Origin of the sequence: Candidatus Accumulibacter contiguus, from assembly GCF_036625285.1 — a bacterium.
Classification (GTDB): Bacteria; Pseudomonadota; Gammaproteobacteria; order Burkholderiales; family Rhodocyclaceae; genus Accumulibacter; species Accumulibacter contiguus.
On record NZ_JAZKUC010000002.1, the window covers coordinates 1252276 to 1308957 of the forward strand.

Below are 56682 nucleotides of genomic sequence, written 5' to 3' on the forward strand. Positions count from 1 at the left end.
ACGGCGGGATACCACCGTCACCTTGTCGGCGACGATATACGACGAATAGAAACCGACGCCGAACTGGCCGATCAGATGCGCGTCCTTGGCCTGGTCGCCGGTCAGCGCCGAAAAGAACTCGCGGGTTCCCGATTTGGCGATTGTTCCGAGGTGCTCTACCGCTTCTTCGCGCGACAGGCCGATGCCGTTGTCGGAGATGCTGAGCGTCCGCGCCGCCTTGTCGAAGGCGACGCGGATCTTCAGATCGCTGTCGTCACCGTAAAGGCCGGCATTGTTCAAGGCCTCGAAGCGCAGCCTGTCGCAGGCGTCGGAAGCGTTGGAGATCAACTCGCGCAGAAAGATCTCCTTGTTGCTGTACAACGAATGAATCATCAAATTCAGCAGTTGTTTGACTTCTGCCTGAAAACCGAGAGTTTCCTTCTGTGCACCCATGTGAGACTCCGTGAAAAATGTGGATCAAAAGCGGAAGAGATGCGGCGGCAGCAGCAGCAGGCACGCGCAATGCATCAGCAAATGGGGACGGACCTTGCCATTTCAAGCCCTGGCAACGGTGCGATCGTTCTCGCTGGCTGCGTCGGTTAGGCATCGATGCGCAGGCAATCGATCCCGAACACTTCAACTTTCGATGCTCAGATACTCGACGTGGAGTACTTCGACCTCGCGCAAGCCGGCGGGGCTCTGAAAACGTACCGTATCACCTGCCCGAGATTTGAGCAGCGCACGTGCCAGTGGCGACACCCAACTGATGCGTCCGCGTGCGAAGTCGGTTTCGTCGACGCCGACGATCTGGTAGGTGCTTTCAAGCCCCTGCTGGTCGCAGATAGTCACCGTTGCGCCAAAGAAGACCTGCTCGGTATGCGCACGCATCAGCGGATCGACAATTTCGGCGAGATCGAGGCGTTTGGTCAGAAAGCGGATGCGTCGATCGATCTCGCGCAGCCGCCGCTTGCCATAAATGTAGTCGGCGTTTTCGGAGCGGTCGCCGTTTGCTGCAGCCCATTGCACCACGGACACGACCTGCGGGCGCTCGACGCGCAACAACTGCTCGAGTTCCGCGCGGATGCGTGCGTGCCCGCCCGGGGTGATGTAGTTGCGAGTTCCTTCCGGCAACTGCAGTGCGGGATCAGTAGCCGATATTGAAAGCGGCAACATCGATGCGCACGGTATCGCGCCCCAGGGCGAGCGCCGTGTAGCGGGCAAAACGAGTCGCCCAGTCCTTGCCGTCGATGAAGCGCTGCTCGCCGCCGTAGCGGGCGACATTAAGAATCTTGTCGATAATCAACACTTTTCCCATTGGATTGCTGGGTTCGCATTCGAGATCGGCGAACTCCTTGTCAAACCAGCGGCGTGCTTCTTCGGGAGAACCGACGGCAAGTTCGGTATGGGAGAACTTGAACTCGTACTGCCTCTCCCGCCCAAACGAAACGATAATGTGGTAAACCATCTGCCTCCTCTCGGGGGTGTCTCAAGGTTACAATTGCATCCTCTATTCTATTCGCAAAAGCGCCCCATGCTGCAAGTCCCGAACGCGCGCAGCGAGTTTATTGATGGCGACAATCATCGCGTCGCCGTTGTTTTTTGTCCTGGGCGCGCCTACCATAGCTCCTGAGCTGCCGCTGCATCGTCGCCACCTTACCCGCAGCCGTGATCGCCTGGCGGATGCGCAGTACCTTGCTCACCGTCGTTCCTGGCATGCTCGCCCGCGGGGCGCTGCAGACCTTGCCCGGCTCGTCCGATTCACAAAAACTGGGGATATCGCCGATCATGCTGACCGAAGAACAGATCACCGAAAACCGTGCCACCCTGCATGAACTGCAGATCGAACATCACGATCTCAATCAGGTGATCGATCACCTGATGCAGAACCCGCCACCCGACGACCTCCTGATCCGGCGGCTCAAGAAACGCAAGTTGCTGCTCAAGGATCGCATCACCCTTCTCGAGCACCTGATCGAGCCGGAAGACCGGGCCTGATCAGACGATCCGTCAAGCATGACGGACAAGGCCGCATGGAACTGACTGTCGCCGGCCACCGCTGCCGCCTGGGCACTGGCGGCAGACCTTTCGACCCGGCGAACTCGCGCTGGCCACCGCTGCTGCTGATCCACGGTGCCGCCAATGATCGCGACGCCTGGCTGCAGGTCGCCGGCGCTCTGGCCACTGCCGGCTGCGCCGTCCTGGTTCCCGACCTGCCAGGGCACGGCCTCTCCAGCGGACCACCCTTGCGCAGCATCGAGGCTCTCGCCGACTGGCTGCCGCGGCTGCTCGATGCCGCCGCTGTCGAACAGGCCATTCTGGTCGGGCACTCGATGGGCTCGCTGATTGCTCTCGAGTGTGCCGCGCGCCATCCGCAACGCGTGCACCGGCTGGCGCTGCTCGGTACGTCGGCACCGATGCCGGTCGCCGAGGCCTTGCTCAGCCGTGCCGTAGCCCATCCCGACCGCGTCCTTCGAATGATGAACGAGTATTCTCTGACCCAGCAGTTCCAACTCACCGGCGGCACCGGTCACGGCATCTGGGGACCCGGCGTGACGCTGGCGATCATGCGCCGCAGCCCGCCGGGCACGCTGGCGATCGACCTCGCCAACTGCAACCATTATGCGCGCGGCCTCGAAGCCGCTGCCGAGGTCGCTTGCCCGACGCTGTTGCTGGTCGCGCGCCGCGACCGCATGACGCCACGCCGCAACCTGCCAGCGCTGCAATCGGCTCTGCGTCAGGTGCTGCGCGCCGAGATTCCCGACTGCGGGCACGCCATGATGAACGAACAGCCGCAAGCGGTCGTCGAGCAGCTCCTGAGCTTCCTCGCCCGCCCGGCGGACGCCAGCCGCTAACGCTTCTCGGCACCCGAGCGCGCCAGCACGACGACCGCGGCGAGGATGATCGCACCACCGGCGATCTGCCAACTGCCGATCGCCTCGCCAAGAAAGATCGCTGCCAGGATCACCGTGACCACCGGTTCGAGCGTCGACAGCGTCGCCGCATCGGCTGCACCCAGCCGCGCCATGCCGGCAAAGAAGGTGATCATCGCCACCACCGTCGAGAACAGCGCGATGCCGCCGACGGCCGCCCAGGCCACCGGCGATGCCGGGAAAGCCGCGCCGCGCGACAGCACGATCAGCCCGTACACCGCCGCCGCCGCGAGCATGATCACCGTTGCCGACGGCATCGCCCCGACCAGCGGCGTGACGCGCTCGCCGACCAGGATATAGACCGAGTAGATCAACGCCGCCCCGATCCCGAGCAGAATGCCGAAAACACTGCCGGCGAGGCTGCCGCCGACGGCGAGACCGGTACCGAACAGCGCCGCCGCCACTGCCAACAGGCGCAGCAGCGACAGCCGCCGCCGCGCCAGCAGCGCCGACAGTACGGTGACGATCGCCGGATAGAGGTAAAGCAGCAGCGCCGTCAGTCCGGCCGTCGCATACTGCAGGGCGGCGAAGTAGCAGAACGACTGAGCGACGTAGCCGACCCCGCCCATCGCCACCAGCAGCAGCAGATTGCGGCCGCGCGGCCACACCATACCGCGTACGCGCATCAGCACGGCCATCATCAGACCGGCCAGCGCGAAACGCAGGAACAACATGCTTGGCAAATCGACACTCTCGGCGTAAGCCAGCTTGGCGAAGATCGGCATGGCTCCGAAACCTGCCGCCGAAGCGACGATGCAGACGAAACCGCCAAGGCGCGTGCCTGTGCCAGGAACAGCTGGAACCATCAAGGGAACTCGGAAACATTGCCGCCGTGGCAGCGCGGGTGAAAGAATCCGGACAGTCCGCGAAGCCTGCCGGTACTGCGGAAGATGCATGATGACATAAGCCTTGCCGAGAACCTATACTCAGATCAGGCGGCAGGCCGCAATCACCGGCTCGTAAGCGCCGAGTGCAGGGTAAGTCTTGCAGCCCGCTGCGGATCGTCCTGCGCCGCCAGTACCGTTCTTGGGAGATCGTGATGTCCGAAAATACGCATCCACCTGCACCGAACCTGGCAGCGACCCCTTGGCAATCGCCACAGCAGCGGCGACGTTTCGCTGCGCCGTGGCGGACACTCTTGTCCGCGCTGCTCTTCGCCACCAACGCTGCCGGAACTGACGACATGGACTACAACCGTGCGCGAACGCGCATGGTCGCAGAGCAGTTGAGCGCCAGCACGCGCGGCATCAGCAATCCCGCGGTGCTCCAGGCGATGGCCACAGTGCCACGGCATGAGTTCGTTCCGGCAAACCTCAGGCACTACGCCTACGACGACCGGCCACTGCCGATCGGCTATGCCCAGACCATCTCGCAGCCCTACGTGGTTGCCTTCATGACCGAGAAGCTGGAACCACAAGCAAACGACCGGGTGCTGGAGATCGGTACCGGCTCGGGTTACCAGGCGGCAATCCTGGCGGGTCTGGTACGCGCCGTGTACAGCATCGAAATCGTCGAGCCGCTGGCCGTCCGGGCGCAGGCCGATCTGGCCAGACTTGGCTACGGCAATGTCAGCGTGCGGCACGGCGATGGTTACCTGGGCTGGCCGGAGGCAGCGCCTTTCGACGCGATCATCGTCACCTGCGCCCCCGATCACGTGCCGAAGCCGCTGATCGACCAGCTCAGGGAGGGCGGCCGCATGGTCATTCCAGTCGGAGAACTCGATGATCAGAACCTGTATCTGCTGCGGAAACGGGGAAAGACGCTGCAGCGCGAAGCCATCCTGCCAGTGCGCTTCGTACCGATGACCGGCACCGCCAGCCGCCGCTAGTCATCGTCATCGACATTCTGTCGCTCCGGAGTGCTGCAACTGGTTATCGCCGTAGAACTCCCCACGACGGCGTCGAGCACCCCTCATTCGAGCTCGCGCAGCCGCCCGACCGCTTCCTCGACGCGTCGCACGGCGATCACTTCGATGCCGCCGATCGCCTGCCTCGACTGGTTGGCTTCGGGAATCAGCGCGCGCGTGAAGCCGAGTTTGGCGGCCTCCCGGAGGCGCTCCTGGCCACGCGGCGCCGGGCGGATTTCGCCGGCCAGGCCCACTTCTCCAAAGACCACGAGTTTGGCCGGCAAGGCGCGGTTTTGCAGCGACGAGACGATCGCCAGCAGCACCGCGAGGTCGGCCGCGGGTTCGCCGATCTTGACGCCGCCGACGGCATTGACGAAAACGTCCTGATCGAAGCAGACGATGCCGGCGTGGCGGTGCAGGACCGCCAGCAGCATCGCCAGTCGCTGCGCGTCCAGCCCGACCGTCAGGCGGCGCGGGTTGCCGTGCGCCTGATCGACCAGCGCCTGAATCTCGACCAGCAGCGGTCGCGTGCCTTCCTGGGTGACCAGCACGCAGGAGCCGGGAACATCGCTGCCGTGTGGTGACAGAAAAATCGCCGAAGGATTGCTCACCCCCTTCAGTCCACGGTCGGTCATGGCAAAGACGCCGATTTCGTTGACCGCCCCATAGCGGTTCTTGACCGCCCGGATCAGGCGGAAGCTCGAGTGCGTGTCCCCCTCGAAATAGAGGACGGTATCCACGATGTGTTCGAGGACGCGCGGCCCGGCCAGCGCGCCCTCTTTGGTGACGTGGCCGACCAGAATCACCGTGATGCCGGTCTGTTTGGCCAGGCGGGTGAGCTGCGCCGCGCATTCGCGCACCTGCGCGACCGATCCCGGTGCCGAACTGAGCTGCTCCGACCACAGCGTCTGGATCGAATCGATCACCGCCACCTGCGGCTGCGCAGACTGCAGCGTGGCGAGGATCTTCTCCAGATGGATTTCCGCCAGCAGTTTCAGTTTGCCGGTGTCGAGCGCCAGCCGCCGCGCGCGCATCGCCACCTGCTGGCCGGACTCCTCGCCGCTGACATAGAGCACCTGCTGTGTCGCCGACAGGGCCGCCAGCGCCTGCAACAACAGCGTGCTCTTGCCGATTCCCGGATCGCCGCCGATCAGCACGACGCCCCCGCTGACCAGCCCGCCTCCGAGCGCCCGATCGAACTCGTCGATGCCGGTCGGCAGCCGGTCCGCTTCGCGCGTTTCGATCTCGGAAAGCGTCTGCAGTCCAGCGGTGCCGCCGAGGGCGGCAAAACGCCGCTGGCTGCCGGTAGCCGCCGGCGTTTCGGCAATCGTCTCGAGCAGCGTATTCCAGACCCCGCAAGCGGGGCACTGTCCTTGCCACTTGCCGGTGCTGGCGCCGCACTCGCTGCAGGTGAAAACGGTTTTGGGAGGGTTCCCCGGCCGCGCCATGCTCAGATTTCGACCACAGGGACGCGCCGTGCCAGTGCACAGAACAGCTCGTAGCTGATGGTCTGTGCAGCCGCCGCCACCGCATCGGCCGGCAGACCCTCGCCCCAGAGGACCACCGGGCTGCCGACTCCGGTGCCCGGCAGATCGGTCAGATCGCAGGCGAGCATGTCCATCGACACTCGACCGAGCGTCTGCGTCTGCTGACCGGCAACGAGAATCGGCGTGCCGCTGGGCGCATGGCGTGGATAACCGTCGGCGTAACCGCAGGCGACGACGCCGACGCGCGTCGGCCGCTGCGCGACAAAGGTGCCGCCGTAACCGACGCGCTCGCCGACGCCGATTTCCTGCACCGCCAGAATCCGGCTGTGCAGCGTCATCACTGGCTTGAGGTCGAGGTTGGCGGCCTCCTGATCGGCGAACGGGCTGCCGCCATAGAGCATGATCCCGGGCCGTACCCAGGCATACGCGGTCTGGGGGTAACGCAGGATGGCGGCCGAGTTGGCGACCGAGACCGGCAGGCTTGCGGCTTCCGGCCAATCGGCGAGCATCTGGGCAAAGCGTTCGAGCTGCCAGTTGATGCAGCGCTCACCGCCGACCGCGTCGGCTTCGGCAAAGTGCGTCATCAAGGTCACTGGGGCAGGGGCAGGAGCCGCCGCCGCAGCCAGCGCCGTCAGTTCGCGGCGCGCGGCCGGAATCTGCCCGCCGGAGAGGCCGAGGCGATGCATGCCGCTGTCGAGCTTGAGGTAGATCGGCAGGGGGACCGGCAGGGCGGCGTGGCGCAGCATCTGCAACTGTTCGAGGCGATGAATGACCACGCTCAGCCCATACGTCGCACAGATTTCCAGATCGGCCGCCGTGAAGAAACCTTCGAGCAGGAGAATCGGCTGACGGATACCGGCCTCGCGCAGGATGATCGCTTCATCGAGGTCGAGCAGGGCGAAACCGTCGGCAACCTCGCCGAGCGCTGCCGCCGCACGCAGCAGGCCATGCCCGTAGGCATTGGCCTTGACCACCGCCCAGGCCCTGGCCGAACCGGCGTGCCTTTTCGCCACCAGGTAGTTGTGACGCAGCGCCGCCAGATCGATGCGGGCTTCAATCGGGCGCGGCATCAGGCAGACAGCTCGCGCAGCTTGTTCCTGGCGAAGTCGACGAAGGTGAGGACCACCCTGGAACGGAAGCGCTCTTTCGGGTAGACCAGTGACAAGGTACGCTTCAGTCGCGGCCGCAACGGAACGGCGACGAGCGTTCCCAGCTGCCGTTCCTTCTCGAAACTCGCCCGCGACACGATCGAGTAGCCCAGACCGGTCGCCACCACGCCCTTCAAGGATTCCGGACTCGACAACTCCATCAGCATCCTGAGTTTCTCGGGATCGACGCCACAAGCCCGAAAATAGTCGTCGGTGACTTCGCGGGTGCCCGAACCCGGTTCACGCGCGATGTAGTCGTACCCCAGCAGGCTGCGCGCATCGACATCGCTACGCCTGGAGAGGGGATGATTGGGCGTGCACACCACCTGCAGTTCATCATCGCCACAGACTTCGCACTGCAGGCTGGCATGATTGGTTTGTGATTCGATCAGGCCGATGTCGAGGGTGTGGGCGGCGATGGCGTTGCTGATCGATTCCGAGTTGGCGACGGTCAGCCGCGCGCGCACCAGCGGATAACGGACGTTGAATTCGCCAAGGATCGGTGGCAGCATGAACTCGGCAATCGTCGTGCTCGCCCCGACCAGCAGGTTGCCGCTCATCTGCCCCGTCATCTCGGCGACGCGCACGTCGAGTTCCTTGGACATTCCAAGGATGCGCTCCGCGTAGTCGAGCACCAGTTCTCCGGCCGGCGTCAGCGAGATTCGCCCGCCGCCGCGCTCGAAGAGACGGGTGTTGAAGTGTTCCTCGAGTTGCTTGATCTGAAAGGTCACGGCCGGTTGCGTCATGTACAGCGTCTCGCCAGCCTTGGTAAAGGAAAGGTGTCTGGCCACCGCGTGAAATACCTGTAATCGACGATCTGCCACCGGCCATCTCTCCTTTTTCCCTTAAACCAGATTCAAACACAAAACTGCCCGGCGGGCCAGCGTTGTGGCCGCCGAATTCCTCGCTGCTGGCTGCCAGCGGTGCTAACAAGTTGGCGTCTTTCATGGTATAAGGCCAACACCTAATCACAGGGGCATCATCATTTCCAATGCCTTTCGGCTTTTACATCATCATGGCTGCGCAGTTTTTTTCAGCGCTGGCCGACAATGCCCTGCTCATCGTCGCCATCTCGATCCTGCGCGAAATGCACGCACCGAGCGAGTACGAGCCGCTGCTCAAGACCTTCTTCACGGTCTCCTATGTCGCGCTCGCGGCTTTCGTCGGCGGCTTTGCCGACTCGATGCCGAAGTGGCGGGTGATGTTCATCAGCAACGGGATCAAGATCTTCGGCTGCGCGATGATGTTCTGGGATGTTCACCCCTTGCTGGCCTATGCCGTCGTCGGTCTCGGGGCGGCCGCCTACTCGCCGGCCAAGTATGGCATCCTCACCGAATACCTGCCGCACCGTCTGCTGGTGGTCGCCAATGGCTGGATCGAGGGGCTGACGGTCGGTGCGATCATCCTCGGCGTCGTCGTCGGCGGCACGCTGATCCAGCCGGAGGTCGCCTACAGCCTGCTCGCCCTCGATTTTCCGGTCATTGATACCGGCGTCGATACCATCGGCGAAATGTCGCTCTGCTTTGTCGCCGTTTTCTACCTGCTCGCGGCACTGTTCAACCTCTATATTCCCGACACCGGCGTCGATCACCGTGTGCTGCACAAGAACCCCTGGTATCTGCTGCGCGAGTTCAATCATTGCCTGGCTCTGCTCTGGCGCGACCGCCTGGGCCAAGTGTCGCTGGCGGTGACCACCCTGTTCTGGGGCGCCGGCGCCACCCTCCAGTTCATCGTCATCAAATGGGCCGAAACTGCGCTCCATCTCGGCCTCTCGAAATCGAGCATGCTGCAGGGCGTGGTCGCCGTCGGTGTGGCGCTGGGTGCCGCCGGCGCGGCGAGAATGATCACCCTGCGCAAGTCGGTGCGCGTGATTCCGCTCGGCATCGCCATGGGGATCATCGTCCTGGTGATGAACTTTGTCCATCACCTGTGGCTGGCGATTCCCCTGCTGGTCCTGATCGGCGCGCTCTCCGGCTTCTTCGTGGTGCCGATGAATGCGCTACTGCAGCACCGCGGCCATATCCTGATGGGTGCCGGACATTCGATTGCCGTCCAGAACTTCAACGAGAATCTGTCGATCCTGGCCATGACCGGTCTGTATTTCCTGATGATGCGCGCCAACATTTCGATTTATCTGGTGATTTCCCTGTTCGGCATGTTCGTCAGTGGGGCGATGTGGCTCGTCAAGGGCCGCCATGAAGCCAACCAGGAGATCCGGGATGATGTCAGTCAGCTCGACGACAGTTCGCTCTGAACTGACACGAGCAATCCTCTGCTGCTTGAGTCATGAACAAAAACCGCTATACTGTGCATATTTCATGCATAAAAAGCCCTGATCATGTCAAAAATCACCATCGACCGTTACGATCTTGCATTGCTCGACGCATTGCAGCGCAAGGGCAACGCCACCAATGCGACGCTCGGCGAACAGATCCGTCTTTCCGCGTCACAGATCAGTCGCCGCATCCAGCGGCTCGAGGAGGATGGCATCATCGCCGGCTACGTCGCGCTGCTTGCCCCCACGGCACTGGGCCTGGGGGTCACTGCTTTTGCCCAGGTGATCCTCGAACGCCACAACGATGCAGCCAGCGAGGCCTTTGAAAACGCCATCGCGGCGATGCCGGAAGTCATCGACTGCTTCTCCGTCAGCGGCGACGCCGATTACATGTTGCGAATCGTGGTTCCTGATCTGGCAGTGTTTTCCCAATTGATGATGAAGCGCCTGCTGTGCCTGCCCGGCGTTGCCCGCATCAAGACCAGCATTGCCCTGCAAACGGTCAAGCAGACGCATGTCCTGCCTCTCGATCACCTCACCCAGCCGAGCAAGCCACGCCAGCGCGTGCGTTATGCCGAAAGTTGATCCCTCACCCCTTGGCATGCTCTCCCGCCTGCCGGGGAGGGCAGGACTCGTGAGTCGCAGGCACGACTTTCAGATTACAGCACCAGCGGAGCATTGGGTAACTCGTTGGGCTTTTCGCCTGTGGCAGCGAAGTGTTCAGCCAGCGCTGCGGTGATCGTGCGCAATGCGAGCAGCGTACCGCCCTCGAAATCCCCGCTCCGGAAAGCGTTTTCCATGTGGCGGCAGACGCGGTCCCAGAATTCCTGGCCAACACAGGCGTTGATGCCGCGGTCAGCGACGATTTCCACACGCCGATCGATCAACTGCAGATAGATCAGCACGCCGCTGTTCTCCTCGGTGTCCCATACCCGTAACTGCGAAAACAGTTCGATCGCCCGCGCCCGTGCCGACTGGCCGCGCCACAGGCAGGACAGGGGCAGGTTGGCTTCGACCAGCACGCGCAACTCGCCACGATGCGTCGATTCCGAGGCAGCAACCGCCCGCTCGATTCGCTGCAACGATGCTGCGGGAAGCGCGCGCAACACCCACCAGTGCGGCAGCACCAGATGGCGGAAAATTCTCTGCAATCGCATCACCAGTCTCCCGAAGCCCCGCCGCCGCCGAAGCTGCCGCCGCCTCCCGAAAAGCCCCCGGAGTTGCTCCCGCCACCACCGCCCCAGGAAATGCCGCCGGATGACCAGCCGGTGCCACCCCGCATGCCGAGAAACAGTGAAATGATGGCGGCCACCACCCCCAGAACGGCGGCGATCAGCACCGACGAGATGAGCATCGCAGCGATCACCCCGGCGGCGACACCGACCATGCCAGCCGCCAGAAAACGCCCGAAAATGGCTCGCAGGACGCCGCCAACTACAAATACCAGGACGAAACCGATCAACAGCAGCATCTCGAAATGATCGTCTACATCGGCACGCCGAGCGCCATCGACGCGTGCCGCAGGCGGCAGCGCTTCACCGGCGATCACCTGCATCATCGCGTCGACCCCGGCATCAATGCCGCCATAGAAATCCCCCTTTTTGAAACGCGGGCTGATCGTCTCGCTGATGATTCGCTTCGCGGTTGCATCGTTGAGCGCGCCTTCCAGACCGTAGCCCACTTCGATGCGAAGTTTCCGGTCGTTCTTGGCGACCAGCAGCAGCGCGCCGTCATCGATGCCGCGGCGACCCAGTTTCCAGGACTCGACGACGCGCAGCGCGTATTGCTCGATACTTTCCGGCTGCACCGTCGGAACGATCAGGACGGCGATCTGTGACCCTTTCGCGTGCTCGAAAGCGGCCAGCTTGGCGTCGATCCGCTCGCGCTGCCCAGCGGCAAGCGTGCTCGTCAGATCGGTCACCCGCGCCGCCAGCCGTGGAATCGCCTGCTGCTCGTCGGCGCCGGCGATGCCTGCGCCGACGAGCAGCAGCAGGCTCAACAGCCAGGCCGCAAGGCGGGCAGGGAGGAACGGCACGGCCTAGTAACCGGGCGCCGGTGAAGGCCTGCCGGCGTCTGTCGGCGCTGCGGCGGCAGGCGACGCCGGTGCTGGTCTGGCGAAGTCAACCTTCGGCGCCGTCGAGATCGCCTTCTCGTTCTCGACACTGAAATTCGGTTTCACGGTGTAGCCGAAGAGCATCGCCGTGAGATTGTTCGGAAAGGTACGCACCGAAACGTTGTAGCCCTCGACGGCCTTGATGTAACGGTTACGGGCCACGGTGATCCGGTTCTCGGTGCCTTCGAGTTGTGCCTGCAAGTCGCGGAAAGCGGCATCGGCCTTCAACTGCGGATAGTTTTCGGAAACCACCAGCAGACGTGACAGGGCACTGGTGAGACCGGCCTGCGCCTGCTGGAACTTGGCAAAGGCCTCGGGATTATTGACCAGTTCCGGCGTTGCCTGGATCGCACCCACCCGCGCGCGTGCCTGCGTGACCTGGGTCAGCACATCCTTTTCGTGACTGGCATAGCCCTGCACGGTGGCCACTAGGTTCGGTACCAGGTCGGCTCGCCGCTGATACTGGTTGAGCACTTCGGACCAGGCCGACTTGATCGCTTCGTCGCCGGTCTGAAAGGTATTGTAGCCGCAGCCGGAGAGCAGCCCGGCAAGCAGTACCAGGAGGGTCAGGAGGGTCGGAATTCGCAGTCGCATGACATTTTCCTTGATGAGGGATGAACAGGGTACAGCCCAGTTGGCGACTTTCGCTGATTTCTCAAGAGGGCGCAAGCCGCACCAGCGGGCTAGGCAGGCGAGGAACCGGCGGTTTGCGCTGCAGCGGTCTTCGCTGCACGCATCAGCGCGCGCGCGCGGCACAGATCCTCCCAGGCCTTGGCCTTGTCCGGCAGGGTGCGCAACAGGTAAGCCGGATGGTAGGTCACCACCACCGGGATGGTGCTCCCGCCGCCCTGCGGCGCAGGATACGCGAAGGTCTTGCCGCGCAGGCTGGCCAGCGAACCGAGTTCACCGAGCAGCGCATGCGCCGCTGCGCGGCCCAGCAGAACAATCAGTCGCGGCTGGATCAGCGCAATCTGTCGCCGCAGATAGGGTGCGCAGGTCGCGATCTCGGCGGCCTCCGGGGTTCGATTGTTGGGCGGACGACACTTCACGGCATTGGCGATGTAGACATCCTCGCCACGCTGCAGGTCGATCGCCGCGAGCATCGCATCGAGCAGTTTTCCAGCAGGGCCGACGAAAGGCTCGCCACGCGCGTCTTCTTCCGCCCCCGGTCCCTCGCCGATGAACAGCCAGTCGGCGGCGACATCGCCAACGCCGAGCACTGCCTGCCGCCTCTGCTGGCAAAGCGCGCAGGCCCGGCAGGCGGCAACGCTGTGCTGTAATTGCTCCCAGGACATGCCGGCGATGTCCTGCGGCCGCGCTGAGGCAGGGGCAGCGGTCGGCGCCAGATCGGTGACTGCGGCGGGCGTAGCGATCGCGTTTGGCGCTTCAGGACGCCGTTCGGCTGGAGTGATTGCCGGCACACCCGGCGTCGGCAGCGTCACCGCGCGCTGCTCGCGCAACTGCCACTGCGGCGACAGGCCGATCTCGCGCAGCAGTTGGGCACGTGTCAATGGCCCACCGGCCGGCTTCCTGGCGATCATTGGGCCACCTCTGCCAGCGCCAGCCGCATCACCAGCGCATCCTCGGATCCCTTTTCTGCCGGGTAGTAGCCGCGTCGCACGCCGATCTGTTGAAAGCCGAAATGCCGATAGATCGTCAGTGCCGGCACGTTCGACGGACGCACCTCGAGCAGGATGCTGGTTGCCCCCGCCAGCTGCGCCAGGCGCATGGCGTGGCGCAACAGGCGGGCACCAAAACCCATTCCCTGGCGCTTCCCGGCGACACTGATGTTGAGCAGGTGTGCCTCGTCCACGGCCATCATCAGCACATAGTAGCCCACCAGTTCGTCGGCGAAACGACACCCCCAGACACTGTAGCCGCAAGCGATCGAATCGATGAAATTGGTCCGCGTCCAGGGAAACGGGTAGACGCGATTTTCAATCTCGACGATCTCGTCGAGGTCGGCAGGGTGCATCGGCAGCATCGACAGCCGCGGTGCGAGCACGGCGCTCACGCTTTCCCTCCCGTGGCCAGGCGCTCGGCAACCGTCAGCGCGACCTTGTTGCGAATGTACAGCGGCGCTGCTGCAGCCGCATCGATACCCTCAGCGCGCGCCAGGCGTGGCGCGGCGAGACAGGCAACGGCATCGGCAGCAGGCATCAGTTCGGGTTGCCATCGGTGTACGCAGCCGGCCAGCCGCGCACGCAGCAAGGGATAGGCGGCGAGGCCATTACCGCAAGCCAGCCAACCAGCCGAGTCGGGAAGCGGCAAGGCCGATGGCTGGCAGACCACCACCTCGCCGAGTGGTAAGGCCCTTGAAAACCGGCCGTAATAGACCTCACCCATGCGCGCGTCGAGCACCACCAGTACCTGTTCCCCGCCACTGGCCAGCGCCATGGCATCGAGGGTGCCGACTGGAATGACCGGTAGCTGATGGGCGAAAGCCAGACCCTGGGCGACGCCGCAAGCGACCCGCAGACCGGTAAAAGAGCCGGGACCGGCAGCAAAAGCGACTCCGTGCAGGTCGGCAAAGCCAAGCTCGGCTTCGCAGAGCGTTGCGCAGATCAGCGGCAGCAGCGTTTCCGAATGCGCAATGCCGACCGGGCAGAAACGCCGCAACACGACGCCATCACACCAGAGGGCAATGGAGCCGAGATCAGTCGAGGTTTCGATGGCCAGCAGATTCATGCGTCTATTCTACCCGTCCTGCTCGCCGCCGTCGCCATCCGGCTCCGGCTCGCGCGCTGCCCCCCCATCCGCAGGGAAGTGTTCCGGATCTTCCCCCTGACGTAGCAGGATTCGACGCCCAATAACGCTGCCGACGTGGTCGGCCAACGCCTTTCCCGCTACAATGACAAGGCCTTCAGAAGACGCGCCGAGAGCACGTCCACCTCACAACCACAGCATAGAAAGTGCCGCAATGAAAGTACTCCTATTGACGCGCGAATATCCTCCCCACGTCTACGGCGGAGCCGGTGTTCACGTCGAGTATCTGTCTGGCGAACTCGCCAGACTGATGCATGTCGAAGTCCGCTCCTTTGGCGACCAGGACACGGTCAGCAGTGATGGCGTGCGAATCAAGGGCTACCCTTTCGGCAAGGGAAGTTTCGCGCATGTCGACAAGAAGCTCAGCGGTGCGCTGGATACCTTCGAAACCAACCTCGAAACGCTGAGCGACCAGGTCGACGCTGATCTGGTGCATGTACACACCTGGTACGCGCACTTTGGCGGTATCCTGGCAAAAACCCTCTATGGCATTCCGCTGGTGCATACGGTGCATTCGCTGGAACCGCTGCGCCCGTGGAAACGCGAGCAGCTCGGCTGTGGCTATGACATGTCGTCCTGGATCGAACGGACCTCGCTGAGCATGGCAGACGCAGTGATCGCCGTATCGGAGGGAACCAAGGCCGACATCCTCGAGCATTTCGACATCGACCCGGCGAAGATCACGGTGATCTACAACGGCATCAACGTCGACCAGTACCATCCGACCGACGAAACCGCTGCCCTCGAAAAGTACGGGGTCGACCCCGACAAGCCGATTGTCCTCTTCGTCGGCCGGATCACGCGTCAGAAAGGCATCGTCCACCTGGTCAATGCCATCCATTACATCAACCCCGACGCGCAGGTCGTCCTCTGCGCCGGCGCACCCGATACCCCCGAAATCCTGGCCGAGATGAAGGCCGCGGTCAAGCGTGTCCGCCAGGAGGGTTTCAAGAACCTGATCTGGATACAGGAGATGGTGAGCAAGGACGAGGCGATCCAGCTCTATTCGCATGCCACGGTGTTCTGCTGCCCGTCGATCTACGAGCCTTTCGGGATCATCAACCTCGAAGCCATGGCCTGCCGCACCGCAGTCGTGGCGAGTGCCGTCGGTGGTATCAAGGAGGTCGTCATCGATGGCGTCACCGGCTATCTGGTGCCGCTGGAGCAACTGCACGTGGCTCCCTTCGAGCCAGTGGATCCGGATGTCTTTTCACGCGATCTGGCGGCTGCGATCAACAAGATTCTCGACAACCCGGAACTCGCCGAATCAATGGCCGCAGCAGGCCAGCAGCGTGCACGCGATGTCTTCAGCTGGTCGAGCATCGCGCAGCAAACGAAGCAACTCTACGATTCGCTGCTGAAGTGATGCCGGCGGGTGTCGACGGCAGCCGCGACATCGGCTTGCTTCCGTCGGCCTGCGCGCTGTTGGCGCGCACCGGTCTTCACCTACAGATTCCACTCTTCCGGCCAGGCCGGATCAGGATTTAGGAGCAGAATGATGATGATTCCCAAAGAATACCCTCGTGTGATCATCGAAGCGGTCGAGCCGCAAGTGGTCGGTGGCCGTTTCCCCATCAAGCGCGTCGTCGGCGAGAAGGTTACCGTCAGCGCCGACATCTACAAGGAAGGCCATGACAAACTGGCGGCCGTGCTCAAGGCGCGCCAGGTCGGTGACAAGGAATGGCAGGAAAGCGCGATGACGCAGGGCGACAACGACCGCTGGTTCGGTGAGTTTACGGTCACCACGGTCGGTCGCTGGGAGTACACGATCGAGGCGTATGCCGAAAGATATCTGTCGTGGGTGGACGAAATCAGCAAGAAGAGCGTGCCGGGTGCAGACCTCAGGAGCGAACTGCTCGAGGGTCTGGTGATCCTCAAGAAGTCGGCCGCCGTGGCGCAGGGCGAGGATCTCAGCCGCATGCTGGGCATCATCGCGGCCATCGAAACTGCGCTGGCTGCCGGCGAGCAGCGCGGCGCCATCGATCTGGGCATCGGCAAGGTCATGCGCGGCATGATGGCCAGCTACCCCGATCGCAGCGAGGGCCATCAACTGGCGCCAGCGCTGACGATCATGGTCAATCGGCCCATCACCCGTTTTGCCGCCTGGTATGAGTTCTTCCCGCGTTCGCAAGGCAACATGCCGTACCGGCATGGCACCCTGCAGGACAGCATCCGTCGCTTGCACGACATCAAGGCGATGGGTTTCGACGTCGTCTACCTGCCGCCGATCCACCCCATCGGTTACAGTTTTCGCAAGGGCAAGAACAACAGCCTGGTTGCCGTACCAGGCGACGTCGGCAGTCCCTGGGCGATCGGCAACAAACACGGCGGCCACATGGCGCTGGAGCCGCAACTCGGTACCTGGGACGACTGGGACCAGTTTGTCGCCACCTGCCGTGAGTTGGAAATCGAGATTGCGCTCGATTATGTGATGAATTGTTCGCCCGACCATCCTTATGTTGCAGCGCATCCGGAGTGGTTCTTCCATCGTCCCGATGGATCGATCAAGTACGCCGAAAACCCGCCGAAGAAATACCAGGACGTCTACCCGCTCAATTTCGGGACCAGCGACCGCGCCGGGCTGTGGCAGGAAATGCTCAAGATTTTCCTGTTCTGGGTTGGCAAGGGCGTCACCACCTTCCGGGTCGACAATCCGCACACCAAACCGGTACCGTTCTGGGAATGGGTGATCGGCGAAGTGCACCGGCAGCACCCGCAAGTCATCTTTCTGGCCGAAGCCTTCACCAAACCGAAGATGATGCGCTTGTTGGCGAAAGTCGGTTTCGCCCAGTCCTACACCTATTTCACCTGGCGTGACCACAAGCATGACCTGACCGAGTACGTCAGCGAGTTGACCTGCGGCGAGATGAAGGAGTATTTCACCGGCAACTTCTTTGCCAATACGCCGGACATCCTGCCACCGATCCTGCAGTTCGGCGGCCGCCCGGCATTCATCATGCGTGCCGTGCTGGCCGCGACATTGTCAAGCGTCTACGGTATCTACAGTGGCTACGAGCTGTGTGAGAACGAGGCGATTCCCGGCAAGGAGGAGTACCTCGATTCGGAGAAATACGAAATCAAGATGCGCGACTGGAAAGCCCCGGGCAACATCATTGACATCATCACCCGGATCAACCGGATCCGCAAGGAATGCCCCGCCCTGCAAACCTACAATAACGTGCTCTTCCTGAATGCCGACAACCCCAACATCCTCGCCTATGCCAAAATGACCGAAGACCGGTCGGACATTGTCATCTGTGTGGTCAATCTCGACCCCTTCCACTCGCACCACTCGATCCTGCATGTGCCACTGGGCACCTTCGGCATTCCCGAGGACGAGCAGTACCAGGCACACGACCTGCTCTCTGGCGAGCGCTATCGCTGGCATGGTCCGACGGCCTATGTCGAGCTCGCTCCGACCACCAAGATGGCACACATCATCAAGGTCCGGCGCTGGTAGAAAGCAGCTCGCGGTCAGCCAGACCGGCAAGGCGTCGCGCCTGACTTCGGCCGGGTCATCGTCCACAAACGCGATCGAAGTGCGACACTGCAGGGGCAGGGCATCCTGCCCCTGCTGCAGTCGCTTAATCGGATCCGGCAAGGGCGCGGGTGAACTTCATGTCCTCGCCCGAAAGGTCACTGAGTTCGATACGCACCGGCTTCACCTTCCAGATCTCGTTGCAGTACTCACAGATCGCCCGATCGGAAGAAAAGAATCCGGAACGTGCGACGTTGAGGATGGACATCCGTGTCCAGCGATCGATGTCCAGGTAGGTATCAGAGACCCTGGACTGACAATCGATGTACGACTGGAAGTCAGCCATCAGCATGTACTCGTCATGGTTGAGCAGGTGATCGACGAGGGGCCGGAAAATCTCGCGGTCGCCCTTGGTGAAGAAGCCACTGGCGATCAGGTCGATCACTTCACGCAGGTGCGGGTTCTCGTCGTAATAGGTCCGTGGTCGGTAGCCGGTTCTTCTGAGTTCCATCACCTCAGGTGTGGTCATCCCGAACAGGAAGAAGTTCTCGTCACCGACTTCCTCGCGGATTTCGACATTGGCACCATCGAGCGTGCCGATGGTCAGCGCACCGTTCATCTGGAACTTCATGTTGCCGGTTCCGGAGGCTTCCTTTCCGGCTAGTGAAATCTGCTCGGACAGATCGGCACCAGGAAAGATCGACTGGGCGTGCTTGACGTTGTAGTTCGGGAAGAACACCACCTGCAGCTTGCCGTGCATCGCCGGATCGCGACCGATCACGTCGGCGACGGCGTTGATCAGCCGGATGATCAGCTTGGCCATGAAGTAACCCGGCGCCGCCTTGCCGCCGAAGATCACGGTGCGGGGCGCGATCACGAGGTCGGGGTTGTCCTTCAGGCGCTTGTACAAGGAAACCACGTGCAGGATGTTGAGGTGCTGCCGCTTGTACTCATGAAAACGTTTGACCTGGATGTCGAACATCGACGCCGGATCGACGTCGACATGAGCAAAACGTTTGATCTCGCCGACCAGCCGCTTCTTGTTGCCGCTCTTGATCCGCCGCCAGGATTCGCGAAAGGCGGGATCGTCGGCATACGGTTCGAGTTCGCGCAGCCGTGTCATGTCGGTCACCCAGCCGGTGCCGATGGTTTCCTCGATCAGCCCGGACATCGTCGGATTCGCCAGGACCACGAAGCGGCGCGGCGTGACGCCATTGGTCTTGTTGTTGAACTTCTCCGGCCACATCTCGTAGAAGTCCTTGAGGACATCCGACTTGAGCAGTTCGGAATGTAGCTTGGCCACACCATTCACCGCGAAGCTGCCGACGACCGCCAGATTCGCCATGCGCACGTAGTGCGCACCATCCTCGTCGATCAGCGACATTCTTCGCAGCCGCGCGTCGTCGCCCGGATAGCGAATCCGCACTTCGTCGAGGAAACGCAGGTTGATCTCGCAAATGATCTCGAAATGCCGCGGCAGCACGCGCTTGAACAGGGCCAGTCGCCACTTTTCGAGCGCCTCCGGCAGCAGCGTGTGGTTGGTGTAGGCGAAGGTCTTGCGGGTAATCGCCCAGGCCTGGTCCCACTCCATCATATATTCATCGACCAGCAGGCGCATCAGTTCCGCCACGGCGATCGACGGATGCGTATCGTTGAGCTGGACGACGAACTTCTCGTCGAAATGATCGAGATTCTTCTCGCGCTGCAGTTGCAGGCGAATCATGTCCTTCAGTGAGCAAGCCACGAAGAAGTACTGTTGTTCTAGCCTGAGTTCCTGGCCTGCTTCGGTTTCGTCGTTCGGGTACAGCACCTTGGTGATGGTCTCCGAGCGAATCTGGGCATCGACGGCCTCATGGTAGTTGCCGGCATTGAAGGCTGCAAAATCGAAACTCTCCGGCGCCTCGGCGCTCCACAGCCGGAGCCGGTTCGGCGTATTCACCCCGTAACCCAACACCGGCATGTCCCAGGCGGTACCGCGAACGAGTTTGGCCGGAACCCATTGCACGCGCAGGCGGCGATCGCCGTTCGCCTCATACTGATATTCGGTATGACCACCAAGCTTGATGTCGAAAGCGATATTCGGACGGTGGATCAGCCATGGGCTTCCGGCACGTAACCACTTGTCGGTCAGCTCGATCTGTTGCCCATCGCGAATCGCCTGCGTGAAGATGCCGAACTCGTACAGGATGCCATAACCGATGGCAGGAATTTCGAGCGTTGCCAGCGAGTCGAGGTAACATGCCGCCAGGCGTCCAAGACCGCCGTTGCCCAGCCCCGGTTCCTCCTCCTGATCGAGCAGCATTTCCAGATCGAGTCCGAACTCCTGGGTGGCCTGCCGGGCCTGATCGAAGATCCCGAGATTGATCAGGTTATTGCCGAGTTGCGGACCAATCAGGAATTCGGCAGACAGGTAACAGACGGTACGGCTGCCCCGATCGCGATAGGTGCGCGCAGTTTGTACCCAGCGTTGCAACAGGCGGTCGCGTACCGCCTGCGCGAGCGCCATGAAGCAGTCACGCCGCGTCGCCACCTGCGGGAAGCGCGCCTGCACATAGACCAGTTTGTCGAGCATGGCACGTTTCAGTGCGTCCACACTGAGTCCGGTGCGCCGGTCTTCGCGCCCCACCAGCAGAGCGGAATCTGCCTCCAGCGGTGGCGCATTTTCTTTTTCGATTTCAACTTTCATGTCGGCACCCTCATATTTCTTGTTTATCGATATGTAAGAGATCGCGAATCCGTGTTCACCGATCCACGTCCAAGGCGAGTCTATAACATTGCGCGAAGCTGTGCACGCTGTGCCGTTCAAACGCAACAATTCTCATTCTAACGAAAGCATGGAGATGGGTTCGGTGTCATCGGCGTGCGCTGGAGATCACCGGGATGCTGCTCGCGCCGGGATTAGAAGCCGGGCTTCTTTTCAGTCACCCAGGCTTCGATTTCGAGAAAATCCTTCTGGTTCTGGCGGAGGACCAGGAAGAAGACGAGCGCCAGGAGCAGCGCGAAGAGCAGGACCGAGAACTCGTGCCAGCCGAGATTTGCGAGCAGTTGAAGAGGCATTGCTTTCTCCCGTCGTCGATGCAAGCAGCCAGCGGAGGCAGGCGCCAAACCACATTGACTGGCATATGACCCGTGCTCAAGCGTCCTGGTTCCAGCCGCAGGAAGGGCAGGGCCATGAGCTGCGTCCGGCTCGCCGTTTCGGACAGAAACTCTAGATCACACGTACGCGAATCACGCGTTCGACCGCCTTGATGGCGTCGATCACCTCTTCGCCGGGCTTTTTCTCGACGTCCACAATGTTGAAAGCCAGTTCACCGCGGCTCTTGTTCATCATGTCTACGACATTGACCTGGTGGTTGGCCAGAATGGACAGGACATGGCCGAGAACACCGGAGACATTGTCGTTGGAGAAGGTGATTCGCGAGGTGCCCGGACTGCGCTCCATGTTGATCTTCGGGAAGTTGACCGAGTTCACGATGTGGCCGTTTTCCAGATAGTCGACCAGTTGGTTGGCAGCCATCACCGCACAGTTTTCCTCGGATTCCTCGGTACTGGCGCCGATGTGCGGCATGGCAATGATTCGCGGGTGTCCGAGCAGAGCGGGTTCGGGAAAATCGCAGACGTACTTGCCGAGCCGGCCGGCGTCAAGACTGCGCAGGACCGCCGCCGGGTTCACGATCGCGTCCCGGGCAAAGTTGAGCAGCACGGCACCCTCTTTGATGACCGCCAGAGTGTCGTCGTTGAGCATATGCCGGGTGGCATCGACCGCCGGCACATGCAGCGAGACGTAGTCGGAACGGGCGAGCAGCGATTGCAGGTTTTCCATGCGGCTGACTTCGTTCGACAGGCGCCAGGCCGCATCAATCGACAACACCGGGTCAAAACCGACTACCGTCATGCCCATCGCCAGCGCCATGTCGGCGACCATCGAGCCGATCGCTCCGAGACCGACGATACCGATCGTCTTGCCACGGATTTCGTGGCCGGCAAAGCGGGATTTGGCTTTTTCGACGAGCGGCGACATCTCCGCCGGATCCTGGATATCGGCGAGCGACTGCACATAATTCATGCCATCGACGATGCCGCGCGCGCTCAGCAGCATGCCGGCCATCACCAGTTCCTTGACGGCGTTGGCATTGGCTCCCGGGGTGTTGAACACCACGATCCCCTGCTTGCCGTATTCGGCGACCGGAACATTGTTGACCCCGGCGCCGGCGCGGGCAACGGCCAGCAACGAGGCGGGGACGTCGATACCCTGCAGCTTCTGGCTGCGCAGGAGAAAAGCGTCGGGGTGAGCAATGTCGCTACCGACTTCATAGGATTGACGCGGAAATCGATCGAGACCCTTGATCGAAATCTTGTTGTAGGTTCTGACCTTGTACATGGCTATGTGACTCGGATAGATGATCGGTGGAATGACGGGAATCAGGCGGCGACCTGCTGATAGGCCCAGGCCAGCCATGGCATCAGCGCTTGCAGGTCGGAAGTCTCGACGGTAGACCCACACCAGATGCGAATCCCTGCCGGTGCGTCCTTGTACGAACCGATGTCGAAAGCAACGCCTTCGCTGTCGAGCAGCTTGACGAGCTTCTTGACCTGTTCGGCATCGAGTTGCACGCTCAGGCAGACGCTGGTGTTCGAGCGCGTTGCCGGATCCTTGGCCAGGAAAGTGATCCAGTCGTTGGCGGCGACAAACTCGGCGATCACCGCCAGGTTGGCCTGGCTGCGCGCGATCGCCGCCGGGACGCCGCCAATCGCCTCGATCCATTGCAAGGCGTCGAGATAGTCGGCAACGCAGAGCATCGAAGGGGTGTTGATCGTTTCCCCGCGGAAGATACCTTCGCTGAGCTTGCCGCCGGAGGTCAGGCGGAACACCTTGGGCAGTGGCCACGGCGGGCTATAGCTTTCCAGACGGGCAACCGCGCGTGGGCCGAGGATCAGCATGCCGTGCGCCCCCTCACCGCCCAAGACCTTCTGCCAGGAGAAAGTCACCACGTCGAGCTTGTCCCAGGGCAGGTCCATGGCGAATACCGCCGAAGTGGCATCGCAGATCGTCAGGCCGGTGCGCTCATTCGGAATCCAGTCACCATTGGGCACCTTGACGCCGGAAGTCGTGCCGTTCCAGGTAAACACCACGTCATTGTCGAAATTCACCTGCGCGAGATCGACGATGTCGCCATAATCGGCCTTCAGGACGCGCGCGTCGGAAAGTTTCAGTTGCTTGACCACGTCCGTCGCCCAGCCCGCGCCAAAGGACTCCCAGACCAGAACGTCGACACCGCGCTGACCCAGCAAGGACCACATCGCCATTTCCACTGCACCCGTGTCCGACCCCGGCACGACGCCGACGCGATAGCCTTCCGGCAAACCGAGGATGCGAGCGGTTTCCGAGCACGCCAGCGCGAGGGCTTTCTTGCCCAGCGCCGAGCGGTGCGAGCGGCCCAGGGTGTTGAGCGAAAGGGCGCTGACATCATAGCCCGGGCGCTTGCTGCAGGGACCTGAGGAAAAATTGGGGTTTTTGGGTTTCGCTGTGGGTTGCATGATTGCCTCTATCTAGAAAAAGAAACCGGGGGCTGGCGCCTCCCCGAAGGTCCACCAGCCAGTATCAGTATCGAACAAGCATGGAATTGTAACAGAGGGGCACGTCGCAGGCAGCAGGCAGCCGCTTGTCGACGGGTCGCCGGCGCCGATAATCTGCTTGCGCCGCGCTAAACCGTGTATAGTTCTGCCCGGAAGCGAGCTGTGTTTCATCCGGTCGGCAGTTTGCTTTTCTCGCGGTTTCTCCCCCCGGCAAGTGCCGAGCGCCCCGAATCATCCCACCCCAAAATTGTGGTATCCGCCTGAACCGGCTCTGATGGTGCCGTGCCGCAGCAGGTCGTTTGCAGGAGATTTTCTTGTCCCAATCGTTTGCCCTTCTCGGCCTTGCGGCCGAACTCACGCGTGTTGTCGCCGAACAGGGCTACACCGAACCGACGCCAGTACAGGCGCAAGCCATCCCGGTCATTCTTGCTGGACGTGATGTACTCGCCGGCGCCCAGACCGGAACCGGCAAGACCGCCGGCTTCACGCTGCCGCTGCTGCAGCGGCTGTCGGCAGCTTCCCCCACTGCTGCACACCACCCCCGGCGCGTACGGGCGCTGATCCTGACACCCACCCGCGAACTCGCGGCGCAGGTCGAAGAGAGCGTGCGCACCTACGGCCAGTACCTGCCGCTCCAGTCCACCCTGGTTTACGGCGGCGTGAACATCAATCCACAGATCGAAGCCTTGCGCCGTGGCGTCGATATCCTCGTCGCCACGCCGGGCCGCCTGCTCGATCACCTGCAGCAGAAGACCGCCAACCTGGCGCATGTCGAGATCCTGGTGCTTGACGAAGCGGACCGCATGCTGGACATGGGCTTCATTCGCGACATTCGGCGCATCCTCGCGCTGCTGCCGGCGCGGAGGCAGAACCTGCTGTTCTCGGCCACCTTTTCCAGCGAGATTCGCCAGCTCGCCGACGGCCTGCTGCACGCGCCGGCGATGATCGAAGTTGCACGCCGCAACGCCGAATCCGAACTGGTTGCCCAGCGCATCCATCCGGTCGATGCCTGGCGCAAGCGCGAACTGCTGACCCATCTGGTGTCGTCGGGCGACTGGCGCCAGGTGCTGGTGTTCACGCGCATGAAAAGTGGCGCCAACCGGCTGGCGGAGCAATTGTGCAAGGAAGGCATCGAGGCCACGGCGATCCACGGCAACAAGAGCCAGCCGGCACGTACCCGGGCACTGGCCGGCTTCAAAGCCGGCACGGTGCGTGTCCTGGTGGCGACCGACATTGCCGCGCGCGGTCTGGACATCGAAGAGTTGCCGCATGTGGTCAACTTCGAGCTTCCCAACGTTCCCGAGGACTATGTCCATCGCATCGGCCGGACCGGGCGTGCGGGGAGCACCGGCGAGGCGGTTTCACTGGTTTCGGTTGAGGAGAACGCGCTGCTCGCCGACATCGAGAAGCTGCTGACGCGTCGCATCGATCGCCAGATCGTGCCGGGATTCGAGCCCGGTCAGCCGCCGCCGCCTCATCTGCTGGTCGCAGTGCAAGCTGCTGAACGAGGCGGTCGCGATGGCAAGCGACGCGGCGGCGGCCAGGGAAAGGCTAGTGCGCAGCGGACGCAGACCTCGGCGACGCCACCGGCACGCCCGAGCGCGTCAACGCCGGCGCGTGCCAGTCAGGCGCCGCTGCCGAATGTACCGCGGGCGCCGCAGAGCGCCAGGGCCGGTGCTGCACTGCCAGCGCTGTTTCGCAGCCCCACCCGACGCGGCAGTTGAGCAGCGGACCTGCGCCACCAGCCACGAGCCATTTATCGAATCGTCAGACCAGGAGCCGGCAATGAATATATTCGTGGGTAATCTCGCACCCGAGACGGACGAAACAGAACTCACCAATCTGTTCAAGGCCTTCGGCCAGGTGAAGTCCGTGCAGGTGATGCGCGAGCTGTTCAGCGGTGCATCGAAGGGCTTCGGCTTTGTCGAAATGCCCGGCAGGGCGCATTCGCTTTCCGCGATCGCTGCCCTCGACGGCAAGGACCTGCACGGCCAGCCGTTGCGGGTAAACGAAGCCGTGGCGCGGAGCAGTGGCGGCATGCGCCACCGCTAGCCGCTTGCAGAATGCTTCTTCGCTTCAGCGTTTGCCGACCCGTTTGGCCAGTTTGTCGATCAGCTTGCGCAGGGCACGCTCGTCGACCATGCTCCTGGCTTTGCCGGCCTCCAGCCAGCGCCGTTCGCGGTGGCTCTCTTCCCACTCGTCTTCGGGAACGCTTTCGCTGACTTCCATCGGAAATACCGCCACATGGCACACGCCGCCCCATTTCTTGTAGTCGTAATGGCCAATCGGCTCCTCGTCGAGGCGACCGCGCACGCCTGCCTCCTCCAGGGCTTCCTTGCCGGCTGAGTCACGCAAGGACAGCTCGGGTTCCTTGACGCCCTTGGGGATCACCCAGCGAGTGCCCTTGCGCGAGGCGATGACCATGATTTCCAGTTGGCCGTCGATCCGACGATAGGGGAGCACTGCCGACTGGGTAAAGAAGTAGTCGGGAACGGGACCCTGCGGCTCGTCGTCTACGGCCAGATCGTCCGGCACCTGTCCGGGTCGGGTGACCGAGACCAGAGTGGCGCAGCCGGGCTCGAGCTTCGTCCAGTCTTCGATCATTTCCAGTTGGGCGAGTGCCGAAGTCGGCAGCACCTTGCCATCGTCCGGAACCTCGATCTGGCCTTCGTTCAGATAATCGATCAGTTCTTCGAGCCCCGGATTGTGTCCGACCACCATCACCCGGTGGGCACTCTTCGGGCAATCGGCCAGCGCCGCCAGCAGATCTTCGACTGGCGCCGCATAGAGACGCTCGTCCCAGCGCACCTTGCTCAACGGTACCCCCATCGCCTTGCAGGCCGCTGCCGTCGTGGCACGCGCGCGCTCGGCCGTGGAACTGAGCACCGCGTCCGGAACCAGTTTCTGGCGCTTGATCCAGGCCCCCATTTTCTGGCTGCCGAGGCGGCCTCTTTCGACCAGCGGGCGGTGAAAATCCTCGTGACCGGTGCCCCAGTCCGACTTACCGTGCCGCAATACCAGCAATGTCTTTCCTTTCATGGCGAAACTCTCCCCTCAATGTTGGTCAACGAGGACAAGCTCGGTGTCCCGGCGTAGTCGCTCTTCACGGCGCTATGATAAACGATGGTTCACGCTGGCGCGCCATCAACCTCGCCAGAGCCAAGTCAGGCGCTGCCGCCGCGTAGCGCTTCCAGTGGCGCGCTCTGCAGCAGCCGGGTGGCGGCGAACCAGCCGGCGGCGCTGACCAGCAAAGCGCCAAGGCAGATCGCTGCCGGCAACAGCCACAGATCGATCGTCACTTCGAAGCGAAAGACCTGGCGCGCCAGAAACTGGCCAACGCCGATGGCTCCGAGCGCGGCAATCAGGCCGGAAAACCCGCCAATCGCCGCAAACTCGGCCAGCAAGGCCCGCCTGAGCTGTTCCCGGCGTGCTCCGAGGGCGCGCATCACGGCCAGCTCGTAGCGTCGCTCTTCCGCTGCTGAAGCCAGCGCCGCGTAGAGAACGATGACTCCGGCGGCCAGAGTAAACAGAAAAACGAACTGCACCGCCCGCGCCACCTGATCCATGATCGATTGCAACTGGCGCAGGATTGCTGCGACGTCGATCACCGTGAGATTGGGAAATTCGCGAATCAGCCGATTGATGAACTCCGCCTTTTCCGGGGGAAGATAAAAACTGGTGATCCAGCTTGCCGGGTAGCCTTGCAGGACCAGCGGCGGCGTCAGGACAAAGAAATTGACGCGCATGGTATCCCAGTTGACTTTGCGCAATCCGACCACCGACATGCCGACCTGCTCGCCGGCGACGACGAACTCGATCCGATCGCCGACAGACAGTCCGAGCGTCTTCGCCAGCCCATCTTCGACCGACGCGGCCGCGTCGCCCCCCCGGCCAGCGACTTCGGCGGGAGAGAACCAGCGCCCGCCACTGAGTCGGTTGCCTTCCGGCAGATCGGCGCGCATCGACAGATTGAACTCGCGGTCGATCAGGCGCTGCGCGCGATCGTCCGTGTAGCTTGCGGCACTGACTTCGACGTCGTTGATGCGCGTCAATCGCCCGCGCACCATCGGCGCCAGCTCGGCCACCAGGCCCTGCGCCAGCAGCGCCGCGCGTACTGCTTCGACCTGGTCGGGCTGGATATTGACGACAAAGCGGTTCGCTGCCTCGGGTGGAACGCTCCGCCGCCAGGCATCGAGCAGCTCGCCGCGCGTCACGGTCAGCAGCAGCAGCGCCATGAAGCCGAGCGCCAGTGCAACAATCTGGAGGACGCTGGTGCCCGCACGCCGCTCCAGGCTTGCCAGCCCGTAACGCCAGCCGATTCCGCTCGCGCTGGCGGATCGCCTACCGCCACGCAGCGCGGCTGCCAGCCGGATGGCGAGCCGGGCAATCAGCGCAAAGGAGATCAGTGCGACGCTGAAGCCGCCGACCACGTAGGCGCCAAGCTCGACTTCGCCGGCCACCCAGAACATCAGGCCGGCCAGCGCCAGGAAGCCGAGCAGATAGCCACCGAGCAGACCGCTGCGCGGATTGCCCAGTTCGCGGCGCAGAACACGCAGCGTCGACACCTTCTTGAGCTGCAGCAGGGGCGGCACGGCAAAGCCGAAGAGCAGCAGCAGACCGACCGCCACCCCCTGTACGGCCGGCAGCAGACCCGGCGGTGGCAGTGGCGTCGCCAGCAACTGTGCGAGCCAGGCGTGCAGGGCGAAATGGGCGAGGTAGCCGAGCGCGCAGCCAATGCTGGCCGCGAGTACGCCGAGCACGGCAAACTGGCCCAGGTACAGGCGCAACAGCAAGGATTGTGTCGCGCCTAGACAGCGCATCACGGCGCAGGGATCGAGATGGCGTTGCCCATAACGTCGCGAAGCCAGCGCCACCGCCACCGCCGCCAGCACCACCGTCAGCAGCGCCGAAAGACCGAGGAATTTCTGCGCCCGTTCGAGCGCGGTACGGATCTCCGGGCGGCCGTTCTGCGGGTCTTCGATGCGTTGCCCACGCGCCAAGCGTGGCTCGATGTCGCGCTGGAAACGCTGCACCAGCGGCAGGTCGCCGGCCAGTAACAGGCGGTAGCCGACACGACTGCCGATTTGCAGCAGGGCCGTGGCCGGCAGATCGTCGAGGTTCATCAACAGGCGCGGCGCGACGCTGAAGAAGTTGATGCCGCGATCCGGCTCGAGAGTCAGTACGGCATCGACGCGCAGCGAACTTTGCCCGACGGCGATCTGGTCACCGACGCGCGCGCCCAGTGCCGAGGCCAGACGCTCGTCGATCCAGATCATTCCGGCAGGAGGCCCGCCACGCGCCGGCGCATCCGGGACATTCAGCGCCGGCGCAATGCGCAGGGTGCCGCGCAGCGGATAAGCGGCACCAACCGCCTTGATCTCGGCGAGCTGCGCACGCAGCTCGTCAGCTTCGCCGTGCGTCACCATGCTCGGGAAGGTACGGGTCTCGACCACCTGCAGGCCGCGCGCGCGCGCCTCGTCGGTCAAGGCTTGCGGCCACGGATGATCGGCGGTCAGCAAGAGATCGGCGCCGAGCAATTGATGAGACTCGCGATCGAGCGCCTGACGAACACGGTCGGCAAAAAATCCCACCGCCGACAGGGCGGCCACGGCGACCGCCAGAGCCGCCGCCAGCAGGCGCAACTCACCGCCGCGCGCGTCGCGCCGCAGCATTCGCCAGGAGAAGGAGCACAGTTGCAGGACTCGCATGAATCACCTGTTCGAGAATACTTTGCGTACTTGACCAAGGCAGGATGTTCAGAGTACAACCCTTCCCCTATCTCCTAGCTCCTGTTTCCGACTGTTATGGTAGCGCCAAATGACAAGATCCAAGATGCTGTTGCTGGCCGTGATCGCGGCCAGCGTTGCCGGTACAGGATACTGGTACCAGAACACTCGTCAGAGCAACTCCGGTACGACTGCCAGGAGCGCAGCGCCGGTGCCGGTGACCGTGGCCAGGGCGACGGTCGGCGACATACCCGTCCTGCTGGAGGTGGTAGGACGCGCCGAAGCGTACGAAAGCGTGACCTTGAAATCACGGCTGGACGGACAGGTTCTGGCGGTGACCTACGCCGCAGGGCAACATGTCCGGCAGGGCGAGGTCCTGGTCCGGCTCGACCCCGGCGACTTCGACGCGCGGCTGCTGCAGGCGCAGGCCAATCTGGCCAGGAGCGAAGCCCAGCTCGCCAAGGCCAGGGCCGACGTGCAGCGCTATCTGTCCCTGCAGGGACGCGGCTTCGTTTCCGAGGAAAAGGTCAACGAACTGCGTACCGGCGAAGCTACGGCAAGCGCGACGGTCAGGGCCGACCGGGCCGCTCTGGAACTGGCCACGCTCCAACTCGCCTACACCAGCATCCGCGCTCCATTTGCGGGCGTGGTCGGCGCGCGTCTGGTGTTCCCCGGTTCCGCCGTCAAGATGAATGAAACGGTGCTGGCAGTGGTCAATCGCGTGCAACCGCTCTACGTGACTTTTTCGATTCCCGAGAAGCATCTGCCGCGTGTGCGCAAGGCCATGGCAAGCGGCGATCTGCCCGCCAGTGTGACGATTCCCGGCAACCGGGAGCAGCGTTTTGCAGGCACGGTGAGGTTTCTCGACAACACCGTCGATGCCGGCACCGGCACCATCCAGATGAAGGCCCTGCTGGAAAATCGTGATGAACGACTGATCCCCGGACAATTTCTCGAGGTCAGCCTCTCCCTCGATACCCTGAGCAATGCCGTGGTCGTTCCCGCGGAAGCCGTGCAGCAGGGGCCGGAGGGCAACTTCCTGTTTGTCGTCCGCCCGGACAACACTGTAGAACCCAGGAAGATCGACGTGTCGGCCAGCTTCCGTGGCATCTCGGCGATCGGCAGGGGCGTTGCCAGCGATGAAGTGGTCGTCACCGACGGCCAGCTCAGGCTGGCCCCGGGATCGCTGGTGCAGGTGAAACAGCCGGAGGGAGCCGCCGCCGCCACGCCAGTGCCGGCCACTCAGCCGGGCGGCAACACCAAATGAATCTGCCTGAACTCTGCATTCGCCGCCCGGTCATGACCACGCTGCTGATGGCGGCGTTCCTCATTTTCGGCTTGATCGGCTACCGTGCTCTGCCGGTTTCCGAATTGCCGACGGTCGATTTCCCGACCATTGCAGTGACCGCCAATCTGCCCGGCGCCTCCCCGGAAACCATGGCGGCGGCGGTCGCCACACCCCTGGAAGGGCAATTCTCGACCATCGCCGGCCTCGATTCGATGACCTCGACGAGCGCCCAGGGATCGACCTCGATCACCCTGCAGTTCTCGCTCGAACGCAACATCGACGCCGCCGCGCAGGATGTGCAAGCGGCGATCTCCGCCGCCTTGCGCAAGTTGCCGCCGAACATGCCGGCGCCACCGTCGTTCCGCAAGGTCAACCCGGCCGACTCGCCGGTCTTCTATATCGCCATGCTGTCACCGACGCTGCCGCTGTCGCTGGTGAACGAATACGCGGAAACCCAGCTCGCGCAGCGTCTGTCGACGATCCCCGGCGTCGCCCAGGTGCTGATTTTCGGATCGCAGAAATTCGCCGTGCGCGTGCAGGCCAACCCCGACCAGCTCGCCAGCCGGGGAATCGGCCTCGACGAATTGCAACAGACGCTGGCCCAGAACAACGTCAACCAACCGATCGGCCAGCTCGATGGCAGCCGCCAGACTTTTGCCATCAAGGATGGCGGACAGCTTTCCAGTGCCGCGGCCTACCGCCCACTGATCGTTGCCTGGCGAAATGGCGCGCCGGTGCGGCTCGACGAAGTCGCCACCCCGATCGACAGCGTCGAGAACAACAAGATCGCCAGCTGGAACGTCGACAAGCGTGCCATTGTCCTGGCGATTCAGCGCCAGCCCGGCGCCAATACCATCGAGACGGTCGATGCCATCAAGCGTATCTTGCCGTCGTTCCAGTCCAAGCTGCCGGCAGCGATCGAGATGAGAGTGCTTTTCGACCGCAGCGTCTCGATCCGCGACGCGATCGACGACGTCCAGTTCACGCTGATCCTGGCCGGTTTCCTGGTGATTCTGGTGATCCTGCTGTTCCTGAGGAACCTGTCGGCGACGATCATTCCGGCGCTGGCGCTGCCGATTTCTGTGGTCGGGACCTTCGGGGCGATGGCGGTCCTCGGTTACAGCCTCGACAATCTTTCGCTGCTGGCGCTGACTCTGAGTGTCGGCTTCGTCGTCGATGATGCGATCGTGATGCTGGAGAATATCGTCCGCCACGTCGAAAAGGGCGAAACACCGTTCGAGGCGGCGATCCAGGGCGCCCGCGAGATCGGCTTCACGATCCTTTCGATGACCCTCTCGCTGATTGCCGTTTTCATTCCGGTGCTCTTCATGAGCGGCATCGTCGGCCGCCTGCTGCACGAATTCGCGGTCACCATCTGCGTCGCCATTCTGGTCTCCGGCTTCGTGTCGCTGACCCTGACCCCGATGCTCTGCAGCCGCTACATCCAGCACGCCGAGCCTGATACGCATGGCCGTCTGTTCCAGATCTTCGAGCGTTTTTTTGCTGCCCTGCTCGCGGGCTACGAGCGGACGCTCAAGCTGGCGATGGCGCACCCACGCAGCGTGCTGGTGGCTTTCTTTGCCACCCTGCTGCTCACCGGCTATCTGTTTACCGTGGTGCCCAAGGATTTCCTGCCGAGCGGTGACTCGGGTCAGATCATCGCCTTCACCGAAGGCGCGCAGGACATCTCCTTCGCCTCGATGGTGAAACATCAACGCGCGCTGGCCGAAATCGTCGCGCAGGAACCCGACATCCGCTCGTTCATGTCGGCGGTGGGTGCCGGCGGCATCCGCCCGACGGCCAATACCGGGACCATTTTCATGATCCTCAAACCCCGCTCGGAACGTCGCTCGTCGCCAGACGAGATCATTCAGCGCCTGCGCCCCAAACTCGCGGAAGTCCCGGGAATCAAGGCGTACATGCAGAATCCGCCAGTCATCCGCATCGGCGGCCAGCTCACCGCCGCGCAGTATCAGTACACCCTGCAGGACACCGACCTCGGCGAGCTGTACCAATGGACCGCCACCTTGACCGAACGTCTCCGCCAGTTGCCCGGATTCGTCGATGTCACCAACAACCTCAACCACCTCAGCCCGGTGCTGGCGCTGGACATCGACCGCGACAAGCTGGCGACGCTCGGTCTCAGTTATGGGCAGGTGGAAGATGCCTTGCAGAGCGCATTCAGCGCGCGACAGGTGTCAACGATCTACGGTGCGACCAATCAGTACCAGGTGATTCTCGAAGTAGACCCGGAATACCAGGCCAATCCGGAAGCGCTGTCACGCCTCTACGTGCGCAGCAGCAACGGCAAGCTCATCCCGCTGGACACCATCGCGCGCTTCAGTCGCAAGACGCAGGCGCTGACCGTCAACCATCAGGGGCAGTTGCCGTCGGTCACTTTGTCGTTCAACCTGTTGCCGGGGGTATCGCTGGGCGAAGCGGTGGACCGGATCAAGGGGCTTGAACAGCAACTGCGCATCCCGGTCTCGCTGAACACCAGCCTGCAAGGCACCGCACAGGCCTTCCAGTCGTCACAGCAGGGACTCGGCGTCCTGCTGCTGGTGGCGATTCTGGTGGTGTACCTGGTGCTCGGCATTCTCTACGAGAGTTTCATCCACCCCCTGACGATTCTTTCGGGGTTGCCCTCGGCGGGCCTCGGCGCGCTGTTGACGCTGCTGCTCTTTGGCATCGATCTCAGTCTCTACGCCTTCGTCGGCGTCATCATGCTGATCGGCATCGTCAAGAAGAACGCCATCATGATGATCGACTTTGCGCTGGCGCAGCAGCGGCAGGCAGGAATGGCCGCGCGCGACGCGATCTTTGAGGCCTGCCTGATCCGCTTCCGGCCGATCATGATGACCACCATGGCGGCACTGGTCGGAACCCTGCCGATCGCCCTCGGTCTCGGTGCCGGCGCCGAAGTCCGGCGACCGCTCGGCCTGGCGGTGGTCGGCGGTCTGCTGCTCTCACAGTTCCTGACGCTCTACCTGACGCCGGTGATCTACCTCTATCTCGATCGATTTTCGCGAGAGGATGCGCGCGAGATGATCCCAGCGCTGGAAAACGGAAAGCCAGGCTCCGGCACTTGAGGTCAATTCCTGTTCGTGAGTCGCTGACGCCAATCTCCCATGCAAGCAACTTACTCTTCGAGCAGGCTGCGGAGCATCCAGGCGGTCTTCTCATGCACTTCCAGACGCTGGGTGAGCAGATCGGCGGTGGGCTGGTCGTTCGCGGCACTCACCACCGGGAACAACTCGCGCGCGGTGCGTGCCGTGGCTTCCTGGGCATCAACCAGGTGCCGAATCATCTCCGTTGCCTTGGGCGTTCCTTCCACCTCGCTGATCGAACTCATCCTGCTGAACTCCTTGTAGGTGCCGGGAGCGGGATGGCCGAGTGCGCGAATCCGCTCGGCGATGACGTCGAGCGCGTTCCACTGTTCCGTGTACTGGCCCATGAACATCAGGTGCAAGGTATTGAACATGGGTCCCGTAACATTCCAGTGGAAGTTGTGCGTCATCAGGTAGAGCGTGTAACTGTCGGCCAGCAGGGCAGACAGGCCATGGGCAATCTTTTCGCGATCGCTGGCGCTGATGCCGATATTGATCGAAGGGGTTTGGGTTTTCTTGGCGTTCATCGTCGTTTCTCCTGGGTTGAAAGCTTTGGTGCGGGGAGAAGTTCGACCACTTTGCGTGCGGAAGGTCTTCCTTCCCGATGCCCGCAAACTGCGTCGTCCTGTGGTTTTCGGGAAGCCGAGGCCGGTTGCGCGGGAACCCGATGAACACATTCTATGAAGAATTGTTTCATTTGTATAATTGATTGTCAGTATGGATGCAATAGTTTCTTGCTATTATTGGGGCTGGCTGCCGCATGCTTGATTTCATCCTTTCATTCTTCTGGTGGAGGCCGTTGATGTACGTTTGCGTGTGCCGGGCAGTGACTGATAAGCACATCCGTGCAGCAGTACAGGACGGTGCGCGCACGCTGAAGGATCTTTGTCATAATCTTGGCATTATCCGGGATTGTGGTCGCTGCGCCAGTTGTGCTTATGAGTGCCTGCAGGATGCACGTGGCGGCGCCAGGCCGGGAGACGGCAAACGCAGAGCGCTTGCGCAGCTTGGCTGTCATGAAAGTCATGAATGGGCATTTGATGCCCGACCCCGCCATTCGATCTCAGGCCGTGTAGCTGCCCGAGGTGGCGCTACCGCCGCTGCCGATCCAGTCGTGGTGGAAGAAGACCCCGCGCGGATGGTCGGTGCGCTCGAAGGTATGCGCGCCGAAGTAGTCACGCATCGCCTGGATGACGTTGGCCGGGCTGCGCGCGCAGCGGTAGCCATCGTAGAAGGCGAGTGCCGCCGACAGGCCGGGAGCCGCGATCCCGTGCTCGGCGGCGAGCATCACCGTGCCGCGCCAGCCGTTCTGGGAGCGCTCGACCACTTGCCGGAACCAGGGATCGAGCAACAGGCTGGCGAGATCGGCGTCGTGCTCGTAAGCATCGCGAATACGGCCGAGGAATGAGCTGCGGATGATGCAGCCGGCGCGCCAGAGCAGGGCGATGCGGCCGAGATCGAGTCGCCAGCCATACTCGTCGTTGGCAGCCCGCATGAGCATGAAGCCCTGCGCGTAACTCACCAGCTTGCTGGCCAGCAGCGCATCACCCACGGCAGCGACCAGCGCGCCACGCTCGACGCCAGGTCGTGGCGACGGGCCGGGCAGGATCGCCGCAGCAGCGACACGCTCGTCGAGCCGGGCAGAGAGGCTGCGCGCGTACACCGACTCGGTGATCAGCGTCAGCGGCACACCCAGTTCGAGGGCGCTTCCGCTGGTCCAGCGGCCGGTGCCTTTCTGGCCAGCGGTGTCGAGGATGCGGTCGACGAGGGGCTTGCCGTCGGCTTCGCTGACACGAAAGATTTCTGCGGTGATTTCGACCAGATAGCTGGCGAGGTCGCCGCGATTCCATTGCGCGAATATCGCCGCCACTTCGGCAGGCTGGCAGCCGCCCAGATCCCTGAGCAGATGGCAAGCCTCGGCGATGAGCTGCATGTCGCCGTATTCGATGCCGTTGTGCACCATCTTGACGAAGTGGCCGGCACCGCCTTCGCCGACCCAGTCGCAGCAGGGCTCGCCGGAATCGGTATGGGCGCTGATCGTCTGGAAGAGGTTTCTCAGGTGCGGCCACGCCTCACGGTTGCCGCCGGGCATGATGCTCGGGCCGTGGCGGGCGCCTTCCTCGCCGCCGGAAATGCCCATGCCGACGAAGCGGATGCCCTGCTTGGCAAGGGCCTGGACGCGGCGTTGGCTGTCCTTGTAGTGCGAATTGCCGCCGTCGATGACGATGTCGCCGGGCTCGAGGTGGGGCAGGAGGTGGTCGATGCTCTCATCCCTCCGGAGAACTTGTAAGGTCTGGGGCGGCAGCCGCGTCCAGGTAGGCATGGACTTGCGGCGCACGCGCGATGATGCGGCTGGCTGGCAGCTCGGGCGCGTTGCCCGAAAGAATGCGCGCGAGAATGCTGCGTTTGCCGGCGCCGGCAACCAGGAAGACCACGCGGGCAGCGGCGAGCAGCGTGGCCTCGTTCAGCGAGACGCGCAGCGTCCCGTCGTCGAGGTGGCGTGCGAGCAGGCAGTGCCGGCCAGTCCACCCTGGCTGCGTATCGGGAAAGAGGCTGGCCGTGTGGCCATCCTCACCGACACCGAGCAGGACGCAGTCGAAAACGGGCGACGAACCGGCGCCCGCGAGTTCGGCGAGTTGACGGTCGTAGTCGGCCGCCGCCTGCTCAGGCGGAACTTCGCCCCGGATGCGGTGGATTCTCGACGCGGCCAGTCGCAGCGGCTCCACGAGGAGCGACCTGGCGGCACCGTAATTGCTGCGTGGATCGTCGGGCGGAACCAGGCGCTCATCGACCCACCACAGATGCACGCGCGGCCACGGGATGCCTGCCGCCGCGGCGAGTATGGCATACAGGCGAAGTGGTGTATTGCCACCGGAGAGCGCCAGGTGAATTTCGCCGCGCCGTTCCCGTAACCAGCGCACCAGATCGCAAGCCAGTGCCTGAACGCTGGCCGTGGCGTCGGGGTGGACGTGCCAGGCGTTCACAGTTCGCAGTACTCACCGCCGGAAGCGAGGTTCTGGCAGGGATAGCGCCAGAACAGATGGTTCTGCACCATGTCGCGGACGATTCCACTACCGTCGAAATAGCCGGCGCGTCTTTCGACACCAAGGCTCTCGGCGCTGGTGATTTCCACGTAGTCCACGTAACGATGGTTCCACAGCGAATCGAAAATCTCGTTGGCGAAGCGAAACACCAGCAGGTTCTGAACGGTTTCCTTTCCCAGGTAATGGTCGATGCGGTAGAGCTGGTCTTCGCGCCACTCCGCGAGCAACTGCCGGTTGAGTTCGCGGGCGCTTGCCAGATCGCGTCCGAATGGTTTTTCCACCACCAGTCGCTTCCAGCCGTCGCCGCTCGTGTTGAGGTCGCTTGCGGCAAGGCAGGCCGAGATCTTCGGATAGAGGTCGGGCGGCGTGCTGAGGTAAAAGAGGCAGTTGTGAGGAATTCCGAGTTCCGCACAGAGCCCATAGACGCGCTGCTTGACCTGCTCGTAGGCTGCGGGATCGCCGGTATCGATCGACTGGTAGTGCAGCAGCGGCACGAAAGCGGCGGCTTCCGCCGGCAGGTGAGCGGCGAAGCGGGGCAGGGCGCTGGCCATCTCCTGACGAAAACTGGCGTCGTCCAGCGGTGTACGGCCGACGCCGAGCACGGCGAAGCGCTCGGGCAGCAGGCGCTGGGCGTGCAGGCTCGCCAGCGCCGGCAGCAGTTTGCGACGGGTGAGGTCGCCGGAGGCGCCGAAGATGACGACGATATGGTTCTCAAGCATGGGCGGAACCTCGATAGCGAGTTTGGTGGTGCCGGAACAGCCGGAGGACGCTGCGCCTGTGTCAGTGCGTCCTCGTCGAAGCGAGGCCGCTTGTCATTCGACAAGGCAGTGGGCGCAGGTTCAATGCCAGTGCCGGGAACGGCGCCTGCCGGCTGGACGCCGATCGTCTTCTCGAGGGGCGTGCAGCCCAGGGAGTTCGTCCGGGATGTGGGCTGCCGGCGGGCAGGACGATGCACAACCCCTTTCGCGGTGCGTATTCCACGAGTACCTCAGGGCATATACTGGACAGTGATTCCAGGGCAAAACTGGAATGTGCGCAAAGCCACCATCGCCGAACCCGACCTGCTGGCGATCTCTCGCGCGCTGGGCGAAACTGGCACCGATGTACAACAGCCCGGCGAGTGCGGTCATTGCCATCGTCAGGGACAGGTAGAGCGCCGGATCGGCGGTCGCCAATCCGAAGGAGTGTCGGCAAATCTTACACCTGAGGCTTGCCCCAGACCGAGGAAGCAACATAAATGCTTGAAAAAAGATGGATACATCAACCTGGCACACCCTTTGCTTAGTATTCTTCAGCCGCGCAATTCCGCGCAGCAAACAACCAATAGAGGACTAACCTATGAAATTTTCTCGCTTGTGCGCGGTAGCCGTAACGTCGGCTGCAGCTGCCTTGGCCACTCCAGCCTCTGCCATTCCGATTGACGTCATCTTCAACGTCGCGGCGCTTGGCGCCTTCACTGCCAATACCGGCGATGTAACGACTGCAGCCACCATTTCTAGCGGTGCTCCGGATTTGGTTGGCGCAATCATAGCGAACAACGTCGGTCTGGTCGCTGGCCAACCGGTGACCCTGTCCGACCCATTGGGAGTGACCATCGGTAGCGTCTTCACGAAAGAGTTCACCACGGCGATGGGAACGTTCCTGGAAACTCTGACGGTGACGGCGCGCACCCCTGGCGCGACCTCGCTGGGCATTCTTGCCGTGGGTACGATCACGCAAACGGTTGGAATCGGTTTCGATCCGACGCCGGTGTACTGGTCCGCCGCGTACACGCAGAACGCTGGCCCAGGCAGCCAGATCAACGGTTCGTTCAACAATTCAACGACGCCGCCTCCCGGCCTTCCTGAGCCTTCGTCGCTTGCTCTGCTTGGCCTCGCCGTGACCGGCCTTGGCATGGCGCGCCGCCGCCGCAACTGACCGGCAGGAATCGACCACCCCCGAGCCCGGAGGCTGACAAGAGGAACTTAGGCAAGTCGGGTTTGCGAGGATGGGCGTCCGTCGGTTGCGGGCGCCCATTTTGGTTTTGCACGTCGCACCGAAGACCGGAGATCCCAACGAATTCTCACCCTAGGCAACGAACCGGCGCAGCCTTCAGCATGGTTGCCGCGCTATCCAGAGTTTGCCGCGTTGGCCCGATTCTTCGAGCAACCACGAGCGAATCGGCACCGTCAGGGCAGAGCCCAGACGTACCCGGAGCACCCGGGCCAGGGTGACCCAGCACGGACTGTTCACAAAGGTCGGACGATTGGCCTTGTGGCTGTGATCGTGCTGGATGCTGATACGGTCCCTCATTAGGCGCCGCGCGCTCACTATCCCATAGCCATGTCAAGTTTTTTCGCGGCGCCGGAGTGCTCCCGGCATGTGTCGGCGGTCGCGAGTGTCTAAATTTCAGTGATGTTTCATATCCTATCCTCTACAGTCGTTCAGCCGTTCTCGAAAACCGAGAAGTAGTTCCTCGCTTTCTCGCCAGCGCAACTCATAATCCGTTTGCTTCAAACGAAAATCCTGACAGAGCACGAACGACGCCAGTGCGGTTTTCTGCATCGGCATCCGGCCCGCTCGCGGGGATTCGTCCAGTCGAGCCAGCGCCATCACCACTTCCGCAGTCTCAAAGTTTCACGCAAGGAAACCTGATCATGAGGATCCTGGGTATCATCTTCCTTGCCGCCTTCGTGGCGGCTTTCGCCGGCATTGCCGCCAAAGTTCCGCTGATCACGGCTGGCAGCTTTGCCAGGGTGGCGGTCAGCGCCGCAATCATTGCCGCGCTGCCAACGCTGATCTGCTGGGGAATCGCTCAGGTCATCAAGTTCTACCGGAATTGTCGCCTGACCCGCCGGGCGTAAGCCCACATCGTTCGGCAGGATTGGCCATCATCTCGCCCATGCGGATCGGGCGGGCAGGCGCCCAGGCGGGATTGAAGCAGAGCGCGTCTTTCGGGAAGAGCATGACCACCGTCGAGCCGAGCAGGAAGCGTCCCATTTCATCGCCTTTCTTCAGGACGATCTGCGGGTCGTCGTAAAGCCATTCGCGAATTTCGCGGACACGCGGTGGGTTGACCGTGCCGTGCCAGACGGTGGCCATGCTGCCGACGATGGTGGCGCCGACCAGGGTCAGGACGAAGGGGCCAAACTCGGCCTCGAAGACGCAGACGACACGCTCATTGCGGGCGAACAAACCCGGCACGCCACGTGCGGTCGTCGGGTTGACCGAGAACAACTCGCCGGGAACATGGATCATTCGCGTCAGGCGGCCATCGACCGGCATGTGGATGCGGTGATAGTCGCGCGGGCTGAGGTAGAGGGTGGCGAAAGCGCCATTCTCGAAGCGGGCAGCGAGTTGGCGGTTGCCGCCGACGAGGGCAGCGGTCGAGTAGCGATGGCCTTTGGCCTGGAACATCTGGTCGCCTTCGATGCCGCCAAACTGGCTGATCGCGCCGTCGACCGGGCAGAGAAAAGCGGCGTCGGCAAGCGGCCGCGCACCGGCACGCAGCGGCCGGGTGAAGAACTCATTGAAGCTCCGGTAGCTGGCCGGATCGGGATTGGCGGCCTCGCTCAGGTCGACGCCGTAGCGCTGAACAAACCAGCGAATGACATGCGTCGTGAGGCTGCCGGCTGCACGCTCGGCGAGCTTGCCGGCGATTGTGGTCAGTGCCTGTTTGGGAAGAAGGTATTGAAACAGTACGGCGAGACGGTCGGACACGATCGCGGCGCTGAGATTAACGCAGCGAAGCGTTGATCTTCTCAAGCGCGGCCAATCCGGGGCAGAGTTCGGCAGCGCCAAGGGTGTTCAGGGGCGCTTCGACGGTGTCGAGTTGCTGGTGCAGATCACAGGCGTCGCTGTCGAGGTAGAGCAGGCCAGTGACCACCTCGCCACGTGCGGCGTGTTCCTGAACGTAGCTCATCGCCCGGATGCGGTCGCCGGGGTCGTAATCGGCGTGCAGCTTGCGCAGACGCACCACCGAACCGTCGTGCTGGCGTACCTCGGTCACTTCGCCGGCGCCGTACTCGGCGGTGATCTCTTCGCGCTGCGGAAAGAAGTCCAGGCGATTCACCGCCTCGTTGTGCTCGCGCACGTAGTCGTAGCTCTTGGTGCTGCCGCCATGGTTGTTGAAGGCGATGCACGGTGAGAGGATGTCGATCACCGCCGCGCCCTGGTGGGCCAGCGCGGCGCGGATCAGTGGCACGAGTTGGGACTTGTCGCCGGAGAAGCCGCGCGCGACGAAGGTCGCTCCCATGACCAGGGCGAGAGTGACCAGGTCGATCGGTGCGTCGTTGTTGGTCTGCCCCTTCTTGGACTTGGAGCCCTTGTCGGCGGTCGCCGAGAACTGTCCCTTGGTCAGTCCGTAGACACCGTTGTTCTCGACCAGGTAAGTCATGTTGACGCCCCGGCGCATGACGTGCGCAAACTGGCCGAGGCCGATCGACGCCGAGTCGCCGTCACCCGAGACACCAAGGTAGATCAGTTCGCGGTTGGCCAGATAGGCGCCGGTGAGCACCGAGGGCATGCGTCCATGCACGGTGTTGAAACCGTGCGAGTTGCCCAGGAAGTAATCAGGCGTCTTCGACGAGCAACCGATTCCCGAGAGCTTGGCGACGCGGTGCGGCTCGATGTCGAGTTCCCAGCAGGCCTGGATGATGGCGGCCGAGATCGAGTCGTGGCCGCAACCGGCGCAGAGCGTCGAAATCCGGCCTTCGTAGTCGCGGCGGGTGTAGCCGACACGGTTCTTGGCGAGCGAGGGGTGGTGCAGCTTGGGTTTTGCGAGGTAGGTCATCTCAGGCCACCATGTCGTGTCGGAGTGGGCGCACGTTCAGGCGCGAAACGCGCTCGGCGATCTCCTGGGTGATGAAGCGCGCGGTGATCGGCGTGCCGTCGTAGTGCAGTACCGGAATCAGGTTGGCCGGGTTGACTCCGGCCTCGTTGACCAGCAGCGTCGTCAGTTGGCCGTCGAAGTTCTGTTCGAACACGAAGACCTTGGAGTGCGAAGCGATGAAGTCCGCGATCTCGTTCTGGAACGGGAAAGCGCGGATGCGCAGGGCGTTGATGTAGATTCCCTGCTCGGCGAGCGTGTCGAGTGCCTCCTGCATGGCCGGGCCGGTCGAACCGTAGAAGAGGGCGGCAAAGCGTGCCGGGTATCTGGCGGCACAGAGTACCGGCAAGGGTAGCAGCGACTTGGCGGTCTCGAACTTCTGTCGCAGCCGCTGCATGTTGTAGATGTAATCGGCGCCGGCTTCCGAGTAGCCGGCGTAGGCGTTCTTGGTCGTGCCGCGGGTGAAGTAACCACCCTTGGTCGGATGCGTTCCCGGATAGGTACGGTAGGGAATGCCGTCGCCGTCGACGTCGAGGTAGCGACCGAAATCGGCACCGGCGTCGAGCGCCTCGCGGGTCATCACCTTGCCACGGTCATATGACCGGCTGTCGTCCCAGGTAAACGGCCGGCATAGCCGCTGGTTCATGCCGATGTCGAGGTCGCTCATGACGAACACCGGCGTCTGCAGGCGCTCGGCGAGATCGAGCGCCTGCGCCGACATCTCGAAGCACTCGTAGGGATCTTCGGGAAACAGCAGCACGTGCCGGGTGTCGCCGTGCGAGGCGTAAGCGCAGGCGAGCACATCGGCCTGCTGGGTGCGCGTCGGCATGCCGGTGGACGGGCCACCGCGCTGCACGTTGATCAGCACCGCCGGGATCTCGGCGAAATAGGCGAGACCGATGAACTCGCTCATCAGCGAAATGCCGGGGCCGGAAGTTGCGGTGAATGAGCGCGCGCCATTCCAGCCAGCGCCGATGACCATGCCGATCGACGCCAGCTCGTCTTCGGCCTGTACGATCGAATAGCGATGAGCACCAGTTTCCGGATCGACGCGCAGCTTTTGTGCGTAGCGCTGAAAAGCTTCAGCGACCGAAGACGATGGGGTGATCGGATACCATGCGCAGACCGTCGCGCCACCGTAGATGCAGCCGAGCGCGGCGGCATGGTTGCCATCGACGAAAATGCGGTCGCCGACGCAGTCGCGGCGCTCGACCTTGATCGCGATTGGTTTGAGGTGGGTATGCCCGTAGTCGATACCCAGCTTGAGCGCCTGGATGTTGGAGTCGAGCAGCTTTTCCTTGCCTTTGTACTGCTCACCGAAGAGCTTCTCGATCTCGGCCGGGTCGATGTCGAGCAGTGCCGTCAGCGCGCCGACATAGATGATGTTCTTGAACAACTGGCGCTCGCGCGCGTCGCTGTAGGCCTGGTTGCAGATCTCGGTGAGCGGCATGCCGCGGACGTGGATGTCGTCGCGAAATTTCGCGCGCGGCAGCGGTTTCGAGCTGTCGTAGAAGAGATATCCGCCGGGGTCGATTTCCCGGACATCCTGGTCCCAGGTCTGCGGATTCATGGCCACCATCATGTCCACGCCGCCGCGGCGACCGAGATAGCCGTGCTCGGTGACGCGCACTTCGAACCAGGTCGGCAGCCCCTGGATGTTGGAAGGAAAGATGTTGCGTGGCGAGACCGGCACGCCCATGCGCAGGATGGCGCGCGCAAAAAGCTCGTTCGCCGATGCCGACCCCGAGCCGTTGATGTTGGCGAACTTGACGACGAAATCATTGACCGCTTCGATCTTCTGCATGGCTGTTTTCCTTAAGCGCTTGCTGGCTGCATACCGGCACTGCGACAGCCGGCGCCCGCGTATGTCATCTTGAGCAGAAACTTCTGCATGTCCCATGCCCCGGTCGGGCAGCGCTCGGCGCACAGGCCGCAGTGCAGGCAGACATCCTCGTCCTTGACCATCACCCGACCGGTCTTCAGCGTCTCCGACACGTAGAGATCCTGGCTCAGGTTGAGCGCCGGGGCGCGCAGCCGCGGGCGCAGTTCGTTTTCTTCGCCATTGGCGGTGAAGCTGATGCTGTCCATCGGGCAGATATCCATGCAGGCATCGCATTCGATGCACAGCTTCGACGTGAATACCGTCTGGACATCGCAGTTCAGGCAGCGCTGCGCTTCCTTGAAAGCGAGTTGCGGGTCGAAACCCAGTTCGACCTCGATCCTGATGTTTTTGAGTGCAGCGCTGATGTCGCGCAGCGGCACGCGCAGGCGGCGATCAGCCGAGATGGCATTGTCGTAGCGCCAGGCGTGGATGCCCATTTTCTGCGAGATCAGATGGGTCATTGGCGCAGGACGGGCGGCAATGTCCTCGCCGTTCAACAGCCGGTCGATCGAGACTGCCGCTTCGTGGCCGTGCGCGACCGCCCAGATGATGTTTTTCGGGCCGAAAGCGGCGTCGCCCCCAAAGAACACATTCGCAACGGTCGATTGCAGGGTCCGCTCATCGAGTTTGGGCAGTCCCCATCGGTCGAATTCGATGCCGATGTCGCGTTCGATCCAGGGAAAGGCGTTGTCCTGGCCGACGGCGACCAGTACCTCGTCGCATTCGAAGTGCGCGTCGGGTTCGCCGGTCGGTATCAGGCTGCGCCGTCCCTGCTCGTCGAAAACCGCACGTACTTTCTCGAAGGTGACGCCGGTGAGGCGGCCACTGTTGTGGGTAAACGCCTTGGGGACGAGATTGTTGAGGATCGGGATGCCTTCGTGCATCGCGTCTTCCTTTTCCCAGGAACTGGCCTTCATCTGCTCGAAACCCGAGCGGACAATGACCTTGACGTCTTCGCCGCCGAGCCGGCGCGAAGAACGACAGCAGTCCATTGCCGTGTTGCCGCCGCCGAGAACGATCACGCGCTTGCTGATCGAAGTGGTATGCCCGAAGGCAACGCTGGCCAGCCAGTCGATGCCGAGATGGATGTACTTGGCCGCTGCCTTGCGCCCTGGGATATCGAGGTCATGACCGCGGGGTGCCCCGGAGCCGACGAAGACCGCGTCGTAACCTTCGGCGAGCAGGTTTTTCAGAGAATTGACGTACTCGCCGCCGCGGAAGTCGACGCCGAGGCCGAGAACGTAACCCGTTTCCTCGTCGATGATCGCTTCGGGCAACCGGAATTTCGGGATCTGGGTACGCATCATGCCGCCGGCGCGGGCGTCGCCGTCGTAGATTACGACCTGATAACCGAGCGGTGCGAGGTCGCGCGCCACCGTCAGCGAAGCCGGACCGCCGCCGATGCAGGCCACGCGTCGACCGTTCTTCTCTTTGGCCGGTTGCGGCAGCAGTGGCCGGATGTCCTGTTTGTAGTCGGCAGCGACGCGTTTCAGGCGGCAGATCGCAACCGGTTCCTTGCGCTCGCGACCATCGGCCGCTTCGTCCTCGACGCGGCTGCGCCGGCACGCCGGTTCGCAGGGACGGTCGCAGGTGCGTCCAAGGATGCCGGGAAAGACGTTCGACACCCAGTTGACCATATAGGCCTCGCTATAGCGGCCGGCGGCGATCAGGCGGATGTACTCGGGAACGGGGGTGTGGGCAGGGCACGCCCACTGGCAATCAACGACTTTGTGGAAATAGTCGGGTGCGCCGATATCGGTGGGCTTCAAGACGAACGTATCCTTTCATCGGTACGGGTCCGGAGCCACGGCCGCTGGCTCCAAAGATCGTCATACTAGCGCGCCGCTGCAGCGCTGAAAAGGGCTGTGGAGATTGATCGGTGTGATTCTTGCGGATGCACTAACCTTTGTGCAATGATCGACTTCATGTCAGCGATTCTTCGGCATTCGAGAAAGCTGCCGAAACCTGCAATACGCATGCCTTTGTGCTACAGGCGTACCATTGCTGTAAGATGTGTGAACCTCAGTGTTCCGGGAGTATCGAGCATGGTCCGCAAGTTCTGTTTGTCGTTCTTCGCCGTATGTTTTTCGTTCCTGGTTCGCGCCGAGGTGGTCGATATCGACAATGCCGAGCTGGCGCGGCTGGTTGCTGCAGGGGTGCCGCTGATCGACATCCGCACTGCCGGTGAATGGCAGGAAACCGGAGTCGTCGCCGGCAGCAAGTTGCTGACCTATTTCGACGAGCGCGGTCGCTCCAATCCGCCAGTCTGGCTGCAGAAAGTGCAGGAAGTGGCCAGGCCGGACCAGCCGCTCATCGTCATCTGTCGAAGTGGCAACCGTACCAGGGCAGCCAGCCAGTTTCTCTCGGAGCAGGCGGGTTACCGGACGGTGTACACCGTGAAAGGCGGCATTCGTGCCTGGGAGAAGGAAGGTCGTTCGCTGACGCCGGCGACGAGCACAGTCGCCGCCTGTGCGGCCGGGGCCGGCACGCGCTGCTGACGGCGCTGCGCGGCGGGCGAGTTCAGGGAGTCAGAGAAGGCTCTCCCCGAGCAGTGCTGCATACACCTCCAGGTCTCGCCGCGAGAAGCAGCAGAAGAATACTTCCTGGATGGGTCCGCCTGCGGGTAGCGAAGAACGCACTGTCGACACCGCGATCGTCGCCGCCTGTTCGATCGGGTAGCCATAGATGCCGGTGCTGATGCTCGGGAAGGCCATGGTCATCACGCCCTGGGCAGTGGCAAGTTCGACCGATCGCCGATAACACGCAGCCAGCAACTCGGCTTCGCCACTGCTGCCGCCATGCCAGACCGGACCAACGGTATGGATGATGTAGCGGGCGGGCAGGCGAAAGCCCTGGGTGAGCCTGGCGTCGCCAGTCGGGCAGCCGCCGAGCAGACGACAGGCCTGTCGTAATTCGGGACCAGCGGCGCGGTGGATGGCGCCGTCCACGCCGCCGCCGCCAAGCAGCGACGAGTTGGCGGCGTTCACGATCGCATCCACCGCGAGCGTGGTGATGTCGGCTTGCAGGGCTTGCAACAGGGCTGGCATGGTCAGAGGATCTCGAAGGCTTTCTGATCAACAACAGGAAAGCAAGTATGCCCAGCATTCTGCGAGCAGGCAAGCAATGAGCCTACTCAATCGGCATCCGCGTGAGCTGTGTAAAATACGCACCCCGGCGCACTCTACTGGCCTGGCCTGGCGCGTGCGACACAGGCGCATGCATTCACCCAGCGGAAATGACCATGAAACTACACGAGCAATTGAATCTCCTGACGGTGGACGAGCTGAAGCAGAGACGCGACCTGACGCCCACTGGCGACCGCTCGACGCGCAAGGCGGAGATCATCGAGGCGCTCGCCCAGTATCTTCTGGCCGGCGATCTGAGCAGCGTCTGGCAGCGCCTGTCCGCACTGGACATCGACGCCATCGCCGAGGCGGTCCACCACTGGGGAGGGCGCTTCGACCCGGTGCGCTTCCGGCTCCGGTACGGCAAGATCCCCGAGTACTTCGGGCGGCGCAGCTATTCCTGGGGCACGTTAAAGGTCGAACAACCCAGCGTCCTCAAGCTCTTCTTCTACCAGGGCGAGATCCCCGAGGATCTGCTGCCGCGTCTGGCCGGGCTGGCACCGCGGCCTGCCGAGCTGGCGATCACCACCCTGAGCGACGAGGAACTGCCGACCACCGTTGCGTCGAATGGGGCGGCCGGCGCATCCGAGCCGCTGCGCCTCGTCGCCACCGAGGCGCTGGTGCGAAATGACCTGCCGGCGGTGCTGCGGCTGATCGGGCAGGGCGGCATCGCGGTCGGCCCGAAGACCGGTCTGCCGAGCAGTGCCGCAGTGGCGAAACTGGAGTCGATCCTGCTCGGCGGCGACTGGTACCAGCTGGAAGACGACCTGGGTAGCCAGCGCTGGGCTGGCGGGGCGATCCGTCCGATTCGCCCCTTTGCCTGGCCGCTGCTGCTGCAGGTCGCTGGGCTGGCAAAGCTGGACGGCAGCAAGCTGGCACTGACCGCCCGCGGCAGCAAGGCTCTGTCGCAGCCGCTCGAAACGGTCGTCTCGCATCTGTTCGAGCGCTGGCAGGCGAAGGGAGCGCCGGACGAACTGCGCCGCGTGGACCTGATCAAGGGCCAGACCAGCCGATCGGCACAGCTCAGTGCCCTGGCCGATCGCCGTACGGTGATCGCTGAGGCCCTCAAGGATTGCTGTCCCGTCGGTCGCTGGATCTCCCTCGACGAGTTTTTCCGCCAGATGCGGTTTCGCAACCACGACTTCGAGGTTACTTACAATGCCTGGGCCCTGTACTTTTCCGACCCGAACTACGGCAGCCTGGGCACCGAGGGCTTCGGGGGGTTCGAGACCTGCAGGCGCGCTACATCCTCGTCTATCTCTTCGAGTATCTGGCGACGCTCGGCCTGCTCGACGTCGCCTACACCAGCCCCTACCACGCCAGACCCGACTACAGCGAGGCCTGGGGAACCGACGACTTCCTGTTCCTGAGCCGTTACGATGGCCTGCGCTACGTTCGCCTCAATGCCCTCGGCGCTTTTTGCCTCGGATTGACCCCGGATTACCGACCGGCTGTCGAGAAGAAGCCGCCGCTACTGGCGGCTGAGCTGCACGCGCGCTACGAGCGTCTGAGTCCCGACGAGCAACGCATCCTGCGGGTGTTGTCGGTGGTCTGCGAATCGGTCGGGCAGACCGTGCTGCAGCAGATCCTCGATACCCTCGCCTGGCATGACCGGCTCGGTCCAGTTGGAGATCGGAAAGACGCTCTTGAGACTTGCGTATTTATATCCAAAGCAGTATGTTCAGTCCATGAAACTACTCCGATTCCTGGGTGATTCGCTCAAGTGCTTGCGGGAATTCCCCGAGGATGCCAGGCACGATGTGGGTTACCAACTGGACAAGGTGCAACGCGGCGAGCAGCCCGACGATTTCAGGCCCATGCCTGCCATCGGCAAGGGCGTCGAGGAAATCCGGGTGTGGGACGACACCGGCACCTACCGCGTGATCTACACAGCCAGGCTGGCGGATGCGGTCTACGTGCTGCACGCTTTCCAGAAGAAAACGCAGACGACGGCCAAGCGCGACGTTGAACTTGCCAAGAGACGATTCACCGAACTGATGATGGATGTCCAATGAACAAACCAGAAACTTTCAGCAGCGTGTGGGATGCGATCGCCGACACACCCCAGCAGGCCGCCAACCTTCAGGCGCGCGCCGAACTGATGCGGCAGATCGCGGCCATCATCAAGGACAGCGACTGGAAGCAGGCCGACGCTGCAACCCATTGCGGCGTTACACAGCCGCGCATCAATGACCTGTTGCGCGGGCGCGTGTCGCGGTTCTCCCTCGATGCTCTGGTGAACATCGCCACGGCGCTGGGCCGGCGCGTGCATATGGAGTTGGAAGTAGCGTAAGCAGGCGCTGGCTGTGCCGGCGACCTGCCAAGCAAAACGCAGGGTGTCCCGGCCCGGCAATTCACCTTCGCACGGAGCCCATCACCTTGTGTTCCGCCCACGGTGCTCGTACAACACCACGGAGATGTTGTCGTTCCCGCCGGAATGGTTTGCGCGGTCGACCAACTGCGTCGCGATCTGGCGCATCGAGCCATCGCTGCCCATCGCGTCGGCAATCTCCTGATCGGAGAGCATCTCCCATAGTCCGTCGGAGCACAGGAGCACTCGGTCGCCAGAATTCAATGGGCAGAGGTTCATCTCCGGAGCGAATCCGACAGCCATTCCGATGGCCCGCAGTACCTCGTTCTTGTCTGGATACGCGCGTGCCTCATCCCGCGTCAACACGCCGACCGCGACCAGTTCGGCGACCACCGAATGATCATTGGTGAGCGCGCGCAGTTGCTGCCCACTCCACAAATAGCCACGCACGTCGCCGACATGGCAGAGATAGAGCGTGTCGTCGTGAATACAGGCGAGAATCAGCGTGCAGCCCATCCGGCGCGTCCCGCCCGAATCTTGGCTCGCCTCCTGGCTCGCCGCCAGAACGCGCTCCTGTGCTGCTTCCATGGCATCGCACATCGCCTGCTGCAGGGTTTCGGCGTCAGCCGCAGGCAAGGCCCCAAGATGCTCCCGGATGGCCGCGATCGCCAGTGCGCTGGCCACTTCGCCGGCGGCGTGGCCGCCCATGCCGTCGGCGACGATCATCATCCGCCCGTCGTCGGACAAGTAGACGAGATCCTCGTTGTGATCGCGCACCCGTCCGACATCGCTGATCGCACACAGTTGATCGGATGGCGCCATCGTATTGCGGCGCGCGTTGTCCGGGGCGACCGCAGGATTCGTGCTCATCGGCGAAATCGGCGCGGGTTTTCCGCGAACCGCCTCCTGCAAGCGCCGGAATAGGGTTTGAAACATGGGCACATGGCTCACACCGCGCCCAGCAACGCATCGCGAAAAGCGGCGGCGGTCTGAAAGCGCTGGTTCGGGTCCTTTTTGACCGCGCGGTCCACGACGGCCGCAAGCCGCTCTGGAATGGACGCGTCGCGCTGGCGAATCGGAATCGGCTCCTCGTTGAGAATGATTTTGAACGGATGCTGGATTCGCTCGATTTTCATGATCATGCGCAGGGCATCCTCCGGCGTCCGCCATTCCTCGGGCTTCTGGCGCCGGATTTCGCGGATGTCCGCAGGCGTGGGAAAGTCCAGGCTGTAGCGGCCGGTCAGCAGGTAGTACAGCATGTTGCCGACGGCGTAGAGGTCGGCCGGTTCCTTCACCGTTGCGGTATTGCGCACCTGCTCGGGCGGCATGTACATCAGTGTGCCCATTGCCGTGTTGAGCTTGGTGATGCGTGTGCCGCCCGCCAGACCATAGCACTTCAGTCCGTCGCGATGGTCGGCGAGAATTCTGGAGGCGCGCTGGCTCTGGGTTTCCAGGGTGTGGTGGACGGCTGCGTGGCAGCGCTCGGCCTCACGGCCGCCAAGCAACTGGCAGATGCGGTCTTCGAGGTCGCGCCGGGTGTGCGAGCGCCGCTCCTCCTTGTCCTCGAAAGCGGCGTAGCCGCCGAAGTTTCCGCGCCCGACGATGGTGACGTAGATCGGTGGGCTACCGGTGGCGCACATGATCAGCGCGTGACCGGCTTCGTGGCGGGCCGTGCGCAGCCCATCCGTCGCCGCCCTGGCCTCACCCAGGGTCACTTGTTCAAAGGCCTCGGCCAGCAGGGCGTCGGTCAGGACGCCGTCGTTCGTCAGCGCCATGACTGCCGCCTGAGCGAGAATGCGCTCGTAATCGGCAACGGACATGCCTTGTCCCTGGGCCGCCAGGCGCTCGATCATGGCGTCGCTCACTTCGTGTCGCGCCTTGGCGGCGAGCCGCCGGTGCAGGTAGGTCTCGCGCTCGCTGCGCGTCGGCAGTTCCACTTCGATAGTGCGGCTGAAGCGCCGCAAGAGTGCGGGGTCGAGGGTCTCGACACGGTTAGTTGCGGCGAGGACGATCACCGGCCGATCCGTCGGCTTGCCGAAACCGTCCATCTCGATCAGCAGTTGGTTCAGGGCGAGCGCCTCGGCGTGCCCGACGTGGCCCGCCTTGACTTCGGCGCGGTTGCCACCGATGGCGTCGATTTCGTCGATGAACAGAATGCTGGGCGCGTGCGAACAGCTCGCGGATGGCCTCGGGACCGCTGCCCTGATACTTGGTGACAAAGCTGGTTGCCGCCTCGGACGGATCTTCCCCCAGCCAGCAAGCGCAGTTATGCTGTAACTATCGGTTTTTGTTAAAAAAATAGCCGATGCCGCAAAAGCGGCGCCTGCCTACGCGGCGAGCTTGTCGGCTTTGGCCTTGAGCGGGAAGGACAGACCGATGGCGCTGAGGATTTTGGCCTGTTGATCGTCCGGGCGTGGCAGATGCGTGTGACGCTGACCGTTGCGGTCGGTGGTGTAGAGATAGGTCAATCGTCCGAGGGCCACCAGGGCGTCGTCCGGGGTGATGGCGGCGGGGTCGTCTTCGGTGCTGCCGAAGGTCTGCCGCAGAGCCGCTTCAAACCGCCGCGTGATTTTTAAGGCCAGCATCGCCACGAAGACATGCGCCTTGGTCCGCTCGGCCTTGCGCAGGAAGATCGGGCGAATTTCCAGAAAGGTGGTTTTCACGGTGCGGAAGTTGCGCTCGACTTTTTGCAGATCGCGATAACGCGCATCGACCGTCTTCGCGTCCATCAAGGTGAGCGGCACATTGGTTTCCAGCAGATAGCAGCCGTCGAGCAGAGCGTCTTGCTCTTTGGCCTCCTCGTCGATGGTACAGACAATGACGCGTTCTTTCAGCGTCAGGGTGACAAACGCGCTGAGCTTGTGGCTCTTGGTCCAGCGCTGCAAGGCGGCCAGGCCTGCTGCCGCGCTGGCGCGCTTGGAGTCCTTGACGAAGGCATTACGTTCGGCGACCTTCGCTTGCAACTGCGCCAGCTTGTCCTCCCGCCGACGCTCCTCGCGCACCCGCACAGTCTCGTTGCGGCGCACGATCAGGCGTTTATCGTTGTGCTCCACCTCGCACAGATGCGCATCGAAGAGATCCGTCTGCAGCACCCCCTCCTTGAGGAAGGTGCGTATCTGCGCGTCCGTCAACGCCGTGATATAACGGAAGCCCTGTACCGACAGCGCGGCTTTCCCCTTGGCCTTGATCATTCCCCGATCGCCGACCATCACCACCTCGGCAATGCCGAATTGTTCCTTCAGGATCGTGATCTGGCTGGCCACCGTCGTCGGGTCCGCGGTATTCCCTTCGAAGACCCGCACGGCCAGAGGCTCCCCGTCCTCCGCGGTCAACAAACCGATGACGATTTGCGGCTTGCCGCGCTTGCCGTCGCGGTTGTAACCATATTGCCCCAGCTCGTTGCATTCCCCTTCAAAGTAGCTCGAAGTGACGTCGTAAAGCACCAGCACGGGCGGTTGGCCCTGCGCCTTGACATAGGCCTGGTAAAGCTCCCGCTCGATGCGTTCCTGCTGGCTCGCCAGCCAGTCCAGCGCGGCATAGAGGTCGTCCTCATCGAACGCCTCCACCGCCAACACATCGGCCACCGTGTGCTGTTTCGCCCAGCGTACCGCCGACAACCGCGAGCCACCATGCGCGATACGCGCGAGAATCAGGAACAGGTTGAGCTTGCTTTCCGCAGCGCTGCCCAGCACCCGCGTGAGGCCCACCTGGTCGGCCAACTGCTTGAGGGCAAACAGCACCCCAAAAATCTCGCCGCTGGTCATCTCTCCCGACCAGTCGTCGAATTCGCCCTTCACCAGACGTTCCATGGCGACGATTCGTTCCGGTGCCCAGTTCGTCAGATTGGCGATGGTTCGTGTGCAGACTTTGCCTCCCTCGCGATAGGACTCGCGAAGCAGGATGGCCGGCCTGGACTTTCGGTTGGGGACGCGGGCGATGTACATGCCGACAATAATAGCCAATAGCACATTGTTTGTAAATAGCTATTATTATATTTACATGCCTACATTTTTGCCGATTTTCTGGTTTCTTGCCATGAATCAACGACTTACCTCAAGGGCTCCGGGAAGGTCCGTCGGACAGAAAAGCGCATTCGGATTCGCCGGCCAGGGCGCGCGCGAGCAGGGTCTTGCCGGTTCCGGGCGCACCGGTGAGCAGGATGCCACGGGGAGGCTCCACCCCGGCTGCGGCGTATTTCTTCGGGTCGTGCAGCCAGTCACGGATGAAAGCCAGGGATTCCTTGGCGCCCTCGGCGCCGATGACCTCCGCGAAGCGGGCCAGCGGACGCTCCATGTCCGAGACCAGTGCGCCCGTATCGGCACTGCGAACGGCCTGAATCAGGCGGAAGTTGCGGCAGCGGATCTGCAGGTGGCTGCCCTCTTCGCCAAGGACCGGAGCGGTGTCGAAGGCAATGACCTGGTTCTTGGCGGCCAGCTCGCGTGCGACTTTCTCGCGGCGCAAGCGCGTGGCTATTCGCTGAATCTCGGCATCGAGAGCCTGTCTGTAGCGCTCGATGGTCGCCGGATCGGAGCCGACGAGCGCCGAGCGGATGACGCCGCGCGCGCCGCCGGCGCGCACGCAGGCGACGATCAGTTCCTCGTCCACGGAGGCACCCGAAAGCCTGGCCCCTGGGCCGGCAGAGTAGAGGAAGACCGGCATCCGGCATGCGCGCATGCAGGTTTGAGAGCAGTTGCTGCCCGGCAGCGAATCGTCGGGCAGCGAGCGGCGTGTGGTCGAAGTAGAGTTCGGTTCCATTGCCGGGCATGGACGAGAGGTCGCCGAAGGCATCGGCGAGCTGGTCGTAGTCCCCGCTGAACTTCTCCTGACGCAGTGCGAGGTCCAGCACGACCAGGTCGACGCCGCGCTTGGCAAGGATGTCGAAAACCTGATCGGCATTCGACGCCGCGCACCATTCCACCTGGTCCACAAGCTGGGCGTGAAAGCGTGCGACAAACGGATCACCGACGAACAAGACGACCGGGCGGCGCTTTTCCCAGAACAAGCGGTCGGCGTGCTCGCCGGCATTCTGGCGATCGATCTGGACCGTCACGGTTTGGATGGCGCGGAATACCTGGTCCACGTGGTCGTCGGAAAAGAGCTGGCAGGACTTGAAGACCTCGTCCTTGAGAAACGCCTCGGTTTGGGCCTTGATCGTTCGGGCGTCGGTGTTGGCGCCTTCACGCATGACCAGCGCCAGCGGAATCTCGTCGCCGAACACGAAACGCGGGCCGTGCTGGCGTTCGAGCAAGGACGCCACCCGCACCAACTCCTCGCCGGCGATGCGGGCCAGATCGTCCACGCGCAGGCGGTTGAACAGGATCGGGTAGCCGGTAGCCATTCGCGAGCAGATAGCCGCCGGAAAAAACGGCGCCTGGGTACGCGGGTCGATATCGCTGCGCAGGGCGTCGAGGATGGTGCCGCGGTGAAACGCTGCGTTGGCCTGATGCACGCCGGCCGCGTTTTCGTTCTCGTAGAGTTGGCGGCCGACGTTGGTCGTGAAAATGACAATGGTGTTGCGGAATTCGACGTTTTCTTCGCTGTATTTGTCCTGCAGCCTGCCGGCATCGAGAACCTGCAGAAAAAGCTGGATCGCGGTCGAGTGCGCCTTTTCGATCTCGTCGAAGAGCAGCACGGCATCAGGGTTCCGCTGCACGAAGTTGGTCAGTGCGCCGGGCTGGGAGTCCTTGTAGAAGCGAGGGCTGCCGACCAGCGAAGTGGTCTCGTGCGAGAGGGAATAGCCACTCATGTCGAAGCGCTTGAAGGGGCGGTTGAGGTTGCTCGAACCCAGCTCCGCGAGGTATGTCTTGCCCACTCCAGGCGGCCCGGCGAAGACGAACAACCCGGCGGGTTTCCTTCGACTGGTGTCGGCGGCGGCGACCACTTCGACGCCGAACAGCCCCTCGACAAACTGGTGTACGGCATCGTCCTGCCCGGAAATACGGGCGAGCAAGTGCTGGCGCAGTGCGCGCAGGCGTTGCGTGAGGACGCCGAGGCTCGGAGGGCGGCTGTCTTCCTCTACCCATTGGGCGAGGAGGCGCAGAATCTTCTCTTCGTGCGTGGCGTCGCCTGGACCTGGCGCAAGCGACAGGGCAACAGCGCAGGCCAGATGCGGCAGCGCGATCAACGCGGCCTGATTTCCCGCCGGGACCTTTTCCACAAGTAACCTGGCCCGGCGCAGCATCTCACGACAATCGTCGGCAAGCGGAAGCTTGCCACTACAGCGCTGGAGCTTGTCCACGCCGGGAAACCGGCCACGGAGCGCCGCGGCGTCCAGTTCCAGGCAGCCAGCGAGGAAGGTCGCACCGCGTGGGTTCATCGCCAGGGCAGTTGCAATCGCTTCGACTTCGAGTTTGCTTTCGCGCCGGGTTAGCGCGATGTTTTTCCCAAGCTCGATGATGCTCTGGGCTTCACTCGTGAACATGGCCTACAGTTCCGCAGGAATATCGTCCGCTTCGCTGCCTTCTACGGCAGCGCCGGGCGCGACATCAGCCAGCGACATGAACACGCTGCGGAGCAGCCAGACCGGTGTCAACGTTTCCCTGGCCTCCGAGGCTGCACGTTCAGCCGCGACAAAAACCTCCTTGCAACGGGCGGAGCGACCGATCCAATCGCCGCCAGGTCGGACCTCCCGGCGTCCCAGGATCCCTCGCAGACGGCGCCGGAACGAGCGCGGATTGATCCCCAGCGCTGCGAATTCACCCCTGAGCTCGTCGAACAGAACGGAGTGGTTCGAGACCTGTCCCTCACTGAAACGAGAGAGTGCGATCAGCAAGTGCGCCGTCGTAATCTGCGTATAGCCAGCTTGAACCGCCTCCTCTGCGGCCACGCCGAGGATGACGTCCAAGGCATCTGCTTCCCCTTTTGCCATGTCGAAATCTCCTTTCTTCAGGACTATACGTCATTACTCCCGATTTACGCGATGGTGGAGATTGCGATCCCTGCTCACTCGGCATCCGCGTGAGCTGTGTAAAATACGCACCCCGGCGCACTCTACTGCCTGGCCAGGCGCGTGCGACACAGGCGCATGCATTCACCCAGCGGAAATGACCATGAAACTACACGAGCAATTGAATCTCCTGACGGTGGACGAGCTGAAGCAGAGACGCGACCTGACGCCCACTGGCGACCGCTCGACGCGCAAGGCGGACATCATCGAGGCGCTCGCCCAGTATCTTCTGGCCGGCGATCTGAGCAGCGTCTGGCAGCGCCTGTCCGCACTGGACATCGACGCCATCGCCGAGGCGGTCCACCACTGGGGAGGGCGCTTCGACCCGGTGCGCTTCCGGCTCAGGTACGGCAAGATCCCCGAGTACTTCGGGCGGCGCAGCTATTCCTGGGGCACGTTAAAGGTCGAACAGCCCAGCGTCCTCAAGCTCTTCTTCTACCAGGGCGAGATCCCCGAGGATCTGCTGCCGCGTCTGGCCGGGCTGGCACCGCGGCCTGCCGAGCTGGCGATCACCACCCTGAGCGACGAGGATCTGCCGGCCACCGTTGCGTCGCATGGGGCGGCCGGCGCATCCGAGCCGCTGCGCCTCGTCGCCACCGAGGCGCTGGTGCGAAATGACCTGCCGGCGGTGCTGCGGCTGATCGGGCAGGGCGGCATCGCGGTCGGCCCGAAGACCGGTCTGCCGAGCAGTGCCGCAGTGGCGAAACTGGAGTCGATCCTGCTCGGCGGCGACTGGTACCAGCCGGAAGACGACCTGGGTAGCCAGCGCTGGGCTGGCGGGGCGATCCGTCCGATTCGCCCCTTTGCCTGGCCGCTGCTGCTGCAGGTCGCTGGGCTGGCAAAGCTG

The 56682-nt window shown here is 63.0% G+C and carries 51 protein-coding genes and 3 pseudogenes (2 of these 54 cut by a window edge); 19 read left to right on the top strand and 35 right to left on the bottom strand.

All coding sequences use genetic code 11. From position 1 onward, the window contains the following. The 3 genes from htpG to V5B59_RS24535 form a co-directional block, all read right to left on the bottom strand. Positions 1–432, bottom strand: the beginning of a protein-coding gene (htpG, locus tag V5B59_RS24525; RefSeq protein WP_169070628.1) for a molecular chaperone HtpG. The gene continues 1488 nt to the left of window position 1, outside the view; only the first 432 of its 1920 coding nucleotides appear in the window; the start codon lies at positions 430–432; its stop codon lies off the left edge, out of view. A 183-nt stretch (positions 433–615) separates the two neighbouring features. Further along, positions 616–1152, bottom strand: a complete 537-nt coding sequence (gene greB, locus V5B59_RS24530) for a transcription elongation factor GreB (protein ID WP_034911051.1) — start codon at positions 1150–1152, stop codon at positions 616–618. Beyond that, entirely contained in the window at positions 1124–1444 is a 321-nt protein-coding gene (locus tag V5B59_RS24535; protein WP_169070627.1) for a hypothetical protein, read from the bottom strand. Before V5B59_RS24535 ends, greB begins: the two co-directional genes overlap by 29 nt. A 215-nt stretch (positions 1445–1659) precedes the next feature. Between V5B59_RS24535 and V5B59_RS24540 the strand changes: the two genes are divergently transcribed. Further along, positions 1660–1974, top strand: a complete 315-nt coding sequence (locus V5B59_RS24540; protein WP_308240129.1) for a DUF465 domain-containing protein — start codon at positions 1660–1662, stop codon at positions 1972–1974. Between the two features lie 35 nt (positions 1975–2009). Beyond that, entirely contained in the window at positions 2010–2831 is an 822-nt protein-coding gene (locus V5B59_RS24545; RefSeq protein ID WP_034918555.1) for an alpha/beta fold hydrolase, read from the top strand. Here V5B59_RS24545 and V5B59_RS24550 read toward each other — a convergent pair. Beyond that, entirely contained in the window at positions 2828–3715 is an 888-nt protein-coding gene (locus V5B59_RS24550) for a DMT family transporter (RefSeq protein WP_034918558.1), read from the bottom strand. The genes V5B59_RS24545 and V5B59_RS24550 overlap by 4 nt on opposite strands. Before the next feature lie 377 nt (positions 3716–4092). Here V5B59_RS24550 and V5B59_RS24555 point away from each other — a divergent pair, with 377 nt between their 5' ends. Further along, positions 4093–4737 (top strand): protein-L-isoaspartate(D-aspartate) O-methyltransferase, encoded by a 645-nt coding sequence (locus tag V5B59_RS24555; RefSeq protein WP_248594885.1) that lies wholly within the window; start codon positions 4093–4095, stop codon positions 4735–4737. A gap of 83 nt (positions 4738–4820) precedes the next feature. On the opposite strand, the gene radA is transcribed toward V5B59_RS24555, so the two are convergent. Genes radA through V5B59_RS24570 form a run of 3 tightly spaced genes read right to left on the bottom strand, consistent with a single transcriptional unit; the run spans position 4821 to position 8214 of the window. Further along, positions 4821–6203 (bottom strand): DNA repair protein RadA, encoded by a 1383-nt coding sequence (gene radA, locus V5B59_RS24560; RefSeq protein ID WP_034918560.1) that lies wholly within the window; start codon positions 6201–6203, stop codon positions 4821–4823. A gap of 2 nt (positions 6204–6205) precedes the next feature. Then, the gene (alr, locus tag V5B59_RS24565; protein ID WP_169070625.1) at positions 6206–7312 is read right to left on the bottom strand and encodes an alanine racemase; all 1107 of its coding nucleotides are present in this window, start codon (positions 7310–7312) and stop codon (positions 6206–6208) included. Next, positions 7312–8214, bottom strand: coding sequence for a LysR family transcriptional regulator (locus V5B59_RS24570; RefSeq protein ID WP_034918562.1), 903 nt, complete (start codon positions 8212–8214; stop codon positions 7312–7314). The genes alr and V5B59_RS24570 overlap by 1 nt, the downstream gene beginning before the upstream one ends. Positions 8215–8381: 167 nt before the next feature. On the opposite strand from V5B59_RS24570, the gene lplT reads away from it, so the two are divergent. Continuing rightward, a complete protein-coding gene (gene lplT / locus V5B59_RS24575) occupies positions 8382–9644 on the top strand; it encodes a lysophospholipid transporter LplT (protein WP_288130506.1) in 1263 nt (420 codons plus the stop codon). Between the two features lie 84 nt (positions 9645–9728). After that, positions 9729–10250, top strand: a complete 522-nt coding sequence (locus tag V5B59_RS24580) for an Lrp/AsnC family transcriptional regulator (RefSeq protein WP_169070624.1) — start codon at positions 9729–9731, stop codon at positions 10248–10250. A gap of 74 nt (positions 10251–10324) precedes the next feature. On the opposite strand, the gene V5B59_RS24585 is transcribed toward V5B59_RS24580, so the two are convergent. From V5B59_RS24585 to tsaB, 6 genes are all read right to left on the bottom strand, one after another. After that, on the bottom strand, positions 10325–10822 hold the full coding sequence (locus V5B59_RS24585) for a TPM domain-containing protein (protein WP_169070623.1): 498 nt from the start codon (positions 10820–10822) through the stop codon (positions 10325–10327). Then, a complete protein-coding gene (locus V5B59_RS24590) occupies positions 10822–11700 on the bottom strand; it encodes a TPM domain-containing protein (RefSeq protein WP_332352443.1) in 879 nt (292 codons plus the stop codon). The genes V5B59_RS24585 and V5B59_RS24590 overlap by 1 nt, the downstream gene beginning before the upstream one ends. Positions 11701–11703: 3 nt before the next feature. Further along, on the bottom strand, positions 11704–12372 hold the full coding sequence (locus tag V5B59_RS24595) for a LemA family protein (RefSeq protein ID WP_169070641.1): 669 nt from the start codon (positions 12370–12372) through the stop codon (positions 11704–11706). A gap of 89 nt (positions 12373–12461) precedes the next feature. Further along, positions 12462–13319 carry a uracil-DNA glycosylase gene (locus V5B59_RS24600; RefSeq protein WP_332352444.1) on the bottom strand — a complete coding sequence of 286 codons (858 nt, stop codon included), beginning with the start codon at positions 13317–13319 and terminating at the stop codon, positions 12462–12464. Then, positions 13316–13792 (bottom strand): ribosomal protein S18-alanine N-acetyltransferase, encoded by a 477-nt coding sequence (rimI, locus tag V5B59_RS24605; protein WP_308240127.1) that lies wholly within the window; start codon positions 13790–13792, stop codon positions 13316–13318. Before rimI ends, V5B59_RS24600 begins: the two co-directional genes overlap by 4 nt. Next, a complete protein-coding gene (tsaB, locus tag V5B59_RS24610; RefSeq protein WP_169070622.1) occupies positions 13789–14466 on the bottom strand; it encodes a tRNA (adenosine(37)-N6)-threonylcarbamoyltransferase complex dimerization subunit type 1 TsaB in 678 nt (225 codons plus the stop codon). Before tsaB ends, rimI begins: the two co-directional genes overlap by 4 nt. A gap of 232 nt (positions 14467–14698) precedes the next feature. Between tsaB and glgA the strand changes: the two genes are divergently transcribed. Together glgA and V5B59_RS24620 are read left to right on the top strand one after the other, a co-directional pair. Then, positions 14699–15910, top strand: coding sequence for a glycogen synthase (gene glgA, locus V5B59_RS24615; protein ID WP_169070621.1), 1212 nt, complete (start codon positions 14699–14701; stop codon positions 15908–15910). Between the two features lie 132 nt (positions 15911–16042). Then, entirely contained in the window at positions 16043–18004 is a 1962-nt protein-coding gene (locus V5B59_RS24620) for an alpha-1,4-glucan--maltose-1-phosphate maltosyltransferase (protein WP_332352445.1), read from the top strand. 124 nt (positions 18005–18128) lie between these two features. On the opposite strand, the gene V5B59_RS24625 is transcribed toward V5B59_RS24620, so the two are convergent. From V5B59_RS24625 to V5B59_RS24640, 4 genes are all read right to left on the bottom strand, one after another. Continuing rightward, positions 18129–20708: a glycogen/starch/alpha-glucan phosphorylase gene (locus V5B59_RS24625; protein WP_332352446.1), complete on the bottom strand. Its 2580-nt coding sequence runs from the start codon at positions 20706–20708 to the stop codon at positions 18129–18131. Between the two features lie 212 nt (positions 20709–20920). After that, positions 20921–21079, bottom strand: coding sequence for a hypothetical protein (locus V5B59_RS24630; RefSeq protein ID WP_169070619.1), 159 nt, complete (start codon positions 21077–21079; stop codon positions 20921–20923). A 151-nt stretch (positions 21080–21230) separates the two neighbouring features. Further along, the gene (locus tag V5B59_RS24635) at positions 21231–22403 is read right to left on the bottom strand and encodes a phosphoglycerate dehydrogenase (protein WP_034912627.1); all 1173 of its coding nucleotides are present in this window, start codon (positions 22401–22403) and stop codon (positions 21231–21233) included. A 41-nt stretch (positions 22404–22444) separates the two neighbouring features. Then, on the bottom strand, positions 22445–23560 hold the full coding sequence (locus V5B59_RS24640; protein ID WP_169070618.1) for a phosphoserine transaminase: 1116 nt from the start codon (positions 23558–23560) through the stop codon (positions 22445–22447). 353 nt (positions 23561–23913) lie between these two features. Here V5B59_RS24640 and V5B59_RS24645 point away from each other — a divergent pair, with 353 nt between their 5' ends. Both V5B59_RS24645 and V5B59_RS24650 read left to right on the top strand, forming a co-directional pair. Continuing rightward, positions 23914–25323, top strand: coding sequence for a DEAD/DEAH box helicase (locus tag V5B59_RS24645; RefSeq protein ID WP_288130526.1), 1410 nt, complete (start codon positions 23914–23916; stop codon positions 25321–25323). Positions 25324–25384: 61 nt separating this feature from the next. Beyond that, a complete protein-coding gene (locus V5B59_RS24650; protein ID WP_169070617.1) occupies positions 25385–25651 on the top strand; it encodes an RNA recognition motif domain-containing protein in 267 nt (88 codons plus the stop codon). Positions 25652–25675: 24 nt separating this feature from the next. Here the strand turns inward: V5B59_RS24650 and V5B59_RS24655 are convergent, their stop codons facing one another. Then, entirely contained in the window at positions 25676–26638 is a 963-nt protein-coding gene (locus V5B59_RS24655) for a histidine phosphatase family protein (RefSeq protein WP_169070616.1), read from the bottom strand. A gap of 125 nt (positions 26639–26763) precedes the next feature. Then, complete coding sequence (locus tag V5B59_RS24660; RefSeq protein ID WP_332352448.1) at positions 26764–29307, bottom strand: ABC transporter permease; 2544 nt, start codon at positions 29305–29307, stop codon at positions 26764–26766. A 109-nt stretch (positions 29308–29416) separates the two neighbouring features. Here V5B59_RS24660 and V5B59_RS24665 point away from each other — a divergent pair, with 109 nt between their 5' ends. After that, positions 29417–30592 (top strand): efflux RND transporter periplasmic adaptor subunit, encoded by a 1176-nt coding sequence (locus tag V5B59_RS24665; protein WP_169070615.1) that lies wholly within the window; start codon positions 29417–29419, stop codon positions 30590–30592. Then, positions 30589–33702 carry an efflux RND transporter permease subunit gene (locus V5B59_RS24670; RefSeq protein ID WP_332352449.1) on the top strand — a complete coding sequence of 1038 codons (3114 nt, stop codon included), beginning with the start codon at positions 30589–30591 and terminating at the stop codon, positions 33700–33702. The genes V5B59_RS24665 and V5B59_RS24670 overlap by 4 nt, the downstream gene beginning before the upstream one ends. 50 nt (positions 33703–33752) lie before the next feature. Here the strand turns inward: V5B59_RS24670 and V5B59_RS24675 are convergent, their stop codons facing one another. Beyond that, positions 33753–34247 (bottom strand): Dps family protein, encoded by a 495-nt coding sequence (locus V5B59_RS24675; protein ID WP_169070614.1) that lies wholly within the window; start codon positions 34245–34247, stop codon positions 33753–33755. 275 nt (positions 34248–34522) lie between these two features. Between V5B59_RS24675 and V5B59_RS24680 the strand changes: the two are divergent. Next, positions 34523–34639: pseudogene (locus V5B59_RS24680) on the top strand ((2Fe-2S)-binding protein); the annotation flags it as partial. A gap of 144 nt (positions 34640–34783) precedes the next feature. Here the strand turns inward: V5B59_RS24680 and gnd are convergent. Genes gnd through V5B59_RS24695 form a run of 3 tightly spaced genes read right to left on the bottom strand, consistent with a single transcriptional unit; the run spans position 34784 to position 37483 of the window. Then, complete coding sequence (gnd, locus tag V5B59_RS24685) at positions 34784–36043, bottom strand: decarboxylating NADP(+)-dependent phosphogluconate dehydrogenase (protein ID WP_169070613.1); 1260 nt, start codon at positions 36041–36043, stop codon at positions 34784–34786. Further along, the gene (pgl, locus tag V5B59_RS24690) at positions 35988–36704 is read right to left on the bottom strand and encodes a 6-phosphogluconolactonase (RefSeq protein ID WP_169070612.1); all 717 of its coding nucleotides are present in this window, start codon (positions 36702–36704) and stop codon (positions 35988–35990) included. Before pgl ends, gnd begins: the two co-directional genes overlap by 56 nt. Further along, the gene (locus V5B59_RS24695; RefSeq protein ID WP_169070611.1) at positions 36701–37483 is read right to left on the bottom strand and encodes a hypothetical protein; all 783 of its coding nucleotides are present in this window, start codon (positions 37481–37483) and stop codon (positions 36701–36703) included. The genes pgl and V5B59_RS24695 overlap by 4 nt, the downstream gene beginning before the upstream one ends. Positions 37484–38153: 670 nt before the next feature. Between V5B59_RS24695 and V5B59_RS24700 the strand changes: the two genes are divergently transcribed. Beyond that, positions 38154–38681 (top strand): PEP-CTERM sorting domain-containing protein, encoded by a 528-nt coding sequence (locus V5B59_RS24700; protein WP_248594871.1) that lies wholly within the window; start codon positions 38154–38156, stop codon positions 38679–38681. A gap of 183 nt (positions 38682–38864) precedes the next feature. Here the strand turns inward: V5B59_RS24700 and V5B59_RS26515 are convergent. Then, positions 38865–39044 (bottom strand): annotated as a pseudogene (locus V5B59_RS26515) (IS701 family transposase); the annotation flags it as partial. A gap of 356 nt (positions 39045–39400) precedes the next feature. Between V5B59_RS26515 and V5B59_RS24705 the strand changes: the two are divergent. Next, a complete protein-coding gene (locus V5B59_RS24705) occupies positions 39401–39607 on the top strand; it encodes a hypothetical protein (protein WP_034909888.1) in 207 nt (68 codons plus the stop codon). On the opposite strand, the gene asd is transcribed toward V5B59_RS24705, so the two are convergent. From asd to V5B59_RS24725, 4 genes are read right to left on the bottom strand one after another with little or no spacing between them, the layout of a single operon-like run. After that, positions 39567–40463 (bottom strand): archaetidylserine decarboxylase, encoded by an 897-nt coding sequence (asd, locus tag V5B59_RS24710; RefSeq protein WP_169070608.1) that lies wholly within the window; start codon positions 40461–40463, stop codon positions 39567–39569. The genes V5B59_RS24705 and asd overlap by 41 nt on opposite strands. A gap of 16 nt (positions 40464–40479) precedes the next feature. Then, a complete protein-coding gene (locus V5B59_RS24715) occupies positions 40480–41535 on the bottom strand; it encodes a 2-oxoacid:ferredoxin oxidoreductase subunit beta (RefSeq protein ID WP_169070607.1) in 1056 nt (351 codons plus the stop codon). Position 41536: 1 nt separating this feature from the next. Further along, positions 41537–43375, bottom strand: a complete 1839-nt coding sequence (locus tag V5B59_RS24720; RefSeq protein WP_169070606.1) for a 2-oxoacid:acceptor oxidoreductase subunit alpha — start codon at positions 43373–43375, stop codon at positions 41537–41539. A gap of 11 nt (positions 43376–43386) precedes the next feature. Then, a complete protein-coding gene (locus V5B59_RS24725) occupies positions 43387–45222 on the bottom strand; it encodes an FAD-dependent oxidoreductase (RefSeq protein ID WP_169070605.1) in 1836 nt (611 codons plus the stop codon). 276 nt (positions 45223–45498) lie between these two features. Here V5B59_RS24725 and V5B59_RS24730 point away from each other — a divergent pair, with 276 nt between their 5' ends. Next, positions 45499–45951 (top strand): rhodanese-like domain-containing protein, encoded by a 453-nt coding sequence (locus tag V5B59_RS24730; RefSeq protein ID WP_169070604.1) that lies wholly within the window; start codon positions 45499–45501, stop codon positions 45949–45951. A gap of 30 nt (positions 45952–45981) precedes the next feature. Here the strand turns inward: V5B59_RS24730 and V5B59_RS24735 are convergent, their stop codons facing one another. Next, a complete protein-coding gene (locus V5B59_RS24735) occupies positions 45982–46500 on the bottom strand; it encodes an O-acetyl-ADP-ribose deacetylase (RefSeq protein ID WP_169070603.1) in 519 nt (172 codons plus the stop codon). Between the two features lie 194 nt (positions 46501–46694). On the opposite strand from V5B59_RS24735, the gene V5B59_RS24740 reads away from it, so the two are divergent. The 3 genes from V5B59_RS24740 to V5B59_RS24750 all read left to right on the top strand — a co-directional run bounded on the left by V5B59_RS24740 (position 46695) and on the right by V5B59_RS24750 (position 48871). Then, a complete protein-coding gene (locus V5B59_RS24740) occupies positions 46695–47948 on the top strand; it encodes a hypothetical protein (protein ID WP_332352450.1) in 1254 nt (417 codons plus the stop codon). Between the two features lie 318 nt (positions 47949–48266). Beyond that, complete coding sequence (locus V5B59_RS24745) at positions 48267–48593, top strand: type II toxin-antitoxin system RelE/ParE family toxin (RefSeq protein ID WP_332352451.1); 327 nt, start codon at positions 48267–48269, stop codon at positions 48591–48593. After that, the gene (locus V5B59_RS24750; protein WP_332352452.1) at positions 48590–48871 is read left to right on the top strand and encodes a helix-turn-helix domain-containing protein; all 282 of its coding nucleotides are present in this window, start codon (positions 48590–48592) and stop codon (positions 48869–48871) included. The genes V5B59_RS24745 and V5B59_RS24750 overlap by 4 nt, the downstream gene beginning before the upstream one ends. Before the next feature lie 81 nt (positions 48872–48952). On the opposite strand, the gene V5B59_RS24755 is transcribed toward V5B59_RS24750, so the two are convergent. The 6 genes and pseudogenes from V5B59_RS24755 to V5B59_RS24775 all read right to left on the bottom strand — a co-directional run bounded on the left by V5B59_RS24755 (position 48953) and on the right by V5B59_RS24775 (position 55733). Beyond that, the gene (locus V5B59_RS24755; protein WP_332352453.1) at positions 48953–49759 is read right to left on the bottom strand and encodes a PP2C family protein-serine/threonine phosphatase; all 807 of its coding nucleotides are present in this window, start codon (positions 49757–49759) and stop codon (positions 48953–48955) included. 77 nt (positions 49760–49836) lie between these two features. After that, positions 49837–51108, bottom strand: a complete 1272-nt coding sequence (locus V5B59_RS24760; RefSeq protein ID WP_332352454.1) for an AAA family ATPase — start codon at positions 51106–51108, stop codon at positions 49837–49839. 108 nt (positions 51109–51216) lie between these two features. Further along, positions 51217–52833: an IS1634 family transposase gene (locus tag V5B59_RS24765; protein ID WP_332351692.1), complete on the bottom strand. Its 1617-nt coding sequence runs from the start codon at positions 52831–52833 to the stop codon at positions 51217–51219. 109 nt (positions 52834–52942) lie between these two features. Continuing rightward, complete coding sequence (locus tag V5B59_RS24770; protein WP_332352455.1) at positions 52943–53563, bottom strand: AAA family ATPase; 621 nt, start codon at positions 53561–53563, stop codon at positions 52943–52945. A gap of 727 nt (positions 53564–54290) precedes the next feature. After that, positions 54291–55310 (bottom strand): annotated as a pseudogene (locus V5B59_RS26440) (AAA family ATPase); the annotation flags it as partial. Between the two features lie 3 nt (positions 55311–55313). Continuing rightward, positions 55314–55733, bottom strand: a complete 420-nt coding sequence (locus V5B59_RS24775; RefSeq protein WP_332352456.1) for a Clp protease N-terminal domain-containing protein — start codon at positions 55731–55733, stop codon at positions 55314–55316. A 205-nt stretch (positions 55734–55938) separates the two neighbouring features. Between V5B59_RS24775 and V5B59_RS24780 the strand changes: the two genes are divergently transcribed. Next, positions 55939–56682, top strand: partial view of a hypothetical protein gene (locus tag V5B59_RS24780; protein WP_332352457.1) — the start only. Its footprint extends 1068 nt past the window's final position; the window shows 744 of its 1812 coding nt (coding positions 1–744); its start codon is at positions 55939–55941; the stop codon falls past the right edge of the window.

What these genes read in the sequence shown, in the direction of transcription:
- V5B59_RS24625 (WP_332352446.1), bottom strand. Translation starts at nt 20,708, where the DNA reads ATGAAAGTTGAAATCGAAAAAGAAAATGCGCCACCGCTGGAGGCAGAT.
- V5B59_RS24740 (WP_332352450.1), top strand. Translation starts at nt 46,695, where the DNA reads ATGAAACTACACGAGCAATTGAATCTCCTGACGGTGGACGAGCTGAAG.
- V5B59_RS24715 (WP_169070607.1), bottom strand. Translation starts at nt 41,535, where the DNA reads ATGACCTACCTCGCAAAACCCAAGCTGCACCACCCCTCGCTCGCCAAG.
- V5B59_RS24540 (WP_308240129.1), top strand. Translation starts at nt 1,660, where the DNA reads ATGCGCAGTACCTTGCTCACCGTCGTTCCTGGCATGCTCGCCCGCGGG.
- V5B59_RS24720 (WP_169070606.1), bottom strand. Translation starts at nt 43,375, where the DNA reads ATGCAGAAGATCGAAGCGGTCAATGATTTCGTCGTCAAGTTCGCCAAC.
- V5B59_RS24675 (WP_169070614.1), bottom strand. Translation starts at nt 34,247, where the DNA reads ATGAACGCCAAGAAAACCCAAACCCCTTCGATCAATATCGGCATCAGC.
- gnd (WP_169070613.1), bottom strand. Translation starts at nt 36,043, where the DNA reads ATGCCTACCTGGACGCGGCTGCCGCCCCAGACCTTACAAGTTCTCCGG.
- tsaB (WP_169070622.1), bottom strand. Translation starts at nt 14,466, where the DNA reads ATGAATCTGCTGGCCATCGAAACCTCGACTGATCTCGGCTCCATTGCC.
- V5B59_RS24630 (WP_169070619.1), bottom strand. Translation starts at nt 21,079, where the DNA reads ATGCCTCTTCAACTGCTCGCAAATCTCGGCTGGCACGAGTTCTCGGTC.
- V5B59_RS24765 (WP_332351692.1), bottom strand. Translation starts at nt 52,833, where the DNA reads ATGTACATCGCCCGCGTCCCCAACCGAAAGTCCAGGCCGGCCATCCTG.
- V5B59_RS24585 (WP_169070623.1), bottom strand. Translation starts at nt 10,822, where the DNA reads ATGCGATTGCAGAGAATTTTCCGCCATCTGGTGCTGCCGCACTGGTGG.
- V5B59_RS24655 (WP_169070616.1), bottom strand. Translation starts at nt 26,638, where the DNA reads ATGAAAGGAAAGACATTGCTGGTATTGCGGCACGGTAAGTCGGACTGG.
- V5B59_RS24600 (WP_332352444.1), bottom strand. Translation starts at nt 13,319, where the DNA reads ATGATCGCCAGGAAGCCGGCCGGTGGGCCATTGACACGTGCCCAACTG.
- V5B59_RS24745 (WP_332352451.1), top strand. Translation starts at nt 48,267, where the DNA reads ATGAAACTACTCCGATTCCTGGGTGATTCGCTCAAGTGCTTGCGGGAA.
- V5B59_RS24595 (WP_169070641.1), bottom strand. Translation starts at nt 12,372, where the DNA reads ATGCGACTGCGAATTCCGACCCTCCTGACCCTCCTGGTACTGCTTGCC.
- V5B59_RS24650 (WP_169070617.1), top strand. Translation starts at nt 25,385, where the DNA reads ATGAATATATTCGTGGGTAATCTCGCACCCGAGACGGACGAAACAGAA.
- V5B59_RS24640 (WP_169070618.1), bottom strand. Translation starts at nt 23,560, where the DNA reads ATGCAACCCACAGCGAAACCCAAAAACCCCAATTTTTCCTCAGGTCCC.
- V5B59_RS24730 (WP_169070604.1), top strand. Translation starts at nt 45,499, where the DNA reads ATGGTCCGCAAGTTCTGTTTGTCGTTCTTCGCCGTATGTTTTTCGTTC.
- V5B59_RS24545 (WP_034918555.1), top strand. Translation starts at nt 2,010, where the DNA reads ATGGAACTGACTGTCGCCGGCCACCGCTGCCGCCTGGGCACTGGCGGC.
- V5B59_RS24665 (WP_169070615.1), top strand. Translation starts at nt 29,417, where the DNA reads ATGACAAGATCCAAGATGCTGTTGCTGGCCGTGATCGCGGCCAGCGTT.
- glgA (WP_169070621.1), top strand. Translation starts at nt 14,699, where the DNA reads ATGAAAGTACTCCTATTGACGCGCGAATATCCTCCCCACGTCTACGGC.
- V5B59_RS24755 (WP_332352453.1), bottom strand. Translation starts at nt 49,759, where the DNA reads ATGAGCACGAATCCTGCGGTCGCCCCGGACAACGCGCGCCGCAATACG.
- V5B59_RS24550 (WP_034918558.1), bottom strand. Translation starts at nt 3,715, where the DNA reads ATGGTTCCAGCTGTTCCTGGCACAGGCACGCGCCTTGGCGGTTTCGTC.
- lplT (WP_288130506.1), top strand. Translation starts at nt 8,382, where the DNA reads ATGCCTTTCGGCTTTTACATCATCATGGCTGCGCAGTTTTTTTCAGCG.
- V5B59_RS24695 (WP_169070611.1), bottom strand. Translation starts at nt 37,483, where the DNA reads ATGCTTGAGAACCATATCGTCGTCATCTTCGGCGCCTCCGGCGACCTC.
- radA (WP_034918560.1), bottom strand. Translation starts at nt 6,203, where the DNA reads ATGGCGCGGCCGGGGAACCCTCCCAAAACCGTTTTCACCTGCAGCGAG.
- V5B59_RS24580 (WP_169070624.1), top strand. Translation starts at nt 9,729, where the DNA reads ATGTCAAAAATCACCATCGACCGTTACGATCTTGCATTGCTCGACGCA.
- V5B59_RS24555 (WP_248594885.1), top strand. Translation starts at nt 4,093, where the DNA reads ATGGACTACAACCGTGCGCGAACGCGCATGGTCGCAGAGCAGTTGAGC.
- V5B59_RS24770 (WP_332352455.1), bottom strand. Translation starts at nt 53,563, where the DNA reads ATGCGCGCATGCCGGATGCCGGTCTTCCTCTACTCTGCCGGCCCAGGG.
- V5B59_RS24535 (WP_169070627.1), bottom strand. Translation starts at nt 1,444, where the DNA reads ATGGTTTACCACATTATCGTTTCGTTTGGGCGGGAGAGGCAGTACGAG.
- V5B59_RS24670 (WP_332352449.1), top strand. Translation starts at nt 30,589, where the DNA reads ATGAATCTGCCTGAACTCTGCATTCGCCGCCCGGTCATGACCACGCTG.
- V5B59_RS24660 (WP_332352448.1), bottom strand. Translation starts at nt 29,307, where the DNA reads ATGCGAGTCCTGCAACTGTGCTCCTTCTCCTGGCGAATGCTGCGGCGC.
- V5B59_RS24635 (WP_034912627.1), bottom strand. Translation starts at nt 22,403, where the DNA reads ATGTACAAGGTCAGAACCTACAACAAGATTTCGATCAAGGGTCTCGAT.
- V5B59_RS24705 (WP_034909888.1), top strand. Translation starts at nt 39,401, where the DNA reads ATGAGGATCCTGGGTATCATCTTCCTTGCCGCCTTCGTGGCGGCTTTC.
- V5B59_RS24750 (WP_332352452.1), top strand. Translation starts at nt 48,590, where the DNA reads ATGAACAAACCAGAAACTTTCAGCAGCGTGTGGGATGCGATCGCCGAC.
- greB (WP_034911051.1), bottom strand. Translation starts at nt 1,152, where the DNA reads ATGTTGCCGCTTTCAATATCGGCTACTGATCCCGCACTGCAGTTGCCG.
- V5B59_RS24620 (WP_332352445.1), top strand. Translation starts at nt 16,043, where the DNA reads ATGATGATTCCCAAAGAATACCCTCGTGTGATCATCGAAGCGGTCGAG.
- alr (WP_169070625.1), bottom strand. Translation starts at nt 7,312, where the DNA reads ATGCCGCGCCCGATTGAAGCCCGCATCGATCTGGCGGCGCTGCGTCAC.
- V5B59_RS24735 (WP_169070603.1), bottom strand. Translation starts at nt 46,500, where the DNA reads ATGCCAGCCCTGTTGCAAGCCCTGCAAGCCGACATCACCACGCTCGCG.